This is a genomic window from Longimicrobiales bacterium (genome assembly GCA_035764935.1).
In the GTDB taxonomy this organism is placed as follows: Bacteria; Gemmatimonadota; Gemmatimonadetes; order Longimicrobiales; family RSA9; genus DASTYK01.
Map to the genome: position 1 here is coordinate 1 of DASTYK010000129.1, position 53,704 is coordinate 53,704.

48 protein-coding genes and 1 pseudogene are annotated in these 53,704 nt (G+C 68.1%); 27 read left to right on the forward strand and 22 right to left on the reverse strand.

Features of this window, described 5'->3' with window-relative positions:
• Nucleotides 1–366: 366 nt before the first annotated feature.
• A pseudogene (locus VFU06_10300) lies at nucleotides 367–567 on the reverse strand (cold shock domain-containing protein).
• Nucleotides 568–930: 363 nt separating this feature from the next.
• Here VFU06_10300 and VFU06_10305 point away from each other — a divergent pair.
• From VFU06_10305 to VFU06_10315, 3 genes are read left to right on the forward strand one after another with little or no spacing between them, the layout of a single operon-like run.
• Entirely contained in the window at nucleotides 931–1,257 is a 327-nt protein-coding gene (locus tag VFU06_10305) for a hypothetical protein (protein HEU5209795.1), read from the forward strand.
• Nucleotides 1,258–1,260: 3 nt separating this feature from the next.
• Entirely contained in the window at nucleotides 1,261–2,280 is a 1,020-nt protein-coding gene (locus VFU06_10310) for an NAD-dependent epimerase/dehydratase family protein (GenBank protein ID HEU5209796.1), read from the forward strand.
• A 3-nt stretch (nucleotides 2,281–2,283) separates the two neighbouring features.
• On the forward strand, nucleotides 2,284–4,788 hold the full coding sequence (locus VFU06_10315; protein HEU5209797.1) for a PBP1A family penicillin-binding protein: 2,505 nt from the start codon (nucleotides 2,284–2,286) through the stop codon (nucleotides 4,786–4,788).
• 33 nt (nucleotides 4,789–4,821) lie between these two features.
• On the opposite strand, the gene VFU06_10320 is transcribed toward VFU06_10315, so the two are convergent.
• The 7 genes from VFU06_10320 to VFU06_10350 form a co-directional block, all read right to left on the reverse strand.
• Nucleotides 4,822–5,475, reverse strand: coding sequence for a methyltransferase domain-containing protein (locus tag VFU06_10320; protein ID HEU5209798.1), 654 nt, complete (start codon nucleotides 5,473–5,475; stop codon nucleotides 4,822–4,824).
• Nucleotides 5,476–5,502: 27 nt separating this feature from the next.
• Nucleotides 5,503–5,703: a hypothetical protein gene (locus VFU06_10325; protein ID HEU5209799.1), complete on the reverse strand. Its 201-nt coding sequence runs from the start codon at nucleotides 5,701–5,703 to the stop codon at nucleotides 5,503–5,505.
• Between the two features lie 87 nt (nucleotides 5,704–5,790).
• Nucleotides 5,791–5,988, reverse strand: a complete 198-nt coding sequence (locus VFU06_10330; protein ID HEU5209800.1) for a hypothetical protein — start codon at nucleotides 5,986–5,988, stop codon at nucleotides 5,791–5,793.
• 3 nt (nucleotides 5,989–5,991) lie between these two features.
• Nucleotides 5,992–6,798 (reverse strand): Phenylacetic acid catabolic protein, encoded by an 807-nt coding sequence (locus VFU06_10335; protein HEU5209801.1) that lies wholly within the window; start codon nucleotides 6,796–6,798, stop codon nucleotides 5,992–5,994.
• Complete coding sequence (locus VFU06_10340) at nucleotides 6,798–7,001, reverse strand: hypothetical protein (protein HEU5209802.1); 204 nt, start codon at nucleotides 6,999–7,001, stop codon at nucleotides 6,798–6,800. Before VFU06_10340 ends, VFU06_10335 begins: the two co-directional genes overlap by 1 nt.
• Complete coding sequence (locus VFU06_10345; GenBank protein HEU5209803.1) at nucleotides 6,998–7,492, reverse strand: metal-sulfur cluster assembly factor; 495 nt, start codon at nucleotides 7,490–7,492, stop codon at nucleotides 6,998–7,000. The genes VFU06_10340 and VFU06_10345 overlap by 4 nt, the downstream gene beginning before the upstream one ends.
• A 5-nt stretch (nucleotides 7,493–7,497) precedes the next feature.
• On the reverse strand, nucleotides 7,498–8,445 hold the full coding sequence (locus VFU06_10350; protein ID HEU5209804.1) for a Phenylacetic acid catabolic protein: 948 nt from the start codon (nucleotides 8,443–8,445) through the stop codon (nucleotides 7,498–7,500).
• A 377-nt stretch (nucleotides 8,446–8,822) separates the two neighbouring features.
• On the opposite strand from VFU06_10350, the gene VFU06_10355 reads away from it, so the two are divergent.
• From VFU06_10355 to VFU06_10400, 10 genes are all read left to right on the forward strand, one after another.
• Nucleotides 8,823–11,186: a PBP1A family penicillin-binding protein gene (locus VFU06_10355; GenBank protein ID HEU5209805.1), complete on the forward strand. Its 2,364-nt coding sequence runs from the start codon at nucleotides 8,823–8,825 to the stop codon at nucleotides 11,184–11,186.
• Between the two features lie 139 nt (nucleotides 11,187–11,325).
• Nucleotides 11,326–12,519 (forward strand): saccharopine dehydrogenase C-terminal domain-containing protein, encoded by a 1,194-nt coding sequence (locus VFU06_10360; protein ID HEU5209806.1) that lies wholly within the window; start codon nucleotides 11,326–11,328, stop codon nucleotides 12,517–12,519.
• 168 nt (nucleotides 12,520–12,687) lie between these two features.
• Complete coding sequence (locus VFU06_10365) at nucleotides 12,688–13,554, forward strand: hypothetical protein (GenBank protein ID HEU5209807.1); 867 nt, start codon at nucleotides 12,688–12,690, stop codon at nucleotides 13,552–13,554.
• A gap of 367 nt (nucleotides 13,555–13,921) precedes the next feature.
• Entirely contained in the window at nucleotides 13,922–14,554 is a 633-nt protein-coding gene (locus VFU06_10370; protein HEU5209808.1) for a sigma-70 family RNA polymerase sigma factor, read from the forward strand.
• 137 nt (nucleotides 14,555–14,691) lie between these two features.
• Complete coding sequence (locus VFU06_10375; protein HEU5209809.1) at nucleotides 14,692–15,234, forward strand: RNA polymerase sigma-70 factor; 543 nt, start codon at nucleotides 14,692–14,694, stop codon at nucleotides 15,232–15,234.
• Between the two features lie 92 nt (nucleotides 15,235–15,326).
• Nucleotides 15,327–16,322, forward strand: coding sequence for a FecR domain-containing protein (locus VFU06_10380; protein ID HEU5209810.1), 996 nt, complete (start codon nucleotides 15,327–15,329; stop codon nucleotides 16,320–16,322).
• Entirely contained in the window at nucleotides 16,319–19,858 is a 3,540-nt protein-coding gene (locus VFU06_10385) for a SusC/RagA family TonB-linked outer membrane protein (GenBank protein ID HEU5209811.1), read from the forward strand. Before VFU06_10380 ends, VFU06_10385 begins: the two co-directional genes overlap by 4 nt.
• An 11-nt stretch (nucleotides 19,859–19,869) precedes the next feature.
• Complete coding sequence (locus VFU06_10390; GenBank protein HEU5209812.1) at nucleotides 19,870–21,453, forward strand: hypothetical protein; 1,584 nt, start codon at nucleotides 19,870–19,872, stop codon at nucleotides 21,451–21,453.
• A gap of 5 nt (nucleotides 21,454–21,458) precedes the next feature.
• A complete protein-coding gene (locus VFU06_10395) occupies nucleotides 21,459–22,466 on the forward strand; it encodes a hypothetical protein (protein HEU5209813.1) in 1,008 nt (335 codons plus the stop codon).
• A 99-nt stretch (nucleotides 22,467–22,565) separates the two neighbouring features.
• A complete protein-coding gene (locus VFU06_10400) occupies nucleotides 22,566–25,058 on the forward strand; it encodes a prolyl oligopeptidase family serine peptidase (protein HEU5209814.1) in 2,493 nt (830 codons plus the stop codon).
• 309 nt (nucleotides 25,059–25,367) lie between these two features.
• On the opposite strand, the gene VFU06_10405 is transcribed toward VFU06_10400, so the two are convergent.
• The 3 genes from VFU06_10405 to VFU06_10415 all read right to left on the reverse strand — a co-directional run bounded on the left by VFU06_10405 (nucleotide 25,368) and on the right by VFU06_10415 (nucleotide 28,852).
• Complete coding sequence (locus VFU06_10405) at nucleotides 25,368–26,825, reverse strand: M28 family peptidase (GenBank protein ID HEU5209815.1); 1,458 nt, start codon at nucleotides 26,823–26,825, stop codon at nucleotides 25,368–25,370.
• 101 nt (nucleotides 26,826–26,926) lie between these two features.
• The gene (locus tag VFU06_10410; protein HEU5209816.1) at nucleotides 26,927–27,880 is read right to left on the reverse strand and encodes a lytic transglycosylase domain-containing protein; all 954 of its coding nucleotides are present in this window, start codon (nucleotides 27,878–27,880) and stop codon (nucleotides 26,927–26,929) included.
• Nucleotides 27,881–27,982: 102 nt separating this feature from the next.
• Complete coding sequence (locus tag VFU06_10415; GenBank protein HEU5209817.1) at nucleotides 27,983–28,852, reverse strand: hypothetical protein; 870 nt, start codon at nucleotides 28,850–28,852, stop codon at nucleotides 27,983–27,985.
• Between the two features lie 9 nt (nucleotides 28,853–28,861).
• Here VFU06_10415 and VFU06_10420 point away from each other — a divergent pair, with 9 nt between their 5' ends.
• The 3 genes from VFU06_10420 to VFU06_10430 all read left to right on the forward strand — a co-directional run bounded on the left by VFU06_10420 (nucleotide 28,862) and on the right by VFU06_10430 (nucleotide 31,186).
• Nucleotides 28,862–29,356: a low molecular weight protein-tyrosine-phosphatase gene (locus VFU06_10420; protein ID HEU5209818.1), complete on the forward strand. Its 495-nt coding sequence runs from the start codon at nucleotides 28,862–28,864 to the stop codon at nucleotides 29,354–29,356.
• Between the two features lie 96 nt (nucleotides 29,357–29,452).
• Nucleotides 29,453–30,283, forward strand: coding sequence for a murein L,D-transpeptidase catalytic domain family protein (locus tag VFU06_10425; protein HEU5209819.1), 831 nt, complete (start codon nucleotides 29,453–29,455; stop codon nucleotides 30,281–30,283).
• Between the two features lie 15 nt (nucleotides 30,284–30,298).
• Nucleotides 30,299–31,186, forward strand: a complete 888-nt coding sequence (locus VFU06_10430) for a fructosamine kinase family protein (protein HEU5209820.1) — start codon at nucleotides 30,299–30,301, stop codon at nucleotides 31,184–31,186.
• A 123-nt stretch (nucleotides 31,187–31,309) separates the two neighbouring features.
• Here the strand turns inward: VFU06_10430 and VFU06_10435 are convergent, their stop codons facing one another.
• A complete protein-coding gene (locus tag VFU06_10435) occupies nucleotides 31,310–32,026 on the reverse strand; it encodes a YIP1 family protein (GenBank protein ID HEU5209821.1) in 717 nt (238 codons plus the stop codon).
• A complete protein-coding gene (locus tag VFU06_10440) occupies nucleotides 32,023–33,231 on the reverse strand; it encodes a pyridoxal phosphate-dependent aminotransferase (GenBank protein ID HEU5209822.1) in 1,209 nt (402 codons plus the stop codon). Before VFU06_10440 ends, VFU06_10435 begins: the two co-directional genes overlap by 4 nt.
• Before the next feature lie 144 nt (nucleotides 33,232–33,375).
• On the opposite strand from VFU06_10440, the gene VFU06_10445 reads away from it, so the two are divergent.
• From VFU06_10445 to VFU06_10455, 3 genes are read left to right on the forward strand one after another with little or no spacing between them, the layout of a single operon-like run.
• Nucleotides 33,376–34,020, forward strand: coding sequence for a DsbA family protein (locus VFU06_10445; GenBank protein HEU5209823.1), 645 nt, complete (start codon nucleotides 33,376–33,378; stop codon nucleotides 34,018–34,020).
• Nucleotides 34,017–34,340, forward strand: a complete 324-nt coding sequence (locus VFU06_10450) for a hypothetical protein (protein HEU5209824.1) — start codon at nucleotides 34,017–34,019, stop codon at nucleotides 34,338–34,340. The genes VFU06_10445 and VFU06_10450 overlap by 4 nt, the downstream gene beginning before the upstream one ends.
• A complete protein-coding gene (locus tag VFU06_10455) occupies nucleotides 34,337–35,935 on the forward strand; it encodes a DEAD/DEAH box helicase (protein ID HEU5209825.1) in 1,599 nt (532 codons plus the stop codon). Before VFU06_10450 ends, VFU06_10455 begins: the two co-directional genes overlap by 4 nt.
• Nucleotides 35,936–36,343: 408 nt before the next feature.
• Here the strand turns inward: VFU06_10455 and VFU06_10460 are convergent, their stop codons facing one another.
• Nucleotides 36,344–36,634, reverse strand: coding sequence for an HU family DNA-binding protein (locus VFU06_10460; protein ID HEU5209826.1), 291 nt, complete (start codon nucleotides 36,632–36,634; stop codon nucleotides 36,344–36,346).
• A gap of 273 nt (nucleotides 36,635–36,907) precedes the next feature.
• Between VFU06_10460 and VFU06_10465 the strand changes: the two genes are divergently transcribed.
• Nucleotides 36,908–38,236, forward strand: a complete 1,329-nt coding sequence (locus tag VFU06_10465) for a GAF domain-containing sensor histidine kinase (GenBank protein HEU5209827.1) — start codon at nucleotides 36,908–36,910, stop codon at nucleotides 38,234–38,236.
• Between the two features lie 12 nt (nucleotides 38,237–38,248).
• On the opposite strand, the gene aspA is transcribed toward VFU06_10465, so the two are convergent.
• From aspA to VFU06_10495, 6 genes are all read right to left on the reverse strand, one after another.
• Nucleotides 38,249–40,132 (reverse strand): aspartate ammonia-lyase, encoded by a 1,884-nt coding sequence (gene aspA, locus VFU06_10470; protein ID HEU5209828.1) that lies wholly within the window; start codon nucleotides 40,130–40,132, stop codon nucleotides 38,249–38,251.
• Between the two features lie 98 nt (nucleotides 40,133–40,230).
• Nucleotides 40,231–40,956 (reverse strand): hypothetical protein, encoded by a 726-nt coding sequence (locus VFU06_10475; protein ID HEU5209829.1) that lies wholly within the window; start codon nucleotides 40,954–40,956, stop codon nucleotides 40,231–40,233.
• Entirely contained in the window at nucleotides 40,953–41,642 is a 690-nt protein-coding gene (locus VFU06_10480) for an ABC transporter ATP-binding protein (GenBank protein HEU5209830.1), read from the reverse strand. The genes VFU06_10475 and VFU06_10480 overlap by 4 nt, the downstream gene beginning before the upstream one ends.
• A 6-nt stretch (nucleotides 41,643–41,648) precedes the next feature.
• On the reverse strand, nucleotides 41,649–42,695 hold the full coding sequence (locus VFU06_10485) for a hypothetical protein (GenBank protein ID HEU5209831.1): 1,047 nt from the start codon (nucleotides 42,693–42,695) through the stop codon (nucleotides 41,649–41,651).
• Nucleotides 42,696–42,702: 7 nt separating this feature from the next.
• The gene (locus tag VFU06_10490) at nucleotides 42,703–42,906 is read right to left on the reverse strand and encodes a hypothetical protein (GenBank protein HEU5209832.1); all 204 of its coding nucleotides are present in this window, start codon (nucleotides 42,904–42,906) and stop codon (nucleotides 42,703–42,705) included.
• 202 nt (nucleotides 42,907–43,108) lie between these two features.
• Nucleotides 43,109–44,077, reverse strand: a complete 969-nt coding sequence (locus VFU06_10495) for a sigma-54 dependent transcriptional regulator (GenBank protein HEU5209833.1) — start codon at nucleotides 44,075–44,077, stop codon at nucleotides 43,109–43,111.
• A 171-nt stretch (nucleotides 44,078–44,248) separates the two neighbouring features.
• Between VFU06_10495 and VFU06_10500 the strand changes: the two genes are divergently transcribed.
• From VFU06_10500 to VFU06_10510, 3 genes are read left to right on the forward strand one after another with little or no spacing between them, the layout of a single operon-like run.
• Entirely contained in the window at nucleotides 44,249–45,850 is a 1,602-nt protein-coding gene (locus tag VFU06_10500; protein ID HEU5209834.1) for a peptide MFS transporter, read from the forward strand.
• A gap of 3 nt (nucleotides 45,851–45,853) precedes the next feature.
• Nucleotides 45,854–47,026, forward strand: a complete 1,173-nt coding sequence (locus VFU06_10505) for a hypothetical protein (GenBank protein HEU5209835.1) — start codon at nucleotides 45,854–45,856, stop codon at nucleotides 47,024–47,026.
• A gap of 37 nt (nucleotides 47,027–47,063) precedes the next feature.
• A complete protein-coding gene (locus VFU06_10510) occupies nucleotides 47,064–48,428 on the forward strand; it encodes a PEGA domain-containing protein (protein HEU5209836.1) in 1,365 nt (454 codons plus the stop codon).
• 21 nt (nucleotides 48,429–48,449) lie between these two features.
• Here the strand turns inward: VFU06_10510 and VFU06_10515 are convergent, their stop codons facing one another.
• Nucleotides 48,450–49,007 (reverse strand): hypothetical protein, encoded by a 558-nt coding sequence (locus VFU06_10515; GenBank protein ID HEU5209837.1) that lies wholly within the window; start codon nucleotides 49,005–49,007, stop codon nucleotides 48,450–48,452.
• Between the two features lie 153 nt (nucleotides 49,008–49,160).
• Between VFU06_10515 and VFU06_10520 the strand changes: the two genes are divergently transcribed.
• Together VFU06_10520 and VFU06_10525 are read left to right on the forward strand one after the other, a co-directional pair.
• Nucleotides 49,161–50,027, forward strand: a complete 867-nt coding sequence (locus VFU06_10520) for a nucleotidyltransferase (GenBank protein HEU5209838.1) — start codon at nucleotides 49,161–49,163, stop codon at nucleotides 50,025–50,027.
• Nucleotides 50,024–50,902, forward strand: coding sequence for a metallophosphoesterase (locus VFU06_10525; protein HEU5209839.1), 879 nt, complete (start codon nucleotides 50,024–50,026; stop codon nucleotides 50,900–50,902). Before VFU06_10520 ends, VFU06_10525 begins: the two co-directional genes overlap by 4 nt.
• On the opposite strand, the gene VFU06_10530 is transcribed toward VFU06_10525, so the two are convergent.
• Entirely contained in the window at nucleotides 50,893–52,023 is a 1,131-nt protein-coding gene (locus tag VFU06_10530) for a hypothetical protein (GenBank protein ID HEU5209840.1), read from the reverse strand. The two genes, VFU06_10525 and VFU06_10530, sit on opposite strands and share 10 nt — an antisense overlap.
• Nucleotides 52,024–52,587: 564 nt before the next feature.
• On the opposite strand from VFU06_10530, the gene VFU06_10535 reads away from it, so the two are divergent.
• A complete protein-coding gene (locus VFU06_10535; GenBank protein HEU5209841.1) occupies nucleotides 52,588–52,893 on the forward strand; it encodes a metal-sensitive transcriptional regulator in 306 nt (101 codons plus the stop codon).
• A 19-nt stretch (nucleotides 52,894–52,912) separates the two neighbouring features.
• Nucleotides 52,913–53,704: cation transporter (locus tag VFU06_10540; protein ID HEU5209842.1), on the forward strand; the 792-nt coding region annotated here is incomplete at its 3' end.

The following is a 53,704-nucleotide window of genomic DNA, read 5'->3' on the forward strand; positions in this document are numbered from 1 at the left end:
TGCAAGCTGCTCGGCCGTCCGGCCGCACCGTGCACACTGGATCTCTGCCACCTGCGTCTCCTCGCTGGTTCGGGTCGCTGCGGTGTACCCGTCAGCGACATGATGGTTCGAGCCGCGTCATGGAAGCAGAAAGGGTCGTCACGTGACGACCCTTTCGCGTTTCCCGGCACCGCGGCCGCGTCGCTGCGCGGCGTCAGGCTAGTAGCGGTTGTTCTCGTAGCGACGTCCGCCGCCGCCACCACCGCCGTAGCCGCCACCGCGGCCTTCGCCGCCGCCGTAGCCGCCACGCTCGCCACCGCCGAATCCGCCGCGACCGCCCTCGCGGCCGCCACCCTGGCCGCGCGGCGGATTGGCCGGCGGATTCAGGCGCACCACGCTCGCTGCCTTGGGGCCCTTCGCCTCCTCGATGATGTCGAACTCGACCTCTTCACCCTCGTAGAGGACCTTGAAGCCGGACCCATCGATTGCGCTGTAGTGCACGAACACGTCCGCCCCGCCCTCCCGCTGGAGGAAGCCGTACCCCTTCTCCTGCGAGAACCACTTGACGGTGCCATTGGTACGAGCCATCGCCGGTACTCCTGGTATGAAAGGTTGAGACAGATCGAAGGTGCGGTGCGATGTGCCGTACCCTCGGAAATCGCCGCGGAGAACGCGCCCGCGGCCGGCGCACAATAAAAAAAGGCCCCGCGCGCAGGGCGCGCAGGTCCTTATCGAGAACCGCGGAAATGGACGACGGACTGAAGCGAGTGCACGTGCAAACGTCTTTCCGGCACGGATGCGATGAAGCCACCATTCAAAGTGTAGTCACGCCCCGGGCGGCTACGCAAGTGGGGCGATCGGGAGGGAACGCGACACGGTGGGCGTGTCGTTGACGTCCTGTCTCGAACGACGCCACCTTGCTGCAACGATCCACGCGGGAGTGTCTGCAAAATGAGCTATGAGCTGAAGGTTTCCGATTCCCTCCACGTCCCGTATCGCGGGCATCTGCTGCGGCTGAAGATTGCGGACGGGGTGCCCCGGCTGCAGGAGCTGAAGGCAGGCAGCCGCCTGCGGGTGAGTGGCCCTGACGGACGCACGGGAGTGATCGAGATTCTGGGGTTCCCGACCACGGCCGGCCGTCAGACGCAGGAGCGGCTGGAGCGCACCCGTGAGCTCGACATCGTGATTCCGGCACAGCAGGCGATGATCGACGGCGCCCGCATCGAGATCGGCTGGAGAGTCGGCCCGGCGGATGACGAGCGCCCGGAGCGCGGGTAGCACGTGAGCGGCAGCGTCGTCTTTCTCACCGGTGCGACCGGCTTCATCGGTTCCAGGATCGCGCGCGGCCTTGCAGCAGGCGGCGCCCGGCTGCGGTGCCTGGTGCGTTCGCCCGCCTCCCGCGCGGCGCGCTCACTGGAGGAGCTTGGCGCGGAGCTGATCCCCGGCGACGTGAACGACCCTGCCGCTCTCGAGCATGGCCTGGGCGGCGCGGACCTCGCCTATCACATTGCCGCGATCTACGACATCGGCGTGGTCGACGAGGCGGCCCTGGAAGCGACCAACGTGGATGGCACGCGTGCGTTTCTGCGCGCCGCACAGCACGCGCGCACGCCGCGCGTCATCTACGTGTCCTCCACGGTAGCCCTGGGCCCCGTCGCGCCGGATTCCACCGGAGACGACCAGCCGCCGTACGCCGGGCCGTACCCCTCGATCTATCACCGTACCAAGTCCGAAGCGCACCGGATCGCCGTCGCTGCACAGCAGAGCGGGCAGCCGGTGCTGATCGCATGCCCCGCGTACGTCTACGGACCAGGCGACGAGGGGCCGGCCGGAAAACTGATCGAAGACCTGCTGCGCCGCCGCGTGCCGACGCTGATCGCGGATCCGGCGTGGTACTCGTTCGTGCATGTCGACGACGTTGCCGAGGCGCTGATCGCGCTGGCGGACCGCGGCACGGCTGACGGCGTGTACGTGCTGGGCGGTGAGAACGAGCGTTTCGACCGGTTCGTACAGCAGGTAGCCGAGTTGGGCAATGTGTTTGCGCCGCGCCCGATCACGCCCGCTCCGCTCGCGCGCGGCATCGGCCGCACGCTCGATGCAGTGGCGCGACGTACCGGCGTGCGCTTCCCGCTGTCACTCGAGGGTGTGAACGTCGTAACGCGCGGGCGGTACACCTTCGGGCACGCGCGCGCTGCCCGGGAGCTGGGCTTCACGCCGCGCTCGCTGGCTGCGGGGCTGCCGGAGACGGTCGCGTTCTTCCGCGCAAAGCTGGCGCGCGGTCGGCGCACGCCCGGCGCCTGAGCCATGCCCGCCGCCAAGCTGCGCGCGGCACTGCAGCGCGCCCGGACGCGTGTCGCGGCGGGGGTGCGTCGACTTCGCCCGCGCCACCTCCTCCTCGCAAACGTCGTCGTCTGGTCCATCGTCGCGCTGCTCTGGCACCGCTGCGGCATAGCCGGCTGCCCGAACGTCGAGCGGCTGGCGTCCTACCAGCCGGGCGGCGCCACCGTGCTGCTCGACCGCAACGGCCAGGAGTTCGCGGACCTCTCGCCAATCGACCACGACGTCGTTGCGCTGGACGCCCTGCCGGAGCACGTGCCAGGTGCGTTCCTGGCGGTGGAGGACAAGCGATTCTACGAGCACGGCGGTGTGGACGTGCGACGCGTCGGCGGCGCGTTGCTCGCCAACGCTGGTGCACGCTCGGTCGTCCAGGGGTTCAGCACGATCACCATGCAGCTCGCTCGCAACGTGTGGCCCGAGACGCTGCCAGGCCGTGAGCGCACGCTGCAGCGGAAGGTGCTCGAGATCCGGGTGGCGCGCGAGATCGAACGCAAGTTCACGAAGAACGAGATCCTGGAGCTGTACCTCAACAACATCTATTTCGGCAGCGGTGCGTGGGGCATCGATGCGGCCGCGCGCAACTATTTCGGCAAGCCTGCATCCGAGCTGCGCCTGAGCGAAGCCGCACTGCTCGCGGCCATGCCGAAGTCGCCCGTGCTGTACAACCCGCGCCGGTACCCGGAGCGCGCACTGGCGCGTCGCAACCTGGTGCTCGAGCTGATGGCGGAGCAGGAGCGGGTGAGCGAAGAGAGCGCAGCGGAGTCGAGCGACGTCCCGCTGCGCGTTCGTCGTGATCCTCCCGCGCGGCGCGATGGCGAAGAACGTGTCGCGCCCTGGTTCACCGAAGCGGTGCGTCGCGTCCTGGAGGACCGGCTCGGCGAGGACGTCTACACGACGAGGCTCGTGGTGCATACGACGCTGGACCCGGCGCTGCAGCGCATCGCGGCCCGCCAGCTGGAGCGGCAACTCGACCGGATCGAGAGCGGCCATTACGGCGCGTACGACGGTGATCGGTATACGGGTGGTCCGCCGGAGTCGACGCGCTACCTGCAGGGCGCGGTCGTGATGATCGAAGCCGCGAGCGGTGATGTGCTCGCGCTGGTCGGCGGCCGCGATTACTCGCACTCGCAATTCGATCGCGCAACACGTGCGCGCCGGCAGGCGGGCAGTGCATTCAAGCCGTTCGTGTACGCCGCAGCACTGCAGCAGGGCTTTGCGGCGAGCCAGCACATTCTGGACGACACACTGCGCATGGAGCTGGAGGGCGGCGAGGTGTGGGAGCCAGTGAACTACGGCGGCACCTTCAGGGGCTTCATCACGCTGCGCGAGTCGCTGGTCGAGTCGCGCAACATACCGGCGATCCGACTCGCGCAGGATGTCGGCCTCGCGAACATCGAGCGGCTGGCGCGCAGGGCCGGTATCCGCAGTGACGTACCGGACGTGCCATCGGCGGCGATCGGCTCGGGTGCGGTGACACCGCTCGAGCTGACCGCGGCCTATACGAGCTTCGCCAACCTGGGCACAGCGGTACGGCCTCGACTGGTGGACCACGTGATCGACGGAGTGGGCGCAGTAGTCTGGCAATCGGAGATCGAGGAGGAGGACGTACTCGATCCAGCAGTCGCGTACATCGTGACGGACATGCTTCGGGAAACCGTCGACCAGGGAACAGGAAGAGCGGTGCGGCAGGTCGGGTTCGGTGCGGCCGCTGCCGGCAAGACCGGCACGACGAACGATGGAGCCGATGTGTGGTTCGTCGGGTACACGCCGGACCTGGTGGCGGGCGTATGGATGGGCTTCGACGTGCCGGAGCCGATCATCGAGGGCGCGAACGGCGGACAGCTTGCAGCGCCCCTCTGGGGACGGCTCATGGACGCGGTCTACGAGAAGCGCCCCACCCCTCCCGAGTGGACGGCGCCCGAGCGCGTCGTGGAGCTTCCGGTGGATCCCGCGACAGGGCTGGTGCTGGTCGAGGGGTGCCGCCCCGAGAGGGGAGCTGCGATCACGGAGCTGTTCGTCGCAGGCGACGAGCCCGCATCCGTGTGCCCGGCGGGAACCCCCGCGCGAGAGTCCCGCGGATTGCTCGCCCGGCTTGGCTCCTGGCTCGAGCGGACCTGGCAGCGCGCACTGCACGTGCTCGCGCGGCATATCGGCTCCGAAGACGAGCGGCCGATTCCGCCGCGCACGGAGGAGCGCTACATCGGCACGCCGCGACTGCCGCGCGCCGTCGAGGTCGCCGATCCGATCGTGCCGGCCGACTCGTTCCGACCCCGCGTCCGGATCTTCATACCCGCACTGGATTCCATCCAGCGCCCGGACTCATTGCCACGGGACACCCTGCGCGTGATCACCGACTCCATCCTGCTGCCACCAGCAGCGCCGCCGGACACGGCGGCACCGTCGGTCGATTCAGTGCGGGTGGATACGATAACGGTCGATACGACGACCGCGGCCGACACGCTGGCTCACTGACCGCCCGGACGTCCGGCCAGGGGTTCGGCTGGGTCAGGTTCCGGCGAGGCGCGGTGCCACGCAGATCTCCCACGCACCAAGCCGGCCCGCCACGCGGGGCGCGAACCCGCGCGAGCGCAGGAATGCGTGCATCGCTTCCGGGGGATGTACATGCATGCGGAAGCGCCGACGCCCCATCCAGAGGATGCCATTCCCCGCCGAGCTGGCCAGCCGTGTCCACCAGGCAGCGCGCGGATAGGTGAACGCAATCGTGCGGGACGCGCGACTGGCAGCGGCGTCGAGCAGGCCGCGCCAGTCCGGATAACAGCAGACGACCCGGTCGAGCACGACCAGGTCGTGCACCGTGTCGTCCTCCATGTGCGCGAAATCGGCGACCATGCCGCTCATGCGGTGCGCAACGCCGTACTCCTCGGCAAGCTGACGGGCAGTGCGGATGGCGGCAGGAATCGCATCGACGACCACTGCCTGCCGGATGCCGTGCCGCAGCAGCTCGATCGAGATGCCGCCGACGCCGGCGCCGCCTTCGAGGAGAGTCGCCTCATGGAAGCGGACCAGCGGGCGGACCACTTCGATCACCCGCTGAGCCCGCCGGGGCAGTCCGTGCTTGCGGAACCGCCGTGCCTCGCGGCGCGCGAAGCGCTCACCGAAGACGTCGTCGAGCCCTGCGTTCAGGCAATCACAGGCCACTGCACCGGCTGGCTGAGGTGAAGCACGTTACCAGGCAACGAACACGATGAAAAAGGTGACCACGGTCAGCATCGCGCCGAGCACCCACACCAGCGCCTCGTCCAGGCGTTCGCTCTCACGACCCGCCTCGAGCATTCGCAGGTGCGGCCACGACGTCCCGCACTCCCGGCACTCGTGCTCGCTGCCGGCCAGTCGCGTGCCACAGCGAATGCAATCGCGATTCTTCATGAGTACTGCCCCTCCCCGGTTGCCGTAACTCCAGGGAAGATGGCCAACCGGGACTGACGGGAGGGTGAACGCCGGATTACGGAATGTTCACGAACCGGTGTCGCACTGTTTGCGCCATTTCAGGAGCTCGAACGCGGTACGGCAGTCATTGCACCAGTAGGTCGCCACGGAGAGCTGCGGGCCGAAGGGCGAGTGCAGCTCCGTGTGCTCCGCACTGCAGAACGGGCAGGGCGGATGCTCGGGCAGGCCGAAGGCGGTCGCGTCGCGTGCGGGCGAGGTGGACACGGGTCAGTCCATCAGGAATTCGCGATTGCGATCACCGCGAATCCGCTGGATCGTCGCCCGGTCGGGTGCGCGACCATGAGGCCTGCGCCGCGCCTCCTCGAAGCTTTCGAACGACGGCTCGATGTTCGTGAAGACGTCGCCGAGCCCGGCACTGGCGAGCAGGGGGGCAATCTTTTCGACGAACCGCTCGCGCAGGGTGCTGCCCGCCCCGTCCGCGACCGAAGCGCCAATGAGTGTACGCGCTCCCGGACCATCCGGGCCGAACCAGGCGAGGACGTCGCCAGCGCGGGCCTGTACGGCGTCGTGCAGCGCGGTGCGGGATGCGTCGGAGGCCGACGCAAAGCGGCGCCACCACGCCGCCCCGTGAGCGGCGTGGAAGCTCTCCTCCTCGAGCAGCTTGCCGACGCGCTGGCGCAGCGGCACGTAGCTGGACGCACGCAGGGCCTCGAGCTGGACCGTGAGCGCGCCATCGCAGAGCACGTTGATCGCGATCAGTCCTGCCCAGTCATCCGGCGCCTCGTCGAGCGCGACCATGTTGCAGTACTCATCGGCTTCACGCCCGTGCTCGACGCGGTCCACGTCCACGTCGAACTCCTTGAGCAGCGCGTAGAGCAGCCTGGCATGTCCCCACTCGTCCTGTGCCATCGACGCGCAGGCGATGCCGGCCTCGAGCTCGGGCGCGCCCAGGATCCATTCCGCGTAGCGCATGCCGAGCAGTCGCTTGCTGTCGGCGAGTGAGAGGATGAGATCGTGCGTGGCGGTGCGGGCCGCACCGTCCAGCTCGACCGAGGCTGTGGTCGTGCGGGCCATCAGCGAACGTCTCCGTTCTGGCGCTCGGCGTTGAAGACCTCGACGAAGTGCTCGCGCGGCGTGACCCACATGTCGAACCAGCGCTCCTCGTCGTATGTGTTGAACGCATACACGCGCGCGAGCTCGGCATCGGGCGCGTTGAGATTGCCGATGTGGCGGAGCGGCTCGCCCCGCGACTTGCGTGCAAATACCTCGAAGATCATACCGTCACCCCCGCACCGCGCAGAACCGCGCGTCCCTCCTCGGTCATCCGCTCCACGGTCCAGGGCGGATCCCACACCTCGTGCACCTGAACACTCGAGACGTTCGGCTCCTCCAGCAGGCGGTCACGGATATCCTCCTTGATGAACGCCATGCAGGGGCAGGCCGACGCCGTGAACGTGCAGTCCACGTCGACGTGCGTGTCGACACGACGAATGTCGTAGATCAGTCCCAGGTCGACGAGCGAGATCGGCAGCTCCGGATCGCTGACATCGCAGAGCGCCAGCCAGAGCGCGGCCGTGTCGTGCGGGAGTGAAGCGACCCACGCCTCGCGCGCGCGTCGCAGTGCGGCCTCGTCCACGCCCGCGCGGGCGCGCGCTTCCGAGACAGCCTCTGCGCGTCGCGCGGCTTCGGCGGTGCGCAGCGCGACCAGGTCGTGCCGGGTGCGTCGCGATGCCGCGGCGACCGAACGAATGGCTTCCGACTGCGTCATCTCAATCAGGCCGCCTGCGCCATCATGCGACCCAGCGGCGCATGGCTGCGGCGCACACTCTCGACGTAACGCTCGTTCATCGGGCCGCGCTGCTTCCAGCGCTCGAACACGCGGTCCCAGCTGATCTGCCCGCTCGTGAAGTCCCAGTGCTTGGCCTCTGCGTCGTACTCGCACGGGAACGGAAAGTCGAGGACGTACTTCTGCTCCTCATCGCTCCAGTGCGCGGGTACCTCCAGCCCGAGGCTCTCGCACAGCGGCACCGTCGCGCTCATCCACACCTGGCGGAGCTGGTCGTTGGTCAGCCCCTTGAGCCGGTACTCGAGCTGGCCGCTATGTCGCTTCATGTCATCGGGCAATCCGAACCACTCCACCGTCATCGGGAACATCCAGTCGACCGCGCGCTGCAGCTTCTCCTTCGCCGTACCGCCCGCCTGCGCGAGCCGCTTCATCCACACCTCGCCGTGACGCAGGTGGAAGGTCTCCTCCAGGTCCACCTTCACGAGCGCCCGCTTGAGCGGCCCATAGCTCGTGTTCCTGTAGACGTCGGAGAGCAGCGTGATCCCGGCCCGGTCGAAGAAGCCGTTGGCGGTGACCAGCTCCGCCCAGCTCTCGAGTGGCTGGTCGAAACCGTACGGATGCTTGAACTCGTGCGGCTCACGCCCGTAGATGAGCTGTTCCTTGTCGAGGCCCATGTCCTCGAGGATGCGGTAGGCGATGTTGGCGTGCGCCAGCTCGTCCTGGATGATGGCAACCGCGCTTACCTGCGTGTTCGTCGACGGCGCGTCCTGCGCGGCCATCCAGTACGCAGGGGCGCTCATCAGCTCCGTGTCGGCCTGCACCTGGAGCTGGACGATCAGCGACTTCCGGTACCCCTCGGTCATCTCGTCGGGCGACTCGAGGATGTAGCCGTCGCGGACCTTCTGCTTGATTTCGTCTTCGGTGAACCGGCTCACGGCGTGGCCTCCCGCGGTTTCGAACGATCGTTCGACAGGGCCCGGAAGTTGGTGTCGCACACTGTGCTGCGCAAGTAATCAGCCAGTCGGGGCGGGTACCCCGCAGGTGGTATCCTCCTTGCTCCTTCCGTAACCGGCAATCCGCACAACGATCCGCCGGCTGATGGAGCCGGTGAACCGAAGGGGCAGGTATGGAGAAGGACGGGCACCCGGGTCCGCGAGGACCGGGCGAGACGCCGGGGCACGGCACGAGCCCGGAGGACAGGCTGCCGGGCGAGGGCCCCGGCAGGGGCGACGAAGCAGCTGACGGGACTGTCGGCGGCGAGCCGGCAGTGGTGCGCCGTGCTCGCTGGAGGGATCGTACCCGGGGACGCCGGGTGCTCGCGGCGACGGGCGCGGTGTTCCTGCTGCTGCTCGCGGTCGGCGCGGTTCTCTGGTTCCGGTGCGGCGTTGCGGGCTGTCCGGACGTGGACATGCTGCGCGGATACATGCCGGACGAGGCATCGGTGATCCTGGATCGTGACGGCGAGGAAGTCGCGAAGCTGTTCGTGACGAGACGCGTCTACATCGGTCTGGACTCGCTGCCGAAGCACGTGGGCGATGCCTTCGTCGCGATCGAGGACCAGCGGTTCTGGGAACACGGTGGCGTGGACGTCCGTCGCGTGTTCGGTGCGATGCTGCAGAACGTGCGGTCGGGAGGTGTGGAGGAAGGTGCGAGCACGATCACGATGCAGCTGGCGCGCAACGTCTTCCCGGACGACCTGCCGGCGAACGAGAAGACGATGTGGCGCAAGATCGGCGAGGCGCGCGTCGCAAGACAGATCGAGGGCCGCTATTCCAAGGAGGAGATTCTCGAGCTGTACCTGAACCAGATCTATTTCGGTGAGGGTGCGTGGGGCATCGAGGCGGCGGCGCAGGAGTACTTCGGCAAGTCTGCGACGGAGCTGGACCTCGCGGAGTCCGCGACGCTGGCGGCGCTGCCCCGTGCGCCGTCGCGGCTGAACCCGCGCGTGAACCCGGACCAGGCGCAGACGGAGCGGGAGGTGGTGCTGACACGGATGCGGGACCAGGGGCTGATCAGCGCCGAGGAGTACGATGAGGCGGCGGCCGAGGAGCTGGAGCTGCGTCGGGGAGAGCGCAGCACGGAGGAGCAGGCGCCGTATTTCGTCGAAGCAGTGCGCCGTATCCTGGAGGAGCAGCTCGGCGACGCCGTCTACACTCGTGGCTACCGGATCCACACCACGCTGGACCTCGGCGCGCAGCGGGTGCTGGAGGAGGAGCTGGCGCAACAGGCGCGCAGGATCGAGTCAGGCGCGTATGGCGGCTATCCTCACGCGACGTACGCGAGCGCACATGCCGATTCCGGCGCGACGTTCGAGGACGGCACACCATACCTGCAGACCGCGGGCATCGTGATGGATCCGCGGACGGGCGACGTGCTGGCGCTGGTCGGCGGCCGCGACTATGACGATTCGAAGTTCAACCGCGCGTTGCAGGCGATGCGGCAGCCCGGCTCCGCCTTCAAGCCGTTCGTGTACGCCGCTGCGATATCGGCGGGTTATTCGCCCAGCTACCAGCTGATCGATCAGCCGATCCGGCTGATGGTGGACCGCAACCGTTCGTGGGAGCCGAAGAACTACGGCGGCAGCTACGCGGGCGTGATCAGCCTGCGCAACGCGCTGGTGCAGTCGAAGAACGTCGCCACGGTGCGGCTGTCCGGCGAGGTGGGGCTGTCACGGATCATCGGGCTGGCGGAGCAGATGGGGCTGGGCCGCATCGAGTCGAATCCGGCGGTGGTGCTGGGCACGAGCGAGGTCACACCGATGCAGCTCGCGGAAGCCTACACGCCGTTCGCGACGCTCGGGCAGCGCACGCAGCCGCGGCTGGTCGAGCGCGTGGTGGATCGCGACGGCGGCATCGTCTGGGCGCAGCAGCCCAGCTCGCAGCGTGTGCTCTCGCCCGCGGTGGCGTTCATAACGACGAACATTCTCGAGGACGTGGTCAACCGCGGAACCGGGACGGGTGTGCGAGGCGCGGGGTATCGCGGTCCGGCAGCGGGCAAGACCGGCACGACGCAGGATGCGGCAGACGTGTGGTTCGTCGGGTTCACGCCGGACGTCGTCGGTGTCATCTGGTACGGGCTGGACCGGCGGCAGCGCATCCTGAGGGGTGCGACCGGTGGTGAGATCGCCGCCCCCGTCTGGGGGCGGGTAATGCGGGAGATCGCGCCGTCCTCCTCCGACTGGTCGCCGCCTGCAGGCGTGGAAACGCGCGAGGTGGACGAGACGGGCTCCATCGTCGGCAGCGGCTGTCCGACGTTCGGCGCGACCCACACCGAATATTTCCTGTCCGGAACCGCACCCATCGGCGAGTGCTACCGGGATCCGAGCTACTACCAGACGACCTGGATGGACTCGCTGGGTGGCTACCCCTACGACTCGATCTACGGCTACCCGTACGACACGACGTATACGTACCCGTACGACACGACCTCGGTCAGCAGCGAGGAGCGGGAACGCTTCTGGGAGCGACTCCGCTCGCGCGTCCTCGGTAAGGAGGAGGAGGATTCCCTCGGCGTGCGCCGTTCGCCGCAGACGACCATCGACACGGCTCCCGACAACCGGTCGCAGCGTGCGCAGCAGCGTCAGCAGCAGGACACGACCACTCCGCCGCGCGTGCTGGGCGAGCCCGTGCAGCGCAATCCGCCTCCTGATTCCGGCGGGCTACCGCAGCTGCGGTAGCACTACAGACAGACCTGCTTCCGGCCGTGTGGACCCTCCGTCTGCACGGCCGGTTGTGCACGCCCATCCGCGTTTGACAGGCGGCGTGCACGTCCGCCACTTTCCGCCGCCGAAACAAGCCGGGCTGCCACCCGGAGAGATGCGATCAGAGCGCGGTACGCCGCGCTTCGAGGAAGGTTACGACATGAGAATGCTGGTACTCGGGGCCGGACTGCAGGGCTCTGCCTGTGCGTACGACCTGCTCAACAGTGACGGCGTGAGCCGCGTCCGGCTCGCGGATCAACAGGTCGATCGACTCCCCCCGTTCCTCCAGCCGTACGCGGGTGATGAGCGGCTCGAGCGCGTGCACATCGACGCCCGCGATGCGGACAGCGTGCGCCGCGCGATGGAGGGGGTCGACGCGTGCATGAACGCACTGCCCTACTACTTCAACCTCGACATCACGAAGCTCGCCGTCGAGGCCGGCATTCATTACTGCGACCTCGGTGGCAACACTGCCATCGTGTTCGACCAGCTCAAGCTCGATGAGGAGGCCGCAAAGCGCGGCATCTCCGTGATCCCCGACTGCGGCCTCGCGCCCGGCATGGTCAATATCCTCGCCGGCAAGGGCATCGACAGCCTGGATCGCGCCGATTCCGTGAAGATCCGGGTGGGAGGGCTCCCGCAGAACCCGGAGCCGCCGCTCAACTACCAGATCGTGTACTCCATCGAGGGCGTGCTCGACTACTACACGACGAAGTCGTGGATCGTGCGTGACGGCAAGCCGCTGGAAGTGGATGCGCTGAGCGAGATCGAGCCCGTGAAGTTCGATGAGCCGGTCGGCACGCTGGAGGCGTTCCATACGGCGGGCGGACTCTCGACCATGCCGTGGAACTGGGAAGGCCGCATCCGCTCCATGGAGTACAAGACGCTGCGCTACCCCGGTCACGCGGACATCATGCGTGCGATTCGTGATCTCGGGCTCCTCGAGCTCGAGCCCGTGAACGTGAAGGGTACGAACGTCGTGCCACGCGACGTCTTCATCGCCATCACCGAGCCGCGCCTGAAGAAGCCTGCAGCGCCGGACCTCGTCGCACTGCGTGTGGAAGTCGAGGGCGAAAAGGACGGCAAGCCGCACCGCGTGCAGTGGGACCTCGTCGACCGCATGGACGAGGCGCACGGCATCAGCGCCATGGAGCGCACGACGGGGTTCTCCCTCTCGATCACCGGCCAGACCCAGGTGCGCGGCCTCACACGCGCCAAGGGGGTGAAGACCCCGGACGTCGCCATGCCCGCGGATCATTACATCACGGAGCTGCGCAGGCGCGGCATCGAGATCCGGCAGATCGCGTAGCAACGGATCCGTTCGAGCGAGAGGGTTCAAGCAACAGCTGTAACCACAGAGGACACCGAGATGCTCTCCGTGTACTCCGTGGTAGAAATCCGTATGGTCCGCGGTGAAAAGGGGGTGGCTGGCTGCCCGGCGAGGATCCTGGCCCGTGGAGTGCGGTACCACGAACGCATGCCGCGGCTCCGCCTGATTCCCCTGATTGCCGGCACCCTGCTCGCCGGCGCGATGGCCGGTCCCGCTTCCGGACAGGAGCAGGACGTCGCCAGGGGCTCGTACCCATTCTTTCAGCGCAACCTGACGATCGCCGTCAACGCCGCGGTGCCGGGGGAGCTGCAGATCGTGCGTGCGCGCGCGGCACGCGTCGACATCGCGGCGCTTGCGTCGCCGGGCGTCGCAAGCTTTGCCCTGGGAGGCTGGCGCGGCGATGAGCTGGTCCTGACCGCCGCCGGCGCGCAGCGCGCCGTCTTCATCGTCACGGTGCCGGAGCGTGTGTACGTCTCGGTGAAAGCACCGGGCGCCAGCCGCTCACTCGGCGCGTTCACCCCGATACAGACGATCCAGTGGGGGAGCGAGGCAGAGGCGACTCCAGCGGCACGACCGTCACCTCCGGCACCGCCAGTCTCGCCCAGAGCCGACGGGTACTACCCGGTGTACGGCGCCAGTACCGTCCCGACGTCGGTGCATATTCCGTCGCTGGCTGCCGTGGAACGGATCGACGTGCACATGCGCGGAAGCTCATTCCGCCTCGCCGCCACGCGTCCGCTCCAGGTCACGGCGGGACAGGCGGATCCTCTCGTGATTGCCCTCGCCGGCGAACCGCTCGACCTGCGGTTCGAGCTGCCAGCCGACACCCGCAGCTTCCAGATCATCGCCAACGGGGACGTGGTACTCTCCGTCCGCGATGGGCGGGTCACCCGGTACTGCACTCCCGCAATTGCGCAGGATCTCGGCGCCGACGGCGTCCTCGTGACGCTCACCCCGCTGCGCGGACGCCTGGATTGCGGAGCCGAGACGCGCCAGGCGGCGACCTCCCGGTAGGCCAGGCGCGCGACCCCAGCACCGGCCGCGACGTTCCGGGCGCGCGACGCCTGGCACGGCACGCGACGACAACCAGCCCCAGGCCCTCCGTTCGATCCATCACGTCCGGATGGCGTCGCCCTGTCACATTCCCTAAATTCAATCCGTCCTTGAACAGTACGGGGCGCGCGTCGAGGCCGCTCGGGGCAGGTTGCGGCCGGCAATAATATGTTGTCGCGCAATGACTTCACCCCCTTGAGGCGACAGCCTGGCGGGGTTATATTTAATCGTCATTGAAATGGTCGGTCGCGCCGTGGCGCGGGTGGCCCATACGGGACATGAGGACGGCCACCGAGGTGGGCGTCTGTTCCCCAGGAAAGGAGTTGCCGTGGTCAAGACCGCGAGCAAGAGCCAGGCGGTGGAGGGGCGCCGGGCGGTCCACCTTCCGGAGCTGAGCGACAGCGAGCTGGTCGCTGCGCACCTGGAAGGGCATCCGGGGGCGTTCACGGAGCTTTACGACCGGTATCGGGACCGGCTGGTTCATTTCATTGGTCGCAAGACGGGTGATCGGGACCGTGCGGAGGACCTGGTGCAGGAAGCGTTCATCCGGGTGACGCGGCACCTGCACCGCTTCGACCAGACGAAGAAGTTTTCGACGTGGATCTACACGATCTGCTCGAACCTGGCGAAGAACGAGCTGCGCAACCGTTCGCGCAGTCCGCTGGTGCTGTTCCAGAAGCTGACGACGCACTGGGAGCCGGATCACCGTCCGCTGCAGTTCGAGGACGGTCTGGCGCGCCCGGACGACCAGTACCGCAAGCGGTATCTGCAGCAGATCGTGGAGCAGACGGTGGAGGAGCTGCCGGAGCATCACAAGCTGGTGTTCCGCCTGCGTGAGCTCGAAGGCAAGAGCTACGAGGAGATCGCGGAGATCACTGGCGTAAACCTGGGCACGGTGAAGAGCCGGCTGCACCGGGCGCGCACGAGCTTCGCTGAGCTGATCGAGCCGCTGCTGAACTAGGCGATCGAGGTATTCTGCCCGAATATGCGGGGCCGACGAACGAGTCGGTCCCGCTTTTCTTTTGCACTGCTGCAACGCGCTCGTTACACTAGGGGCCGAAACCCGAAAGTGAGAGTATGGCGGGCGAACCGCTGATAATGTGCACGCCGGCCGAAGGTGTAGCGGAACGGATCGGGCGGGGCGATCGGGCGGCGTTCGAGGAGTTCTTTCGCGCCGAGTACGGGCGGCTGTGCAGTTTCCTGGCCGACCAGGTCGGCAGTGCGGCGGAGGCCGAGGAGCTTGCGCAGGACGTGCTGCTCCGGCTGTGGCGTGCGCGCGCGCAGCTGCGCCGGCACGATTCGCTGCGCTCCTACCTGTACCGATCGGCGCGCAACGCGGCGATCAACCATCGGCGGCGGGCGGCTCTCGAACGGCAGCATTCGGACATCACCCACATCCCGGTCTCCGCGAGTCCGCCAGCGGATGAGCGGCTCCGGCTGCGGCTTCTCGGCGAGGCGGCTGCGGCGGCGATCCGCGACCTGCCGGAACGCTGTCGCCTGATCTTCGACCTGAGCCGTCGCCAGCATCTGACCCACGCTGAAATTGCGGAAGTACTGAACATCTCCCCCCGCACGGTCGAAACGCAGATCGGGCGTGCATTGAAGCTGCTCCGCTACCGCCTGGCCCCGCTCCTCGACTAGTCAGCCTTCCGATTTCCGGCTCGATGTACGGGTAGGGCACGGCTCGCGTGTCTTCCTGTACGAGCTACACAACCTGACTCCGGTGAAGTGGAATGGACGAACGCGACGTCTGGCGGCTCATCGCACGGCTGCAGGCTGGCGAGGCGACGGCTTCGGAGGAAGCCGCGCTGCGGGAATGGTCGCGCGACCCGGCGAATGCGGAGCTGTTGCGGCAGGTGAAGCGGGTGTGGGAGGCAGGCGCGGTGAAGCAGCGCGACTGGGACGTGGACGCCGCGTGGGCTCGTGTGGCGGCGCGGCTGGACGAACCGGCACAGGCGCAGCCGACGCTGCGGATCGTGTCGCGGGATGACGCGCCCGCCACGCCGCGCCGGCGTCGTAGCAGCAGCCGCTGGCTGTATGCGGCGGGCGGGCTGCTGGCGGCGTCGTTGGCGCTGCTGCTGCTGGTGCGCGAGCCTGCGCCGTCGGGTCCTGTCCCGCTGGTGTTCGCGACGGATGCATCCGGTGGCGAGACGGCGCGGTTGCCGGACGGCACGCTGGTACGGCTCGGTCCCTCGAGCCGTCTGGTGGTCGCTGGTGAGCGCCGGGTGGAGCTGAGCGGACTCGCCTTTTTCGCCGTGGAGCACGATCCCGCGCGCCCGTTCGAGATCGTGCTGCCTGCGGGGGCGGTGCGCGTGCTGGGCACCCGTTTCGAGGTGCGCGCGACGGACGACAGCGCGCGCGTCTCCGTGATCGAAGGTCGCGTCGAGGTGAAGGGCGCGACGGAGGCGATCGAGCTGACATCGGGTGAGGCAACGGCAGTGGCACGGGGCGGCGAGCCGGTCCGTGCGGAGCGGGTCGTTCCGGAGGAAATCGCGTCCTGGATGGGCCGCACCCTGGTGTTCCAGCGGACGTCGCTCGCCGAGGCGGCTGCCGAAATCGAAACCATGTACGACGTGCAGGTGCGGGTTGCTCCTGCGCTGAGAGAGCGCACGCTGACGGCGCTGTTCACGGACGAGCCGCTGGACCGGCTGGTTCCGACGCTGTGCCGTGCAGTCGTGGCGCGCTGTACGGTGACCGACACACTCGTGATGGTGGAGGTACAGGAATGAGTCAGAGGAATCGCGCAGGCACGGGACTGCTGCGCCTGGTCGCACTCGCTGCAGTGGCGCTGGGAGCTGCGCGTCCCGCAGAGGCGCAGATGCCGGCGCAGATCTCGATGGCGCCGGAGTCGCTGCTGGATCGTCCGGCGCGGATCGACCTGGAAAACGTCACGCTGCCGTATGCGCTGCTGGAGCTGCAGCGCGGCTCGGGTGTGCCGCTCATCTACAGTCCGTCCCTGCTCGAATCGGAGGGGCCGATCTCGTGCGAGTGCGTGACGCTGACGGTGCGGCAGGCACTGGAGCGGATGCTGACGGGCACGCGTTTCCGTTTCGAGGATGTCGGTTCGCAGATCCTGATCGAGCGGCGGGCTGCGCCGCGAATCGATCGTCGAATGGAGAGTTCGGCGCCGCTGGTCACGAGCCCGGTCGCGCCTGCGGAACTCACGCGCGAGGGCGCGGTGCGGGCGCAGGAGAGCCTGTGGTCGAAGCTGACGGGCGGTGTCGGCGCGATGTTCACGCGCGGCGCTCCGGGCACAATCGTCGGGCGCGTTACCGACGAGGCGACGCAGGAGCCGCTCGCTTCCGTTCAGGTCTACGTGGTCGGCACGTCGCTCAACGCACTGACGGACGCGAGCGGCAGCTACGCGATCAGCGACGTCCCGGCCGGCCTGTACACGGTCGAGGCGCAGCGGATCGGGTACGCGAACGCGACGCGCGAGAATGTGAGCGTGCCGGACGGCGGCTCGGTGACGGTCAACCTGTCGATGAGCGTCACGGCGCTGACGCTGGACGAGATCGTCGCGACCGGTGTCGTGGATCCGACGTCGGCGCGTCGTGTTCCGTTCACGGTTGCGCGCGTGAGCGGCGAGGCGCTGCAGGTGCCGGTCGACAACGCCGTGAACTCGCTGCAGGGCAAGGTCGCGGGTGCCAGCATCGTGACGAGCCCGCAGCCGGGCGCCGGCGTGAACATCGTGCTGCGTGCGCCGACCAGCATCACGAAGTCGAATGCCCCGCTGATCGTGGTGGATGGTGTCATCCTCGCCAGCACGTTCGGCCGCTCGTCGGCGGACATCGATGCGCTCGACATCGAGAGCATCGAGATCGTGAAGGGCGCGGCGGCGGCGTCGCTGTACGGGTCGCGGGCGGCGAACGGCGTGATCCAGATCCGCACGCGGCGGGGCACGAACCTCGAGGAGGGCGACACCCGGATCACGGTTCGCTCGGAGTTCGGCCAGAACAGCCTGGCCGGGGACATGTCCCGTGCAGCGCACCACCACTACCTGGTGAACGCCGCAGGGCAGTACGTGGACGAAGAAGGCGCCGTAGTGGCGCGCGAGGATCGTGTGGAGCGCCCCGCAGCCGAGCGGTTCCTGGACCAGCCGTATCCCGGCGCGACGTATGACCACGTCGACCAGTTCTTCGATCCCGGCAGCTACTCGACGAACTCGGTCTCGATCGCGCAGAACGGCGCCTCGACGAACTTCTACGCATCGTACGCCCGCAGGAACATCGAGGGTGTCGTGCTCGAGCACGGCGGCTACGAGATGAACGACCTGCGGGTCAACCTGGATCACCGGCTGCGCTCCGACCTGGCATTCTCGTTGAGCGCCTATCACGCTCGCTCCGAGCGCGACGGACTCCCGGGCAACCTGTTCCTCGACCTCATCCAGACGGAGCCCGACTCCGACCTGCTGCAGCCGGATCCGGACGGCACGCCGTACATCTACCAGCCCGATCCGCTGGGCGTCACGGCGAACCCGCTGTACGCGCTCGCGGTCCAGGAAGAAACCGAGGAGCGTGCCCGCACGCTGGCGAGCGCGGACCTGCGCTACTCGCCCACCGGCTGGCTGAGCGTGGACGGCAACCTGAGCTACGACCGCTCGGACCGGCACACGTTCTTCTACTTCCCGCGCGGCAAGAAGACCAGCACGCAGAGCCTGGTCGGCGGCAACGTGGAGCGCGGCAGCGGCGAGACGACGGCGATCAACGGCTCGCTGAGCGCGAACCTGCGTCGCAGCTTCGGCGATCTGGCGACCCGCCTCACGCTGCGTGCGCTCATGGAGAGCGAGGACTACAGCTTCTTCTCGGCAACCGCGGCAAGCCTGTCGGCGGAGGGCGTTCCGGACCTGAACGCGGGTCTCATGCCGACGATCGGGGGGAACACGGAGGAGATCCGCTCGGAGGGCTACTTCGCGATCCTCGGCCTCGATTACGCGGGCAAGTACATCGTGGACGCGCTGGTGCGCCGCGACGGCAGCTCGCTCTTCGGGCCTGACGAGCGCTGGCAGACGTACTACCGCGGCAGCGCTGCCTGGCGCATGGCGGAGGAGGCCTGGTGGCCGCTGGAGCAGGTGAACGAGTTCAAGCTGCGCTACTCGATCGGCACGGCGGGCGGCCGCCCGTCGTACCTGAACCGCTACGAGACGTACAGTTTCGCTGCGGGCGGTGGGCTCACGAAGTCCACGCTCGGCAACCGCGAGCTGAAGCCGGAGCGCGCAACGGAGCAGGAGTTCGGCATCGACGCGATCCTGTTCGACCGCTTCTCGGTGCAGCTCAACTACGCGAAGGTGGTGACGGAGGACCAGCTCCTGCAGATCCCGCTGCCGGCGGCGTTCGGGTTCTCGTCGCAGTGGCAGAACGCGGGCACGGTCGAGGGCAACACGTGGGAAGCGACGATCGAAGCCCGCGTGCTGCAGAAGCCCGACCTGCAGTGGACCGTCGGCCTGATCGCCGACCGCTCGCGTCACGAGATCACCGAGTTCAACCGTCCCTGCTACCGCGATGGCGGTTCCAACCAGCTCTACCGCTGCGCGGGCGAGACGCTCGGCACGATGTACGGCAACCACTTCCTGCGCAGCGCTGACGAGCTGCCCGAGGGCGCGCCGGCCGACGAGTTCATGGTCAACGACGACGGCCTGCTCGTGTGGGTGGGCGCAGGTGGCGACTGGCGCAATCACCAGTGGGGCACGTCCGCCGAGTTCGGCGACATCACCTACGACTGGGGCACGCCGATCCGCCAGTATGACGAGACCGGCAACCCGGCAGTCGTGCGGATCGGTGATGGCAACCCCGACATGCACCTGGGCCTGAGCAGCAGCCTGACGTGGAAGGGACTCAACTTCTACGCGCTGTTCGACTCGCAGATCGGTGGCGACGTCTACAACCGGACCAACCAGCGGATGTACCAGTACTTCCGCAGCGGGGACACGGACCAGGCGGGCAAGCCGGAAGAGCTCAAGAAGACCACCGACTATTACACGGCACTGTACGGCGCGAACGTGATCAACGACTGGTTCATTGAGGACGCAACGTACCTGAAGCTGCGCGAGGCATCGCTGCGCTGGCAGGTGCCGACGTCGCTGCTCGATTCCGCACGCCTCGGCGTGATCGACGGACTGTCGGTGTTCCTGATCGGTCGCAACCTGCTGACGTTCTCGGATTACAAGGGCTTCGATCCGGAGATCGGCACCCCGCTCGAGCGGATCGACAGCTTCGACTATCCGCAGTACCGCACGGTCACGGCCGGCGTCGAGCTTCGCTTCTAGGAGAAGATAGAATGCGCAATCCAACGTTTCTGCTGCTCGCCGGCGCGCTCCTCCTGGGCGGATGCCAGGACCTGGACGTCGCGAATCCGAACCTGCCGGACCGCGACCGTGCGACGAGCAACCCGAGTGATGTGCAGGCGCTCATCTCGACACAGATGGTGCGCTTCTACCGGAACAACCAGTTCAACTACCCGAACGGTGCGCTGACCGCGATGGTCGACAACACCACGGGCGGGTTCCTCGACTACGCGGTCGTCGAACTCTCGTGGGAGCCGCGCGAGGCCTGGAACAACAGTCCGCTGAACGGTCGCCGCGCGGTGAACGACCAGCCGTGGTACGGCCTGTACGACGTCATCTCCAACGTCCATGACGGACTGCAGGCGATCGACGACGGGCTCGACATCGTGGTGGACGGGACGGACCACACGCCGCGCGCACGCGCCTTTGCGAAGCTCATGCAGGGGCTGTCGTACGGGTACCTCGGCCTGCTGTTCGACCAGGCGCTGATCGTCAACGAGTTCGACGACCTGGAGGAGAAGGACCTCACCGAGTTCGCGCCGTACCCGGTCGTGATCGACACGGCACTGTCCATGATTGACGAGGCAATCGCCATCATGGAGACCAACGATTTCGTGGTGCCGGGCAGCCCTGACTGGATCAACGGGCAGGAGATGACGAACGACGAGCTGGCGCAGCTCGCGAACTCCTACGCGGCCCGCTTTATCGCCAACTCCGCCCGCACGTGGGAGGAGCGCGCTGCCGTGGACTGGAACGAGGTCATCCGCCGCATTGATGCGGGCATCACGGAGGACTTTGCGCCGGTCGGCGTCCTGGAGTCGTGGGAGAGCGACTATCGCCGGCTGCTGGCGCGAGTGCGCACGCGCCCGGGCGACCACTGGCGCATGGACTACATCGCGCTCGGACCGGCCGACTCGACGGGCGGGTTCCAGGAGTGGATCGCAGCGGACTCGGAAGACCGCATGCCGTTCCAGATCGAGACGACCGACCGCCGCATCCACGGTGAGGAGCCCGACGACCTCGGCAAGTACTTCGGCTACAACCGCAACAACCTGTTCTCGTCGAGCCGCGGCACGTACCGGTTCTCCTGGTACTATTACCTGCGCTCGGGCCAGGGCGAGACCTGGTACCAGGGCCCGCAGCCGACAATGACCGTCGACGAGATGAACCTGCTCAAGGCGGAGGCGCTGATCCGCCTCGGCCGTGCGGAAGAGGCCGTCCCGCTCATCAACATCACGCGTGTGCAGAACGGTGAGCTGCCGCCGGTGACCATCGACGGGCCGCCGGAGGCATACGACTGCGTGCCGAAGCAGATGGACGGCGACTGCGGCAGCCTCTGGGACGCGTGGAAGCACGAAGTCCAGCTGGAGATGACCGGCGTCGAGGGTCAGCAGATCTACTACTGGCTGCGCGGCAACAACCAGATGCAGGAGGGGTCGCTGATTCATTTCCCGATCCCCGGCCGCGAGCTGGAGAACCTCGGCCTGGCGCTCTACACGTTCGGCGGAAACCAGGGCGGGGCTGCACCGGCGCCGCAGTACCACCGCTGCCCGGTGGACCTGCCGCGCTGCGAGTGAGCCGGATGACGAAGCGGTTCGACGATCACGTGTGGCGGCGCGACCTCGGTCGCGCCGTCATCGTCTCGGCTGCGCTGCTGGTCGGATGCGGCGGCGGCTCGAGCAGCACGGAACCGCCACCACCGCCTCCCGCGCCGCCGCCGGCGGATGAGCGGGTGCTGCCCGACACGATCGACGTCGGGGAGCTGCTCGAGCAGGTCAAGGCGGACATGCCGCGGCGCGACTCGGACGACTACCGGCCGCCGACGCCGGACCAGCGCATCGCGATGGTCGGGATCCTCGAGGACGCACGTGCCGGGCGCATCGTACGCGCCGATTCGCTCGCGGAGCTGTACGGCTACAACGTCGAGGCGGCGGTCGAGGCTGGACACGGCGACAGCGTGGTCGTGATGATCGAGCGTGCGCCGATCCAGCGCGGCTGGGGCACCTACATCGTCCGCAAGGGTGCGCGCGCCGCGGACGTGCACGTCAATCATCCGCTCTTCGACACCAACACGCCCGCTGTCGCCGCCGAGCTGTACGACGCGTGCCGCTGCCGGGCACTGCTCATGGCAGGGACACACCGCTATGCGAACGGCGGCGACGAATCCGACATGGCGCGAGCCACGGGAAGCGTCTTCCAGGGCGTGCACGAAGTACTCGCGGTGGACGCGGAGATGGTGGTGTCGGTGCACGGCTTTGCGCGCGACAACTACGACGAGCCGATCGGCTCGGCAGACGCCGTGCTCAGTCTCGGCGCCGATGCACAGGGCGCACTCGCGGCGAACGACGACGCGCGGGCGCTGCGAGACAGCCTGCGGAACGCAGGTTTCGTCGCGGGCCTGATCGCCGACGACGCCGACTACACGCAGCTCACGGGCTCGCCCAACCCGCAGGGACGCCACTCCAACGCCGAGTTCGGGCACGGGCGCTGGATCCACATCGAGCTGGCGCGTGAGGTTCGCACGGAGCAGGACGCGTACGAGCTGCTGACGGGCCTCGTCGCGGCATGGCTGGCGGACGTCGTATCCTGAGATCGCGACTCACCGGCTGACAACGACGCGCGGCGCCTTGCGCGCGCCCGCGCGTCGTATCATCCTGCGTCTGACCTTCCCGACAATACGGAGACTGTGATGAACGTGGTCGCCATCCGTTCCCGCGCCCTGTGCGTGCTTGCGCTGTTCGCGGCCCAGCCCGCCGCCGCCCAGCTCACGGAAACCGCAGAAGAAGCGGCGCTGCTCGAGGCCGAGGCGCGCTATGCGCAGCCGCCCGCTCCGATCGGCGAGTTCCTGCGTCGCGATCCCGGATACGCGGTGCTGAACGCACCTTCGCCGGATGGTCGCTACTTCCTGGTGCCGCAAGCGACGCAGCTCTCGACGCTGGAGCTGATGTCGAAGCCGACCTACCGGCTCGCAGAGCTCGAAGTTCGTCCGGCGACGGACAGGCTGTGGCACCTGGACACGTTCGGCATCAACGGCCTGCGCATCTACGACCTGCAGGCGCGTCGCTATCGAGAGGTGTCGTTGCCGGCGAACACGTTCATCAGCGACCCGGTCTGGTCACCCGACGGTGGACGGGTGGCGTTCCTGGCACACCTGCCGACCGGCACTGAAGTCTGGACTGCGGATCCGGCCAACGGCCGTGCCTCAAGACTGAGCCGTGCGCGCGTGCTCGCCACGCTGGGCACGGAGTCGCACGTCAACATCTCGCCCGAAGTCGACATGCGACCCTCGCGCATGCTGCAGTGGACACCGGATGGCAGCGTGCTCACCCTGGTCGTGCCGCGCGATCGCGGTGCCGAGCCAGCACGCGACCCGGTGCCGGACGGGCCCGTCGTGCGCATCACCCGTCCCGAGCCGACGGTCACGCGGACGTTCCCGAACCTGCTGCGCGACAACCATGACGCAGCACTGTTCGAACACTACACGCGCGCGCAGCTCGTCGAGATCACGCGCGGCGGCGACGTGCGGCCGCTCGGAGAGGCCCGCATGTACGAGTCGATCCAGCTGAGCCCCGACGGTGAGTACATCCTGGCCACGTTCGTGGAGCGCCCGTTCTCGTTCATCACGAGCTATCGCGGCTTTCCGCGACGCACGGTGGTGCTCGATCGCCGCGGCGCCGTCGTGGCAACGCTCGCCGAGCAGGACCTGCGCGAGGCGGGGTTCGGCGGCAACGGCGGCCTGCGCGACCTGGCGTGGCGACCCGACGATGCCTTGCTGACCTGGATCGCGCGTGACGACGGCGAAGACAGGATCATGATGGTCGACGCGCCGTTCGATACCGCGGATGCGAACGTCATCGCGACGAGCGATGACAACATGCGTGACGTCGTCTTCAGCGTCGATGGCGCGCACGTGTTCGCAACAGTGTCACGCAACGGCCGGCAGGCCGTCGCACACTGGGACCTGCGCGCCGACTCGGCGGAGCGGTCGCTGCTCACCGGCTGGGTGCACAACGACAGCATCTTCGAGCTGCCGGGGGAGCTGTGGACCGTCGCAACGCCGAACGGAATCGAGCACGCTCTGATGTCGAGCGGCGGCGATGCCGTCTACCTGCGCGGCGATGGCCTGGCCGCTGATTTTCGTCCGCAGCCGTTCGTCGACCGCGTCACGCTCGGTGACACGACACCCGCGCGCGTGTTCGAGGGTGCAAAGAACACCTTCGACCAGCCGCTCGTCGCGCTGGACCCCGACCTCACGCGCATGGTCGTGATGCGCGAGTCGCAGACGCTCTACCCCGACAGCTACCTGTGGGAGCGCGGCGGCAGCTTCACGAAACTCACGGCAAACGAGAACCCGTTCCCCGAGCTTGCAAACGCAAGGCGCATCGACTTTTCGTTCCAGCGACAGGACGGCCTCGAGGTGCAGGGGCGCGTATCGCTGCCGGTCGGCTACCGTGAGGGGGAGCGGGTGCCGGCGATCTTCTGGACGTATCCGCGCGAGTACGAGGAGCCGGAGGAGTACACGCGGGCGGCGATCCGGTCGCGCAATCACAATGCATTTCCCCACATGACCTGGCTGCGCTGGTCCGACCTGTGGCTCACGCAGGGCTATGCACTCGTCTACCCCGACATCCCGATCATCGGCGAGAACTACAACGACACCTATATCGCGAACATGGTGAGCGCGATGTACGGTGCCATGCGGGCGGTCGACGGGCTGGACGTGATCGACATGGACCGCATCGGTCACGGCGGCCACAGCTACGGTGCATTCGCAACCGCCAACCTGCTCGCGCATACCCCGTACTTCAAAGCCGGCATCGCGGGTGACGGTGCATACAACCGCTCACTGACGCCGACCGGCTTCCAGGCGGAGCGCCGCGACATCTGGTCCGCGCCCGACACCTACATCGAGATGTCGCCGTTCTTCAAGGTCGACCAGATCGAGGCACCGCTGCTCATGTATCACGGCGGCGACGACAACAACACCGGCACGTGGCCGATGCAGTCGGAGCGATTCCTCCACGCACTGACGAGCAAGGGCAAGACCGCTGCGCTGTACGTGTACCCGTACGAGTCGCACACGCCGCGCGCGCTGGAGAACAAGCTGGACCTGTGGGCACGGTGGATCGGCTGGTTCGATCGCTACGTCAAGGGTGCCGCTGGAGATGTCACGGCGCAGTAGCTTTCTTTATTCAGCACGGAGGACACAGAGGGCGCAGAGTTTTCACGCGGAGGTCACAGCGGACACCGAGTCGGGGTCGCCGTGCTGCGTCCGCTTCGTCGCATACCGAGGCATCCATAATTTGTAGTTGGTTCTTCGCGCCGCGCCGGTGACGAACTGCTGGTCACGGTACCGGCCGCGAAGCGCACTACAAAGAAGGATGTGGCGCTGCGAAGAAGAAACGCATGACGACGTATCCGACTCAGTGTCCGCTGTGACCTCTGTGTGAAAAAACTCTGTGCCCTCGGTGTCCTCAGTGGTAAAAAACCGTCAGGACGATGCCACCCGCAGGCCGACAGCAAGTGCGAACTCCGCGTACCGCTGCAGCCCGCTGAAGGGGAAGTCGGGATGGTAATGGTCGCCGGCCTGGTGGTAGCGGTCCCAGCGGCGGCGCAGGGCGTCGCGCTGCTCGGGGGACGTGTTCTCCCACACGTCGCCGGGTATGATGAACGCGGCCGGCACGCCGCGCTGGAGGAATGGCCAGTAATCGGAGTTGGGTGATGCCGCGCCCAGCTGCACGGTCCAGCCGCGCTCGCGGGCGACTTCCTCGATTACGGGAGCCAGCGGGTTGTTCTCACCGAGAGCGATGCGCCAGCTCACGGGAGGCGCGGGCGGGGCGCCTGCATCCAGGTTGATCAGCGCACGCATGTTCTCGAGCGGTACGGGTGGGTCGGCTGCGAAGTAGGATGCGCCCAGCAGGCCGCGCTCTTCACCCGTGAGGAAGACGAACAGCACGGAGCGGGCGGGCGGATCGTCGCGCAGCGCCTCCGCGATCGACAGCAGCATTGCGACTCCGGCGGAGTTGTCGGAGAAGCCGTTGTAGATCGAATCACCGGACGCGTCCGGCACGCTGATGCCGAGGTGATCGTAGTGCGCGGTGTAGACGACGTACTCGTTGCGGCGCGCAGGGTCACTGCCGGGTAGGACCCCTGCCAGGTTGGCGACGGGCAGCGCCCGCTCCATCACCTCGATGTCAGCACGGATCGAACGGCCGACCGCCACCGCACGTTCGGTCATCTCCGGCGCGCCTGCCAGCAGGGCGTTCGTGAGCTCCGGGCCGGCGATGATGACGGGCAACGCAGGCTGCCAGACGGGGTCCTGCACGCTGGCCGCAACGAAATAGCGCGTATCCCCTCTGCTCCGAACGTACAGGTCGTACTGCCCGGCGTCGGGAACCAGCAGGACGACACCGGTAACGCCCGCCTCGATCCACGAGGGCACGAGCCCCAGCGCCTCCGCACCGAGCGGCCCGCGCACCGCGATCACCCGTCCGCGAAGATCGGCACCGCTCAGTGCATCCGCGGCTTCGGCCGGTGAGCCGGCGAACAGGACGTCGCCTGCGAAGTCGCGAAATGCGGCGGCCCCGCCGGTGTTCAGGACGAAGTGCTGGTCATGCCGGAACGCGGTGCTGTCACCGGTGGCGTCACGGAGCATGAGATGGGTCGAGGGCTGCACGCGCGCGGCACGCAGCGGCACCGGGAGGCGGTAGCCGCCATCGGGCGCCGCGCCGTCCAGGCCAAGCCGCTCCAGCTCGCTCGCAATGTATGCGGCGGCGACGCGCTCGCCTCGGGTCCCGGTACCACGCCCCTCGAGCGCGTCGTCGGACAGGAACCTGGTGTGGGCACGAAGCGAGAGTGTGTCGATGACCGGTGCGGCCGGCGCAGAAGTCTGCGCCAGGCCCGGCATCGCCGTCGCGAGCAGCGTCGCAGCAACGAGTAGTGATCGCATCAGGCATCCATGAACGAGGAAGGCCGCCCGCCAGGGGCGGACGGCCCTGCAACATACAGCACCGGCGTGGTCACGTTCCGCGCTGCCGGAAGCACCCGCACTCAGCTGCCGAGCACCTTGTCGGCATAGCCGTTGTCCGGATTGCCTCCGCGCTTGAGAACCTTGTCGACCGTGCCGGGACCGCGGTTGTACGCGAGCAGCGCGAGCTTCACGTTGCCCTTGTACTTCTCGATCATCTGATCGAGGTAGCGGAAGCCGAGGCGCAGGTTGGTGTGCCGGTCGTACAGGTCCTTCGACGTCGTGCCGGGCTCCAGCCACGCGGCGGTACGCGGCATCACCTGTGTCAGACCCAGCGCACCGACATGGCTCCTGGCGTCCTCGCGGAACGTGCTTTCCGTCTTGACGAGGCCGAACGCAACGTCCGGGTCGATGCCTTCCGCACGGGCGGCGTCGTAGATGTCTTCCGCCATGTCCCGGGCGATGCCGAACTCCGCAACGTTCGCCTGTACGATGCGCTCGCGCTCCTGCACCTCGCGCTCATTCTCGACGCGCTCGGCGAGGGCTTCCTCGACGTCCTCCGCGGGCATGGCCGTGCGGCTTGCCGATTGATCGCCCGGTTCGGGCTCCTCGGACGGGGAACCGGGAGCATCCATTGCGGCGACCATCGGCAAGGCCGCGCCGGCCAGACCCACGCCAATAATGGGCTGTCGAAAGCGCTTGAGGAAACCCGCCGGCCGGTTGCGTGGAACACCCGGGCTGCGCCGGCGATCGAGGGCGCGACGCTCGGTCCCGCCGTTCGTCGGCTCGGAACCAACGCACTCGCCGCTGCCCGCCGCGGCCGCAGGCGGGGCACTGCCCGGCGCCGGCGCAGCCACGTCGCCGGTTGCGGGATCAGCCGGAGGTAACGGCCGAGTGCCCTGCTGCCGAAGCTCCCTGCGGTCCAGCCCCAGCTCGTTCCGCCGTTCGAGCGCGGGCCGCCGGTCCGCCGGCCGGACGTACGGATCGACCGGAACCCAGATCATGTGGTCCGACTCGCGTCGTCGATCGTTTTCCACCGCGCTGCTCCTTTCGGCATAAAACGTTGTGCCGCTTGTACTTCTGCCAGAAAGGGCGCATCATCCGTGCCGCTGGCCCAGCGTCGGGGCGCCGCGCGGCCGTCAGGGCCCATCGCACCGGAGCCGTGCCAGGGTTCCGCTGCCCTGCCCCTCCCCGACCACGATCGTGGTGCCGTCGGCATCCAGCGCCACTCCCTCCCCCTGCTGTTCGGCGAGGAAGCGGATGTCGATGGGCGGCCCGGCCACTGCCAGGGAGTCGCCCGTCCACTCGTAGACGTGCAGTGCACTGTAGCTCCGCAGCACCACCCGCTGCCCGGACGCGCTGCCACCGGTGATCTGCTGCGGTACCTGTACGAGGCCTTCCGTGAGATTCTGCACGTGTTCGAGTGTGCGCACGGAGTCGGGGGAAAGCGGAGCGGGGTAGCGGTAAACCGAGACGGCACGGTTCCGGCCCTTTGTCACGACGAGCACTGACCCGTCTCCCGTCACGGCCAGCGCTTCTGCGTCGGAGGGCCCGTCGGGGTAGCGGATCCGGAAGCGCTCGATGGCGGACGCGCCCTCCACACCGTCGGGTGGCACGGGGACGCGCAGGATCACGCCATGCGCTCGCTCGTGCAGGTTGTCGCCGATGTCGCCGATATAGAAGCATTCACCCGCCGGGCACGCACCGATCGCCAGGTCTTCCCAGTCCTGCACGCGCACGCCCGGGACGCGCAGCTCCTGCACGATGCGGCCGTCGTCGTCCACCTGGAACAGCAGCGGCTCGCCGGAATCTGCGTGCGCCCAGGTGCGTCCCGCGCCGTCCACGGCGACGCCACTGGCTTCCCGCAACGCGGCGGGCAACCGGGCCGAGGCGACGACCTGGCACTCCGGCGCCCCGCCTGCACATGCTGCCAGCCCGAGCACGAGCAGCGAGGTTGCACGTGCGCGGGAACAGGACAGATTGCGGTGCGCAAAGAGATCGGTACTCAAGGGAGCAGCATGACGGAACGGGATCGGATCGGCGTACTCTTCGTATGTCTGGGCAACATATGTCGTTCTCCGCTGGCAAAATCGGTGTTCCGCCAGGTCGTTCGTGAAGCCGGCGTGGACGCCCGTTTCGACGTCGACGCAGCCGGCACGTCCGCCTACCACATTGGCGACGGGCCGGACGCACGCACCGTCGCGACCGCCCGGGTGCGCGGTCTCGATGTGGAGCACACTGCACGGCAGCTTCATGCCACGGATTTCGAGCGCTTCCACTACATCGTGGTCATGGACCGCGAGAATCTGCGCAACACGGAGCGCGTCCGCGACCGTGCCGGTCACGAGCGCGACGTCCTGCTGCTGCGCAGCTTCGACCCGCGCGCGGCCGGCGCGGACGAGGTGCCCGATCCGTGGTTCGGGGGCGAGGAGGGTTTCGTGGAAGTGCAGGACATGATCGAGCGGAGCTGTCGTGCTCTGTTCGAGCACATCCGGGAGCAGCATGGGCTGTGATTTTTGCGACGCGGGTGGCGTCGGCGGCGGGACGTCGTTATAGTTGGAGCACTCCCCGAAAAAACCAGTCTGTAGACTCCAGCATCGTCGCTTCGCATGAGCAAGCCCGTAACGGCAACCCCTGTTGTCTCCGTCGTCCTGTTTGTCGCTGCCGTTCTGTTCAGCGCGCTGCCGGCCGCCTCTGCTGCCGGTGTCCCGGCATCATCGGTACCGGCCGACACCGGCGACGCCAGGGTGCGCCGCGATGTCGCCGTGCTGGGCACACCGGTGGACATAACGCCTGCCGTGGACGCGCGTGAGGTCGCGACGGCTTCGGCGCTGAATGCGCTGGCGCGGGTCGCGGGCCGCACGAGCCGGCCGGGAGCGCTGCGCACCGCGTTCCAGGCGTACTACAACCACCGTGCGGCGCATCCGGACGAAATAGCCAATCCGTACCTGTACTTCGTCGACTTCGGGCTGGACAATGCCACGCCGCGCGGCTGGGTGTTCGACATGGAGCGACTGGAGCTGGTCGACGGCCCCTTTCCGGTGGCACACGGCCGCGGCTCGCTGAAGCAGCGCAACGGCGTGCCGAGCCGGTTCTCGAACCGTCCGGGCAGCTACCAGTCGTCGCTGGGGCTGTATGTCGCACAGGAGACGTACACGTTCAGGGGCACGGCGGGCGGTGCACGGTACTCGTCGATCGGGCTGCGGATGCGCGGCGAGTCCGGCGACTTCAACGACGCAGCGCGCCGGCGCGGCATCGTGGCCCACGGCGCCCCGTACGTCACGGCGAGTGCGGCCGGCCGGAGCGAGGGCTGCCCCGCGATGGAGCAGCACCGGGCGCGTCGTCTGCTGCCGCTCCTCGCGAACGGTGGCATCGTCTTCATCTACTCACCCAACGACGCGCGCTGGCTCGGCCAGGATCCCTGGGTCAACGCGGACTGATTCGCGGCTCGGCGGATGGGCGCAGCGGGTGAGATTCCCGATCGCGTTGCACGCCAGGTCGCGGGCGTTCTCGGCGTCGAGCCGGGTTCGCTGCGCACAGCCGGATTGAGTGGCGGCTGCATCAATCCCGCAGCGCGCGTGCAATCGGAAGCCGACGTCGTCTTCGTGAAGTGGGCGACGGCGCACACACCTCCCGATCAGTTCGAACGTGAAGCCGACGCGCTGCGCCTCATCGAAGCGGCGCGGGCGGTGCGGGTTCCGCGTGTTCACGCAGTGTCCAGCGACGCACTCGTCCTGGAATGGATCGAGCCGGGACGCGTCGCCGGGAAATCGTGGGCCGAGCTCGGCAGCGCGCTGGCGCGTCTGCATCGCAACACGGCGCCTGCATTCGGTGCCTCGAAGGACAACTACATCGGTCCACTGCCCCAGCGCAACGGATGGCTGGACGGCTGGGTGGAGTTCTACCGTGAGCGGCGCGTCCGTCCACAGCTGGAGCGCGCGCTCGCAGCCGCTGCGTTCGACACGAGCGAGCGGCACCTGCTGGCCCGCTTCGTCGATTCTCTCGACACCATCCTGGCCGACGCCGCCCCGGGCGGCGCATCGCTGCTGCACGGCGATCTGTGGAGCGGCAATGCGCACCCGTCCGCGCACGGCGACGTTGTCCTGCTCGATCCCGCATCATACCACGGCGATCGCGAAGTCGATCTCGCGATGGCGGAGCTGTTCGGAGGCTTCCCCCGTGCGTTCTACGATGCCTACGAGGAGGCGTGGCCCACGCCGGCAGGAAGCAGCCGCCGGCGATCAGCGTACCGCGTCTACTACCTGCTCGTGCACGTGAACCTGTTCGGCGCAGGCTATGTGCGCGGCACCATGGACGCGGTGCGGGCAAGCCTGCACGGTTGACGGTGCACCGCGCCGCTGCGCGAACGTAGCGACGTGTTACGGCGGATACCGCACCGGAAAATCAGAGGGGCCCGGCAAAGAGCCGGGCCCCTCGTCACGTTCACGTGCCGCGTGCTGTGCTGTTCAGGAGGCGCCCGGCTGTGGCAGCAGGGCGAGCAGCACTTCGGGCAATGCGGAGAGCACCAGCACGCAGATGGCAATGAGGATCCCGCGCGAGCGCGGCACGCGGTAGATCGTGCTGATGCCGATCGCCCAGAGTGCCGCCTGCCACAGCGCGAAGAGATCGACGCGGGCGAGCAGCGGCACGAGCGTGCGCGGGATCCCCTCGCTGCCGGTGAAGCGCAGCACGCCGAACGAGATGGCGCTCATCAGGTCCGCACCCGGATCGGCGCCCGTCAGCATGAGAATGATGCCGCCCAGGATCTGGCCGATGATCGCGATCCATGCGGCGAGCACCGCGATCAGCAGAGCGCGGCTGTAGATGATGCGCACGTCGAACAGGCGACCGAAGGCCCAGAGCAGGAGCGCGGTCCACGCGAGGATCAGCAGCATGCCGATGGGCGCGAAGACGGCGCCCACGATGCGGAAGATCGTGCCGTACTGCTGCATCGCCTGGGCGGCCTGCGGATTCGCAGCGGCCTGCGCGTCCATGACCATGCCGGTGACCGGCAGCAGGACGATGTAGGCGAGGACGCTGCCCAGCACGATCATGGTAATGGGTATGCCGAGCGATGCGGTGCGCCGGCGGTCGAAGAGCTCGACGGGCGAGATCACGGCGTCGATCGGGTCCTCCCACCAGGATGCGGGCTCCGCGACCTTCACTTCCTGCTCACTGGTCATTTCGGTCTTCCGGCAGCAGTGGCGGCGAGGGCGCTCCCCATGCGGCGGATCGCCTCGCCGATATCGGATTCGGGAGCAGCAAGCGACAGGCGGATGAAGCGGTCGTCGCCGAACGCGGCACCCGGCACGGCTGCGACGCCCGTCTCCTCGAGGAGCCGGCGGCACAGTGCAATGGAATCGCGGGCCTGCCCGTCGTAGAACCGGTCGACGCGAACGAACGCGTAGAACGCGCCATCGGGCGGCAGCACGTCCGCGCCGGGCAGGTGCGCCGCGAGCATCTCGAGCGCCTTTGCGCGCCGGCGGCGGAAGACGTTCACCATCGCGCGCACGGCGTGCTCGACGCGTGGCTCGTCACGATACGCTGCGAGTGCCGCGTACTGCGATGGCGTCGCGATGTTGGACGTGATGTGGCTCTGCATTGCCGCCATCGCGGATGCGAGGGGCCGTGTGGAGTAGCTGTAGCCGACCCGCCAGCCGGTCATGGCGAACGCCTTGGATGCGCCGTCCACCACGACGACGTGGTCGTCGATGTCGGTGACGTCCAGCACGCTGGCTGCGCGCTCCTGCGCGAAGCAGACGCGGCCGTAGATCTCGTCGGAGATGACCACGGCATCATTGCGGCGCGCCCATTCGACCAGGGCCGACACCTCCTCTGCGGAGTACACCGCGCCGGTCGGGTTTCCTGGTGAGTTGAGGATCAGCCCGCGCGTGTGCGGGGTGCGGGCGGCGTCCAGCATGTCGGGCGTGACCTTGAAACCCTGCTCCATGGTCGTGTTCACCACGACAGGGGTTGCCCGCGAAAGCGAGATCAGGTCGGGGTAGCTGGTCCAGTACGGCGCCGGCAGCAGTACCTCGTCGCCCGGGCCGAACAGCGAAAAGCACGCGTTGAAGAGTGCCTGCTTGGCCCCGTTGGAGACGACGATGCCCGCGGGATCGACGACGGCACCGGTGAGGCGGCTCATCGATGCCGCGATCGCCTCGCGCAGCTCGGGCAGACCCGCTACGGGCGTGTAGTGGGTGAAGCCCTGGACAATGGCCGCGATGCCTGCCTGGGCGGCAAAATCCGGGGTGCGGAAATCGGGCTCACCGACGCTGAGGTCGAGGATGTCACGACCCTCGGCGCGAAGCTCCCGACAGAGCGTCGCGACCGCGATCGTTGCGGAGGGCTGGAGCGTGCTGACGTTGGGGCTCAGACGCATGCGCATCGTTGTTGGGGGACAGGCCAGCGGCCAATATGCCGGCTCGTCGGAAACGCGACAAGCGCGGCATGGCGCGCGCCGTGCAACACCCAGTCTTGCCCCTGTCATGGGGTACGCCGAGATTACGCGGCCAGTCAAGGAGCAGAGAAGATGACGGAACCGGCCGGCGGCTCGAGCGCCGACCTGATCGTTTATGCCGACTACGTGTGCCCCTTCTGCTACCTCGGCGAGGTGGCGATAGCGCCGCTCCGCGAGGAAGGCGTGCGCATCGAGAACCGGCCATTCGAGCTGCGCCCCGCGCCGACGCCGTTGCCGGACATGGACGAGCCGCGGTACCGCGACAGCTGGGAGCAGAGCGTACTGCCGCTGGCAGCGGCGCTCGGCGCGCCGGCAATGAAGCGGCCAACGGTCTCGACGCGTACGCGCAAGGCGCACGAGGCCGCCGCGTTCGCGCGCGAGCACGGCGCCGGAGATGCCATGCACCGCGCGATCTACGAGGCGTACTTCCTCGAGCAGCGCGACATCGGCCGTGTCGATGTGCTGGTCGAGATCGGCGCGTCGGTCGGCCTCGATCGCATGGCACTCAAGATCGCGCTCGACATCGACCGCTACACCGATGAGGTCGTGGCGCATGAGGTGGAGGCAGCACGCATCGGCATCACGGCCGTGCCGGCCCACCTCGCGGCCGGCGCGGATGGCAGGTATCGACTGATGATGGGCGTGCGCCCGACGGACGACGTGCGCGCGCTCCTTGCCGCGGGCAGTCTGGCCCGCGATTCCGGAGACGACGAATGAAGTACGTACGAATGACATCGGCGCCGATCCGCCAGGCGCTCGACCTGGCGCGCGAGATCCTCAAGGAACGACTGCCGCTGGAGGAGGTCGCGAGCGACGCCCACTCGGTCACACTGAGTGGCGGCGACGGCACCGTGAAGATCCACGCGCACCGGCACGGCCTCGACACCCAGCTGGACGTGAGCACGGATCAGCTGCGCACGTCGCGGCTCGACAACGAAGTGCAGTACTGGCTCACGATGCTGCCGTACCAGCCGGGTGAGCTGCGCGGCCGCGGTTCGGCACTGCCGGCCGGGCTGTCGCGCCAGGGTGGCACGTGAGTGAGGGACTGAGCGAGCTTGGCCTGCGGGCGGAGCTGGTCGCGGCCGTTGCCGAGCGCGGCTTCGATGCACCGTCCGCACTCCAGCGGTCGGCGATCCCGGTGCTCCGCCGGGGCGGCAACGCCGTGCTCCACGCCTCCTATGGCTCCGGCCTGACCGGAGCCTACGGCCTCGCCCTGCTCGACCGGCTGGCCGATGCAGGTGACGCTGCGGGACCCCAGGTGCTGATCGTCACGCCAACGGGGGCGCGTGCCGCTTCCGCTGCCGACGAGATTGCCGCGCTCGCGGGCACACTGCAGCTGCGTATCGCCGCGCTGGCACCCGGCTGGCGCGACGCGGAATCGGCCAACGTCGTCACCGGCTCACTGCAGAACGTCGCGGGCGCGATCGGTCGCTCGGCACTCAAGCTGGAGTCGGTGCAGGCGATCGTGCTGGAATCGCTGTCGACCCTGCTGGAGGAAGGCGGCGCGGAGCTGGACGCGATCATGACCGCGGTGCCGCGCGACGCACAGCGCGTGATCACCACTGCCACATACGACAGCGGCGTCGAGCGCTTCGTCGAGCAGCATGCCCGGCGGGCGATCCGCATTCCGGCCCGCGCCGCGGACCGCGCGGCGACCGCTGCGGCTGAGCCGGCCGGCGAGGTCCATTACCTGGTCGTCCCGGAGTTCGGCAAGGACGACGCGCTCGCTCGGCTCCTCGTCCGTTCGAGTGGCGAGGACGTCCTGGTTACGACGCGTTCGGCGCGACGCGCCGAGCTCGTGCGCGGACTGCTCGCAGCGCGGGGATACGACACCGCCCGGATCGAGACGCTGCGCGTCGAGAGCGCGATCGAGGCACCGCCGCGCGGCGCGCGCGTGATCGCCTACGACGCGCCCATGGATGCCGCGACGCTGACGCACCTGCATACCGGCTCGGGCATCGTACTGGTCACACCCGGCGAGCTGGCGCACCTGCGGCTGCTGGCGGCGGAAGCGAACGTGACGCTGCGCGCCGAAAAGGCCCGTGCCGGCGATCGCGACGTCGGTTCCGCGTTCCGCGCCGAGATCCGCAGGGCGTTGCAGGAGCGTGATCTCGACGCACAGCTGCTGCTGCTCGAGCCGCTGTTCGAGGAACACTCCGCGGCCGAGGTCGCCGCGGCACTCAGCTCGTTGCTGCGCGAGCGCAGGGCGGGTGCACCCGCCGTCGAGCGCCGGGCGCCTGCCGGCACCGTCGAGGAGGCCAGCGGCTCCGCCGGCGCGCCCTCGACATTCACCCGGCTGTTCTTCTCGATCGGCTCACGCGACGGAATCCGCCCGGGCGACCTGGTGGGCGCGATCACAGGGGAAGCGAACGTCACGGGCGCGCAGGTCGGACGCATCGAGATGCGCGACACGTTCTCGGTCGTCGAAGTCGCGGCGGACGCCGCCGAGCGGGTGATCAAGGCGCTGAACGGCACGACCATGCGTACCCGCGCCCTGCGCGTCGATTACGACCGGCGCGGCAGCGCGCCAGCCGGCCGTGAGCGGCCCGCCGGTGGACGCGAGCGTGGCCGGCCACAACACGCCGCGGGGGATCGGCCGAGGCGACCGCGGCCGCCGCGGGATCGGGAGTAGGAGCGGTCGTTTTTACCACTGAGAGCACAGAGGGCACGGAGGGCACGGACGGCGTCGATGCTTCCGTGGTGGTCGGCAGCTTTCGAGGCTGTGCTCGATGCAGGAACGGCGATTCACCGCAGAGACGCGAAGGGCGCTGAGGACCCCTGCAAGGCCTGACGGCACGCGTTCACCTGTTGCGGCAGAAGTTCGGAGCAATTGCGAACGTGAACAACAGTTTTTCTGTTGTGCTCTCCGCGATCTCAGCGCCTCAGCGGTGAACATCATCCGTTCATGTTTGCGAGCCGTGACATGAACCGACTCTGCAGCTCCTGCATGGACCAACTGCACTCAGTGCTCTCGGGTAAGACAAAGAAAAGAGCCACGGCAACTCGCCGTGGCTCTCTTTGATTCGATGCTGTGTTCGCGTCAGTCGGGCTTTACGGCATCCTTGAGGGCCTTGCCCGGGCGGAACGAGGCAGAAACGGTCGGTCCGATACGGATCTCCGTTCCCGTTCGGGGATTGCGACCCGTGCGCGCCTTGCGCTCACGCGTCTCGAATGTGCCGAAGCCCGAGATCTGAACTCGGTCCCCGCGCTTCAGCGCCTCCGGGATGAGACCGGACTCCGGGTCGAAGAGCGAGTCGACGGCGCGCGTAGCATCCGCCTTGCTCATCCCGGTCCGGTTCGAGAGCTCCTGCACCAGATCCGACTTGTTCATTGGATCGCTCCTGGATAATAGATCGCACGAGGCAGCAGGGGACAAAAAAACCGCGGCCATCGTTCCGTGCAGCGGCGACGCTGAGCCGGGCAGAACGAGCGAGCCGCTCTTGCGCGGTCCAACTCCTGCGAACAACTTGCGGCACACACTCGCCGGACCACCAGTAAGCATATCACTGGTGTTCCGCAGGCGGCCACCTACCGTCTTGCCGAGATACGTTAGAGTGCCGGTCCGGCAGCGTCAAGAGAACAAAGGGCGTACGAAGCGAACGTGATGGGCTCAACGTCGAGCGTGCCGGGCATGGACCCGTGGCGGCAGCGCGAGCTGCACATCACCCGCGAGATCGCACGGGCATTCCTGCAGGCGTCGCACCCGCTGGAGGTCTACCGGATCGCGCTTGCGCGTGTGACGCCGCTCGTCGACGCGAGCTTCTCGTCGGTTTTCCTGCGTGACCCAACCGACCCCGGGCTGCTGAAGCTCGAGTGCGCGCAGAACTGGCCACAGTCGTCTGCCCGCTTTCTCAGCCAGATGCGCATCCGCGAGGGGCGCGGCCCGACCGGTCGGGCGGTGTCGGAGCAGCGGGCGATCACGGCCTCCAACGTCTTCGATGACCCCTCGCTGCGAGAGTGGTGGGAGCCGGCCCGGGAGCTGGGGTTCACCGCGCTGGTGGCACTGCCGCTCGAGTCGGGCGAGGGCGTGGTCGGTGCGCTCAGCTTCTACTTCGAGGAGCCGCATCGATTCCACGCGGAAGAGCTGCATCTGCTGCAACTGCTTGCCGACGAGCTGGCAGCCAGCGCGCAGCGTGTGCAGGCGCTCGACGAGCTGCGCCGCGAGAACACTGCGCTGCGCCGTGAGATGGGGGCACTGCGGGGCCGGATCGGACAGGCGGAGGAGTCCAAGCGACTGAAGGACGAGTTCGTGGCGAACATGAGCCACGAGCTTCGGACGCCGCTCAACTCCATCCTCGGCTACGCCTACCTGCTCCTCGAGGGGCAGACGGGCGAGCTGGAAGCGGCGCAGCAGAACGCCGTGGAGAAGATCCACCGCTCGGCCAACGTGTTGCTGCACCTCATCAACGACCTGCTCGATCTCTCCGAGCTGAAGCTCGGCCGTGCGGAGATCGTGGTCGCACCGGACGACGCCGTGAGCATCGCCCGTCGTGCGGCGGAATCCGTCGGCCAGGCGACACCGCGTGTGACCTTCTCGATCGAGTCAGAAACCGACGAGGTCCCCGTCACGACGGATGGTGAGAAGGTCGCCAAGATCCTCCACAACCTGATCAGCAACGCCTTCAAGTTCACGAGCGAGGGGAGCGTGACGGTGAGCATACGTCGCGTGGAGAATGGCTCACCCGCGCTCGTCGAGTGGACGGTCAGCGACACGGGGATCGGCATTCCACCCGAGCAGCTCGAGGCGGTGTTCGACGAGTTCCGCCAGGTGGACGGGTCCTCGACGCGACTCTACGGCGGGACCGGGCTCGGGCTCGCCCTTTCCCGCCGCCTCGCCCAGCTGCTGGGCGGCCGGATCCTGGTGGAGAGCGAGCCAAACGCCGGGTCGCGCTTCACGCTGCAATTGCCCGCGAAGCCGAAACAGCGCCCCTGAGCCGTCGACCCGTCAGCCTTCCCGTTCTCCCGAGGGAGGCATCATGCGCGGCTTCGTCATCGCCTCCGGCGACAGGATGTCTTCGAGCTTTTCCCGGCTGAGCCACCCCTTTTCCAGCACGAGCTCGTAGACACCGCGACCGGTTTCCAGCGCCTCGCGGGCAACCGCGCTGGAGCGTTCGTAGCCGATGTAGGGCACGAGCGCGGTCACGATGCCGATGCTGCGCTCGACGATGCTGCGGATATGATCGCGGTTGGCCGTGATGCCGCGGACGCAGCGCTCGCGCAGCACGATACAGCTCTGCGTGAGCATGTCGACCGACTGGAAGATGTTGAACGCGATGACCGGCTCGAAGACGTTCAACTGGAGCTGCCCCGCCTCGGCCGCCAGGGTGATCGTCGTGTCATTGCCGATCACCTGGAAGCACGCCTGGTTGACGACCTCCGGAATGACCGGGTTCACCTTGCCCGGCATGATGCTCGAGCCGGGCTGCATGGGCGGCAGGTTGATCTCCGCGAGCCCCGCGCGCGGACCGCTGGAAAGCAGGCGCAGGTCGTTGCAGATCTTCGACAGCTTCACGGCGACGCGCTTGAGCACACCCGATACCAGGACGAATGCACCGGTGTCCTGCGTCGCCTCGACCAGGTCCGGACTCGTGATCAGCTCGAGTCCGGTCACCTCGCTCAGCGCGCGCCGAACCGTCTCCGCGTAGCGGGGATCGGTGTTGATCCCGGTCCCGATCGCGGTGGCGCCCATGTTGATCTCACGCATCAGCGACGCCGTTTCACGCAGCCGCTCGATGTCCTCGCCGAGCGTGACGCCGTACGCGTGGAACTCCTGGCCGAGCGTCATCGGGACGGCGTCCTGCAGCTGTGTGCGCCCCATCTTCAGCACGTCGCCGAACTCTTCGGCCCTGGCCAGGAACGCATCGCGAAGAGAGCCGAGCGCGCCGGCCAGCTCGCCAAGCGAGGAGTAGGTGGCCAGGCGCAGCGCGGTCGGATACACGTCGTTCGTCGACTGCGACAGGTTGACGTGGTTGTTGGGATGCACGACGGCGTACTCACCGCGTCGCCGGCCAAGCAGCTCCAGCGCGCGATTCGCGATGACTTCGTTCGCGTTCATGTTCGTCGACGTGCCGGCACCGCCCTGGATCACATCGACCACGAACTCGTTGTGCAGGTTGCCGGCGCGGATCTCCCGCGCGGCACGCCGGATTGCGTCCGCAATCTCCGGCGCGAGCAGGCCCAGCTCCTCGTTGGCCGTTGCCGCCGCTTCCTTCACCGCAGCGAGCGCGTTGACGAGTGCGGAGTACTGCGCGATCGGAATGCCCGTCATCGGGAAGTTCTCGACCGCGCGCAGCGTCTGTATGCCGTAGTACGCGCGGTCCGGCACGTCGCGCTCACCAAGCAGATCCTTCTCACGCCGCGTCTCACCTGACAGGTACGACTCGCCCCGCCCGGCCAGGCGGGAGTTCGCGGCACGCAGACGGCTGGCAATGATCTGGGCAGCGACGGTGATCAGCTTGCTGTACAGTGCGGGCTGGTCGTGAGAGAGCCGCTCAAAAACGTCGCGCGGGATCTCGAGCACCTCCGACTCCTCGACCGCAACGCCGGACGTCGAGTGCGGATACTCATCGAGCAGGCTGCCCTCGCCATAGGATTCGCCGCTGCCGAGCACGTACAGAACCTGCGGGCGCGACGGCGGCCCCTTCTGGATCTGCACGCGTCCCCGCAGCACGACGCCGAACGCACGGCGCGGCTGGCTCTCGTGGAATACGTATGCACCGCGCTGGTAGGCTGTGACCCTGGCATGTCCGGCGAGCGCACTCAGCTCGTCGGGGGAGAGCTTGCGAGCAAGCGGCTGATGCCGCAGCGCCCGCAAAATCGTCGTGTCCATGACTGCTTCCGACCTCGGGAAAAATGAGACCGGAAGCTAGCCCGCTTCACGGGCGGAAGCGAGTTCGCGCAGGGCGCGTGGGTGGCGTGAGCCGGACCTCAGCGCGCCCCCGGCAGCGGACGCCACGCGGCAAGGCGCCAGGCGCCGAACGCGAGCCAGACGGTGCACCAGGCAGTCACATGAAACGCTGCATGCACCGCGGACAGCGGGTCATCGAGCAGCCGCCCCGGCAACCCTGCCGCATCGTTGATCGGCAGGAGGAAGACGTGCGCAATGGCACGACCGGCGGGCGCGAGGAACAGACTGCCCAGCGGCTCGAGCAGGGATACGAAGAGCAGCAGTGCGAGGAGGTCGCCGCCGCGGTCGGAACCGGCAGCGCTCGTGCCGAAGAGCAGCGCTCCGCCGATCAGCGCGATGAGCATCGCGCCTGCAATCACCTGCAGCACCCACCCCGGGCTCAACGTGTCGTGGAGCAGGCTGCCCGCGACGATACCGACGCCGCTCCACAGGCACACCAGGAGAACGAAGCCCATGTCGATCACCCAGCGGGTGAGAAACGCGTCCTGCGTACGGATCCCCTTCTGGAAGAGCCACACGGCGGCGGCCGGCACGCGTGCGCTGTCACGCGTACCGACAGCGGTGAGCAGGACCGCAATGCTGAACGCGGCAGCGGCCGCACCCCGGCGCCAGTTGTCGAACACGGGGGTGCGGTCGAACGGAACCAGGAACACCAGGGGGAGCAGCGCGATCACAATGACCCCGAACCGGCCCGGGTGCGCGCGCAGCCAGCGTGCGAGCTGCCAGCGAACGAAGACGTATGTCATGCGGATTCCCCCGCTGACAGGCGAGCGGCGAAGGCATCGAAGGAGCCGTAGGCCGAGAGCAGCTCCTCGCGCGTGTGCACGGCGGCGATCGCGCCGCGCGTCATCAGCACGACGCGATCGACGATCCGCTCCAGCTCGTCGAGATGGTGCGATGACACGATCACACTGACCCCGGGACGTCGCAGGGAAAGCAGGATCTCCCGTAGCTCGCGCAGTGCGATCGGGTCGAGGCCGTTCGTCGGCTCGTCCAGCAGCAGCAGCGCGACGCCGCCGATGAGGGCGGCAGCGATCTCGACCCGTCGGCGCTGGCCCTGCGACAGCTGATCCACGCGGTGATTCGCCAGCGCTTCCGTGCCGAACGTCTCGTAGGCGGGTGCATTGCACAGCTCGGCGAGCCCGTCGAGAAACTCGGCCACCCGCAAATGGCCCTCGAAGCGAAACCCTTCGGCGACATATCCGACTCGATGCCTGGAGCGGTACACGTGCGGCGATACACCATCGATGAGCACGCTTCCGGCGGTCGGCTCCAGCGCGCCGAGCAGGATGCCGAGGAGCGTCGACTTGCCGACGCCATTCAGGCCCACGACACCGGTGATACCGGTACCGAGCTCCAGGTTCAGGCCGCGCAGGGCGACCACGTTGTTCGGGTACACGTGGCGAAGGCCGGTGCAGACGATGGATGGCACGGAGCGCTACCTCCCGGTGATCGGCAGCAGCGTGAAGACGATGCTGCGTGGCTCCTCCGCCACGCGCACCACCCCATCTGCGGTGAGGAAGAGAGGCGGCGCCAGCGGCTCGGCGGTGATCCGACCGAGCGGTGTGCCGTCACGGGCGAACGCTTCGACGTGGAGTGCGTCGCCGACTGGATTCGTGCCGGTCAGGATCACGCCCGTCCGCGTGATCGTGGCCCGCTGCAGCGAGGGCATCGTGTCAGGCAGCTGCGGCACGTTGCCGGTGCCCGCCGCGAGGCGCCCCACGCTCGCCTCGTACTGCTGACGCACCGAGTCGGGCGTTGCCCACGCGGGCGCATCATGGCGCGGATGAGTTCGTCCGGAGAAGAGCTCACGTCGCGCGTGGCTGACCGGATCGAAGAGCAGGACCTCGTCGGCCGCTGCGACGATGCGGGGCTGGGTGAAGAACGATGCGCCCGGCGGTGCGCGCAGCACCTCGACGCGTTCACCGTCGCGTCGCAGCTCCAGGACGACCCACTCCATGCTGCCGCGTTCCAGCTCCTGTGCGACGACGTAGACCCTGCCGTCGTGCACTGCGATGTCCTGCGGCAGCAGCGGGCGAGCGGGCGAGCCGATCGGGAGCCGCTCCAGCAGCCGGCCGCTTCGGGACCAGCGCGACACCTCGCGCCGCTCGGTGCCGAGGATGTATACGGTGCTGTCCGCCGCGACGATGCGTGCGGCGCGGCCGATCCCTTCCGGTGAGCCGCCGGGCTGCGCGCCGAATGGTCCGCGGGCACGGGTGCGTGTCGCGACACGCCACGAGGTCGGCGACAGCACGAAGAGCGAGTCGCCGGCAGTCGCGACGTCGACGACCAGGTCGAGATCCGCGTCGATCAGCGTTGCGAGATGACGCGGCTCGCCGGCGAGCGACGAATCGAAGGGGAGCAGGCCGCCGGAGGAAGGCGGCGGAAACCCGCCGCCTTCACCCCTGTGCACGCGCACGCTCACCGCGGCGAGCACCACGCTCGCCGTCACCAGAGTGGCCAGGACCCAGCGTGCGACGTGCATCGCAGCCTCAGCGCGTGGCGCAGCCGGCGAGCATCCCGGTGCAGATCACGCCGAGCGCCCAGCGCGTGAACCAGCCCTCGCCGTCCATGGCGTCAGCGCAGTCCTCGAGAACATCCCGGTAGCAGTCGCTGATCTGCGCGGCCGCCGGCTGCGCGGCTGCAGCCGAAAGGGCGAGCAGCGAGACTGCGAGGGCATTGCGGTACTTCGGCATGCGACACCTCCGTGTGTGCGGGTCGCGCGACCCTGGGTGGAGTCCTGGCGCCGCGTCGTAAGGCCCGCACCGTGCCACCAGCGGGTGAATCGAGAGGTTCCTGACGGAGATGCGTGCTGCTGCTGCTCTTAGCTAAACGGTCCCGGCGGGAAGGGCCATGGCTGAATCGGCCAGCGACTGATCGGGCCGGTGCCGGCGGCGGTCAGGTGGTCAGGTCGTCCATGGCCTCACTGATTTCCCGCTCGCCGATTCCGTGCATGCGAAGCCGCGCACGGAGGGTGTTGCGCGCGACGCCCAGCGCGCGGGCCGCGTGCGTGCGGTTCCCGCGAGCGCGGCGCAGGGCGTCGAGCAGGGCTTCGCGTTCGTCGTGTGCCGGCGCCGGCGCGCTGCGGCCGACGACGGCGTCCGGAAAATCACGAAGCTCGATGATCGGTCCACCGGCGGACAGCACGGCTGCTTCCACCGCGTGCGCGAGCTGGCGGACGTTGCCCGGCCAGTGATGGGTCCGGATCAGGCCGAGGGCGGCGGGCGCGAACCCCCGGATGTAGCGCTGGTAGCGGGCGCAGCTCGTCGCCAGTGCAGCGTGCGCGAGCAGCTCGGCGTCGCTGCCGCGCTCACGGAGTGCGGGCAGGCGGAAGCTCAGGACCAGCAGCCGATGGTAGAGGTCGCGCCGGAAGCGGCGGGTCTCGACGCCGCGCTCGAGGTCGACTCCCGTCGCGGCGATGATCCGGCAGTCCACGCGAACCGGCTGCTCGCCACCGACTCGGCGGAACTCCCGGTCCTCCAGGGCAGTAAGCAGCTTGGCCTGGAGCGGGAGCGGCAGCTCGCCGATCTCGTCCAGGAACAGGGTGCCGCCGTGTGCCTGCTCGAAAAGGCCGCGGTGAGCCTGCTGGGCGCCGGTGAACGCGCCGCGGGTGTGGCCGAAGAACTCGCTCTCGAAGAGCGTCTCCGGGATTCCGGCGCAGTTGACGGCAACGAACGGACCGCGCCGGCGCGCGGAGTTCTGGTGGATCGCGCGCGCGAGTATCCCTTTCCCGGTTCCGCTCTCTCCGGTAAGCAGGACCGAAGCGTCGACGACTGCCGCGCGGGCGCCGAAGCTCCGGATCGCCGCCGCGGCCGCGCTTTCGCCCAGGATTGCGGCAAAGGGACCGCCGCTGTCGTCTGCGGTCATCACGGCAACAGCGTTGCGACGGGATCGGGGCACGGCCATGCCCCGAGGGGCGACCACCGGTGGCGTAATTTCAACCCGATGGCGTAAATTGAGCCGTCCGCCACCTGATCGATGATTGCAGTGCCGCTGCCTGCCGAAGCGGCGGCTTCACGTCCTCCAGGGATCTACCTCATGGCAAAAGACGACTCCGTATTCGAGCAGCCGTCGGCCGGCACCGTCACCCACGACGAGGCGCCGCCCGGGATGCAGCGGCCGCAGGACGACCGCAGCTTCTTCGGCCATCCTGCCGGCCTGTCGACGCTGTTCTTCACGGAAATGTGGGAGCGGTTCTCGTACTACGGGCTGCGGCCGCTCCTCGTGCTCTTCATGGCCGCAGCGCTGGCGGAGGGCGGGTTCGGCTTCGATCGGGACCAGGCGTCGGCGATCGTCGGCATCTACGGGTTCAGCGTGTACCTCGCGTCGCTGCCGGGTGGCTGGGTCGCTGACCGGCTGCTCGGCCTGCGGCGCGCGATCTGGTGGGGTGCGCTGCTGATCTCGCTGGGGCACATCTCGATCGGTGCCTCGGCGTTCCTGCACGGCAGGGTGCCGTTCTTCCTGGGCCTGATCTTCATCGTGCTGGGTACGGGCCTGTTGAAGCCGAACATCTCGGCGATCGTCGGCGACCTGTACCCGGAGGGCGGCGAGCGGCGGGATGCCGGTTTCTCGATCTTCTACATGGGGATCAACATCGGCGCGTTCTTCGGCCAGCTGATCACCGGTTTTCTCGGTGAGCAGGTCGGCTGGCACTGGGGCTTCGGTGCGGCCGGCGTCGGGATGCTGATCGGTCTGGCGGTGTTCACGATGCGGGCGAAGCCGACGCTCGGCGAGCTCGGGCTGGAGCCGTCGCGCCATCCGGACCCGGCGGTGGACGCGAAGCAGCGGCGCACGGGCAAGCTGGCCCTCGGCATCGGCCTGGGCGCCCTGGCGATCGTCGTCATCCTGGCAGCGACCGGCGCGATCACGATCAATCCGCAGGCGGTGGGCACCCGGCTCCGCGACATCACGCTCGTGCTCGTCGCGCTGTTCTTCCTGTCGGTGTTCCTCACGGGCGGGCTGACCACGGAAGAGAAGAAGCGCGTGGGCGTGATCATCGTGCTGTTCCTCTTTGCGATGGTCTTCTGGTCCGCATTCGAGCAGGCGCCGACATCGCTGAACCTGTTTGCAGCCGACTTCACGGATCGCATGCTGGGCGGCTTCGAGATCCCGGCGGTGTGGTTCCAGTCGGTGAACTCGTTCTTCATCATCCTGCTTGCGCCGGTGTTCGCGGCCGTGTGGGTCGGCCTGGGCAAGCGCGGGATCGATCTGTCGGCACCGGCCAAGTTCGCGTTCGGCCTGGCCATGGCGGGCATCGGCTTCGTGCTGATGATTTTTGCCGCGCGGGCCGTGGTCTCGACCGGCGGTGCGACGCTCGTCTCGCCGTGGTGGCTGGTCGGCAGCTACTTCTTCCAGACGGTCGGTGAGCTCGCACTCAGCCCGGTCGGACTGTCGTCCATGACGAAGCTGTCGCCGCGCAAGTACGTCGGGCAGATGATGGGGATCTGGTTCACGGCGTCGGCCCTCGGCAACCTGATCGCAGGCCTGGTCGGCGGTCACGTCGATCCGGAGAACCTGCAGCAGATGCCGGCGCTGTTCGAGCGCACGTCCATCTCGCTGTTCATCGCGGCCGCGGTTCTCGCACTGCTCGTCGTGCCGATCCGTCGCATGATGGCCGCGAGGACACCAGCAACGCGCTGACGCATGCGTCGTCCGCGCACGGTGGTCCGGACACTCGCGATCGCAGCACTCCTGTGTGCTGCGATCGCAGTGTCCGCGCGCCCTGCCCAGGCACAGACGCGCGCGGACAGTGCGGCCGTTCTGCTGGACGCCGCCCGGCGCTTCGAGCAGGAGCGCCGCTCCGAAGTCGCGTCCGCGCTCTACTCGCTCATCCTGCAACGCTACGGTGACACGCCTGCGGCGGCGGCGATACGTGCGCGCTCGCAGGACGGACGCATCGTGCTCGACCGCAGCGGACGCACCGAGCTGCTCGTGTGGGGCACGCTGTACGGGCTGTGGCTGGGAGTCGCTACTCCGCTGATGGTCGATACCGACAACGCGGAAGCGTACGGCATCGGACTGCTCGCCGGCGGGCCCGCCGGGTTCCTCGCGGCGCGCGCTTACACCGGCCGGCGCGAGGTCACTACCGGGCAGGCACGCGCGATCACGTGGGGCGGCACCTACGGCACATGGCAGGGCATCGCACTGGTCGAGCTGCTCGACCTGGGCGAGTCGACGAGCAGCGTCTGTCCACCAGGCGAGCCCTGCTACGAGGTCGAGTACGACGACAACACCACCGAGATCGTTGCCGGCGCTGTCGTCGGCGGCCTGGCCGGCATCACGACGGGCGCACTGCTCGCGCGCAAGCCGATCAGTGCGGGCACGGCCGCCACGGTGAGCCTCGGCTCGATGTGGGGCACCGGCTACGGCGCTGCCCTCTCGTACATCGCCGGCGCGGAGGCCGATGGAGTGCTGCTCGCCGCCATGCTCGGTGGCAATGTCGCCCTCGCCGGCAGTGCGCTCGGCCAGCGGAACTGGCAGCTCACGGAATCGCGCGCTCGACTGATCAGCCTGGCAGGTATCGTTGGCGGGCTGGCGGGCGTGGGCGTCGACCTGGTCGCGAGCGTGGACGATGACAAGATGGCGACACTGATTCCCACGATCGGCGCAACGGCCGGGCTGGTGTTCGGCGTGCTCGCAACACGCTCCCGCGAAACGGGAGACGACCTGCGCGATCCCGGTCCCGACGGCGCGCTCCTCGAAGTCCGGGACGGCCGACTGGGGGTAGGGGCGGCGCTGCCCGTGCCGCGCGCGCTGCAGGACGGCAACCGAACGGTCGCAGGCGTGTACCTTCCGGTGTTCAGCGCACGATTCTGAGCGTCCGCCGCGTCGGACGAGACCGGTTGCCGAGATCATGCCGCGCCTACCCGCCGTTCTGCTGCTGCTCCCGCTTCTTGCCACGGCGTGCCGCGACGACGGCATCGGTCCGGGGACCGGCCGTGTCTTCGTACAGTCGGATCCGCCCGGTGCGCGCATCGCCGTCGACGGCCGCAACACGAACCGTGTCACACCCGACACGATTCGCGGGCTGAGCGGGCAGCACGAGCTGATCGTAACGCTCGACAGCGGCAGATGGTCGTATCGCTACGGTGCGCAGATCAACGTCAGCGACGACAGCATCGCTGCGATCAACGGACCCGTGGTGCTCCGGTGCGGCCGACCGAGCTGCTACCGCGACGTACGTATTTCTCCCACACCGCTGTTCGAGACGTTCCGGCTCTCGATCAATGCACTCGGCACGTTCTTCCTCGAGGACGGCACCGGCGACGGGCTGACGTGGCCGGTCACCACGAACAACAGCTACGTATCGACCGGCATGCCGATGTTCGCCGCACGCCTCTCCAATGGGGACACGGTTGCGCTCGGGATCTACGACCAGCCGTTCCTGGCCGGGCGGCCAGCTCCCCCCGTGGTGCGCGCCGAGGACCAGCTGCGCGCGACGCAGTCGCCATGGGTGATCCCGCCGTCCAACATGATCACCCTCTCGACCGTGCGCGGGCTGCGCCTCGACCAGCACCTCGTCGCGGTGCCGGACGTGCCGGAGGCGATCGGCGTACGGCTCGTCGTCCACAACATTTCCGCTGATCCCCTCTACATGGCGACCGATCCGCTCGTGCCCGAAGGCGGTCTCACGTTCGAGAACGCCTGGATCGGTTACGGGCTGGACGTCGACATCGGCAATGCGACGGACGATGTGATGGCCTATGCGCCCGCCGAGAACATGGTCTTCGCCTACGACTGGGAATGGGAGGAGCCAGGGTTCCAGGGGAGCGCGCGCAGTGCGCCCGGCATGGTCGGCCTCGTCGTGCTGGACACGGAGGCAGGCACGTCACACGTGCTCAACGGCTGGCGCAATGTCGGAGGGGTGACACCGGACTGGGGGGGCGGACGCACGAACGAGTTCCGGGGACTGCGCATGATGAGCGGCATAGGTACCTACCTGCCGTCACATCCCGACCCCGGCATCGGGCACACGCCCGACGCACCGGGCGACGTGCGCCTGCTCATCAGCAGCGGCCCGTTCACCCTCGCGCCGGGCGACTCCGCCACGATGACGTTTGCCGTGGTGATCGCGGAACCGGTGCCGGGTACATTCACGCCGGGGCTGGGCACGCCCCCCGGGGATCCCATGGATCCCACACGGCCGATCCTGGAGATTGGAGCGGGCCTGATCGATCGCGCGCGTGCGGCGCGAATGCTGGTGCCGCTGTTCGAGTAGCGCAGCCCGGCTGGAGGCAGACTAACGCAGCTTCCGCTTCAACTCTTCCAGGCGTTCCTCCGCCGCGCGCTCGCGTGCTTCCCGCTCCATGCGGCGGAAGCCCTGCTCTTCACGCTCGCGCTCGCGCAGGTCGGGCGCCGGCGCGGCGTCGAAGGCCGGTCCGGCGCTCCCGGAACCGACGCGCGGCTCGATTCCACGCTCCTCCAGCGCCGTGCGCATGCGGTCCAGGTCCCCGAGGAGCAGCAACCGCTCCGCCTCGAGCACCTCGACCTTCCGCTCCAGCACCACGGCCCGCTCGGCATGGCGCTCGGCGTACTCGGCAGCGATCCGCGCCGTTTCCGCGTCACCGACCTTTTCTGCCAGACCCTCGCGACGACGGCAGACCGCTTCCTCGCTGCGCTCCGCTTCGGCGTTGCGGCGGGCGGCAGCGAGCTCCGCATCGAGCCGGCGCAGCGAGTCCGACGCGGTCCGCTCGTCGCGCCGCATGGCGCGCGTCGTCGCGTCGCCGGGCTCGTCCTCCAGCTCCCGCTGGAAATTGGCGACTGCCTCGCGCCACGCCTGCTTCCAGTCATCGAACATGCGACGAAGCTAATCAGCGTCGCAGCCAGCAGCCAGCGGCCCGATCATTGCCACCCTGGGAGCTTCCGCCAGCGGCCTGCCGCCGCGCGCATCGTGCAGCGCGAAGCGATCAGCCGCAGCAACGAACGCCTGGAAAGGGGCGGCATTTCCGCAATGCAGGCAGGGAGCACACGTGTGCCGGACGGCGCGGAGCTGAGTGGTGAGGAACAACGGTCCATCACCCACGGCGAATTCTGGATACCCGAGGACGAGCGCACCGTCTACCGGCATGCGCTGAGGGTGCTCAATCGCGCAGGCATCCGCTACATCGTCAGCGGGCTGTACGCGATCTACGAGTACACGGGGATCTACCGCAAGACCAAGGACCTCGACCTGTTCTTCGAGCCCGGCGTCGTCGTCGATGCTGCGCGCGTGCTGCGTGAGGAAGGGTTCGCCACCACGATCGAGCAGTCGCACTGGCTCGCCAAAGCAAAGAAGGACGGCAAGCAGATCGATCTCATCTACGGCATGGGCAACGGCCTGGCACTGATCGATCGTGACTGGTACGAACACTCACGCGCCGGAATCCTGGCGGGTGAGCCCGTGCGCGTCGCGCCGCCCGAGGATCTGATCATGCACCGCATATTCGTGAGCGAACGCCACCGCTCCGATATGGCGGACGTGCTGCACCTGATTCTCTGTCGCGGCGACCAGCTCGACTGGAAACGGCTGCTCCACCGCATACACGCACACTGGCGGCTGTTCCTCGCCCAGATCCACCTGTTCGATTACGTGTATCCCGGCCACCGGCGCCGCATTCCGGACTGGGTGCGCAAGCAGCTCCTCGAACAGGCGCGCGAAGACGACGAGGTGGGCGATCCGGAAGTGTGCGCGGGCACGCTCATCTCCCGCTTCTCGTTCTCGATCGACGTCAACGAATGGGGGTTCCGCGACCTGCGTCACGAGGCGACACGCGCCTCACGCAACCTGCCCGTCATTCGTGAGATCATGGCCAGTGACGTCTGGAAGGCGGAGTCGTGAGCGCGCGTGCCGAGATGGCGGAGCAGACACACGGCGAAAGCCGCCGGCTGCGCATCGCGGCAGTAGGCGACGTGCACTTCGACGGGACGAGCACGGGCGCCCTGCGCGAGGTGTTCGCCGAGGCCAATCGCGAGGCGGACGTGCTCGCACTGCTCGGGGACCTGACCACGCACGGCCGCCCCGAACAGATCGAGGCATTCATCGGTGAGCTCAAGGGCGTAGACATTCCGATCCTGGCAGTGCTCGGCAATCACGACTACGAAGGGGACGCGGCCCCGACCATCACACAGATGCTCGCGGACCGGGACGTCCACGTGCTCGACGGCAGCGGCGTGGTGATCCAGGGGGTCGGGTTCGCCGGGACCAAGGGCTTCGCAGGCGGGTTCGGGCGCGGCGCACTCGCGCCCTTCGGCGAAACGCTGATCAAGGAGTTCGCGAAGCAATCGATCGATGAGTCGATCAAGCTCGAAAACGCGCTGCGCAACCTCACGGCGGAAACACGCGTCGTGCTGCTGCACTACTCGCCGATCGAAGAGACCGTGCACGGTGAGCCCGAGATGATCTGGCCATTCCTCGGCTCCTCACGCCTCGTGCAGCCGATCGACACCATCGGCGCCAACGTCGTCTTCCACGGTCACGCACACCACGGGTCGCTCGAGGGACGCACACCCGGCGGTGTTCCGGTGTTCAATGTGTCCATGCCCATCCTCCGCTCCCGCGAGCTGGGCTTCCTGCTGTACGAGCTCGCGGCACCGGACCGTCGCGGTACGCGGACTCGGCACCAGCGGGCTGATGTGCAGGAGGAGGAAGTGACGGGGGCTGAATCGCGCAGCGGCGAATCTGCCGTTCGAAGCGGCTGGGCGGGTCAGCCGTAGCGCTGCAGAAAGCGGATGAGCGCGACCTCCTCCGGATAGTAGCCTTCCCGCTCCTCGTCAGGCACCTGCTGCCGCCGACTGCGTCGCGCGTGCGTCTCGATCGTCCGGCCCAGCGCATACTGCTCGAGCACAGCGGGGTGGATATACGCCTTGCGGCAGATCGCAGGCGTGTTCCCCAGCTCCGCAGCGACCAGCTTGCACGCGAGCGCGATGTTGCGCTTCGCCTCCGTGTCACTGCGCGGAGGGCCGAGGTCCGCCAGGATCGTGGCCGCGCGCACTGTGCCGCCGAACGTGCGCAGGTCCTTGGACGTGAACCGCTCGCCGAGCACGTCCCGCAGGTAGCGGTTCACGTGCTGCGCCGAGACACTGCGGACCGCGGAAGCGGGTAGCGTGCTGCGGCGGCCATTGCGTCGCGCGGCCGGCTTCGCCTTGCGCGTGACGCGTCGGACGCGCCCCCGCCCGTTGCCGGCTGCAAGCGCGTCTTCATCGGCAATGAACTGGAACAGCCGCCTGCCCGGCAGCTCCAGCAGCTCCTCGATGATCTCCACCAGCGGTGTCGCCGCGACCACCTGCCGCTGGTCCAGGCTGCGCTTGCCGGAATACGAGAAGACGAGGTTGTGCCCGTGCACGCTGACGTGCGATTTGCGCAGCGTGCAGATACCGAAGGTCCGGTTCGCAACCGCGTACCGTTCACTGCCCGCACGGAAATAGGCACGACAGATCAGCCGCACGATCGTCGCGAGCACCCGCTCTCGGTCCAGCCCGCGCCGCTTCAGGTGGCGGTTGGTCACCGCACGCAACTCCGGCAGGGCATCCGCGACATGCAGCACGCGGCGCCACTTCTTCCGGTCCTGCCGCTCCACGTGTCCCGCGCTGTAGCGGTACTGCTTCCGACCCGCAGCATCGAAGCCCCAGACCTGGACCTTCCGATCCGGGTCAGGGGAGATGTGCACGTCCGTCCAGGCCGGTGGGATCACCAGCGCCCGGATGCGCGCAAGCGTCGCCTCGGACGTGAGCTCCCGTCCGTTCGCGCCGATATAGCGGAATCCCCGGCGCGGGTTGCCCTTCCGGCGCCACCAGACCTCCGGCTGCCTGCCCTTTCGCCTCGCGGAATCTCCCATGGGGGCACCGAGTTACACGGACCGTGCCAGTTGGGCGCGCAGGGGCGGAGTGGCAGTGTCACGGGCAGGCGGGACGCCGGAGGCGGTCGGGGCTCGACGCCCTGCCGGTTTTCCAGCGGGGCCGCGCAGGCTGGATGGCTGCCGGGGGCTCGGCGGTGTTCCAGCGGGCCGCGCCAGGGGCTGGATGGCTGGCAGGGGTTAAGCGGGGGCCGGGCCCGAGGGCAGTATTGCTCGTATATCGGACGGCCCGGATGACTGCAGCTGCAGCGGTTGATGCTCGGAAACGTTGCTGGCGTTCGGGTTCGGGTAGATGCGTGCAACGTTGCCTTTGATAATGCGAGGCAATGTTGCTGGCGTTCGGGTTCGGGCAGATGCGTGCAACGTTGCCTTTGATGAGTTCATCGTGCGCCGTCCGGTTCGCGGACCTCGATGGCATCTGAGCGGCTCCCACGCAGTTGACGGCGCAACGGTCCTGCACTATCATACCCTAGGGGGGTACCCTAGGCAGCAGGCAGCAGGCAGACGCGGTACCCGAAACCAGACGAGCCAGAGGAGTCCACACCCATGCACACGCATCCGTCTCACGCCGTGAAGCTCGAGCCCGAGATCAGGGACAAGGCGCTGGCGCGGCTCAAGCGCATCGAGGGGCAGGTCCGCGGGATCCACCGGATGATCGAGGAGGAGCGGTACTGCGCGGACGTGCTGACGCAGATCTCGTCGGTGCAGGAGGCGCTGCGGGGTGTGGGCAAGCTGATGATGCGGAACCACCTGCAGCACTGCATCACGGATGCACTGCGCTCGGGCGATCCGCTGGAAGCGGAGCGGACATACCAGGAAGTGCTCGACCTCATGTACAAGCACGCCCGTTGAGGGCGCGGAGGTATAGAGAATGTCAGGCAATCGAGAGGCGACGGGCGGCACGCGATCCCTGTCGGCGGATGCGTCGGAAGCGGGTCCCGCGCAGGGCATCCACGACCCGGTGCCGGGAAGCGGTTCCGCCGTGTCGTCCGAGCCGCATGCACATCCCGGGTCTGCGGTGACTGGCGCCGCAACGGCACCGTCGGCGAGTGCGGTGGGAACGGGCGACGCCCCGGCGACGTCCGTGGCGGACCCGTCGGCCGAGCGCGTCACGGTGCCGCTGGTCGGCATGACGTGCGCGGCGTGCGCGACGCGGATTCAGAAGAAGGTTTCGAAGGGCGCCGGTGTGCTGGATGTCGCGGTGAACTTCGGTACGGAGCGCGCGACGGTGACGTACGATCCCACGACGTCGAATGCGGGTGAGATCGTCGCGCTGGTACGAAACGCCGGGTATGACGCGCGCGTGGAGGAGACGGAGCTGCACGTGCAGGGTCTCGACATGGCGATGAGCGGGGTACCGGTCGAGCGGCAGCTCCTGTCGCGTGCCGGTGTCGTGAGTGCGTCGGCGAACGTGGCGACGTCGAGTGTGCGGGTGGAGTACCTGCCGGAAACGGTGACGGCGGAGGACATGGCGGAAGCGATCGAGCGTGCGGGCTACCGGCTCGCGCAGCCGATCGACGTCGCGGATCCGGTGGAGCGGGAAAAGGTCGCGCGCGCCCGTGAGTACCGTACGCTTCTGCGGCGCTTCTGGCTGGCGGCTGCGCTCGGCGTGATTTCGATGGTGCTGTCGATGCCGCTCATGATGATGGAAGCGGGCAGCGCG

Excerpts from the sequence above, each read along its gene's own strand:
- VFU06_10305 (HEU5209795.1), top strand. The coding sequence starts at position 931 with ATGAGCTATGAGCTGAAGGTTTCCGATTCCCTCCACGTCCCGTATCGC.
- VFU06_10315 (HEU5209797.1), top strand. The coding sequence starts at position 2,284 with ATGCCCGCCGCCAAGCTGCGCGCGGCACTGCAGCGCGCCCGGACGCGT.
- VFU06_10325 (HEU5209799.1), bottom strand. The coding sequence starts at position 5,703 with ATGAAGAATCGCGATTGCATTCGCTGTGGCACGCGACTGGCCGGCAGC.
- VFU06_10335 (HEU5209801.1), bottom strand. The coding sequence starts at position 6,798 with ATGGCCCGCACGACCACAGCCTCGGTCGAGCTGGACGGTGCGGCCCGC.
- VFU06_10340 (HEU5209802.1), bottom strand. The coding sequence starts at position 7,001 with ATGATCTTCGAGGTATTTGCACGCAAGTCGCGGGGCGAGCCGCTCCGC.
- VFU06_10345 (HEU5209803.1), bottom strand. The coding sequence starts at position 7,492 with ATGACGCAGTCGGAAGCCATTCGTTCGGTCGCCGCGGCATCGCGACGC.
- VFU06_10360 (HEU5209806.1), top strand. The coding sequence starts at position 11,326 with ATGCGATCAGAGCGCGGTACGCCGCGCTTCGAGGAAGGTTACGACATG.
- VFU06_10365 (HEU5209807.1), top strand. The coding sequence starts at position 12,688 with ATGCCGCGGCTCCGCCTGATTCCCCTGATTGCCGGCACCCTGCTCGCC.
- VFU06_10375 (HEU5209809.1), top strand. The coding sequence starts at position 14,692 with ATGTGCACGCCGGCCGAAGGTGTAGCGGAACGGATCGGGCGGGGCGAT.
- VFU06_10380 (HEU5209810.1), top strand. The coding sequence starts at position 15,327 with ATGGACGAACGCGACGTCTGGCGGCTCATCGCACGGCTGCAGGCTGGC.
- VFU06_10385 (HEU5209811.1), top strand. The coding sequence starts at position 16,319 with ATGAGTCAGAGGAATCGCGCAGGCACGGGACTGCTGCGCCTGGTCGCA.
- VFU06_10390 (HEU5209812.1), top strand. The coding sequence starts at position 19,870 with ATGCGCAATCCAACGTTTCTGCTGCTCGCCGGCGCGCTCCTCCTGGGC.
- VFU06_10395 (HEU5209813.1), top strand. The coding sequence starts at position 21,459 with ATGACGAAGCGGTTCGACGATCACGTGTGGCGGCGCGACCTCGGTCGC.
- VFU06_10400 (HEU5209814.1), top strand. The coding sequence starts at position 22,566 with ATGAACGTGGTCGCCATCCGTTCCCGCGCCCTGTGCGTGCTTGCGCTG.
- VFU06_10405 (HEU5209815.1), bottom strand. The coding sequence starts at position 26,825 with ATGCGATCACTACTCGTTGCTGCGACGCTGCTCGCGACGGCGATGCCG.
- VFU06_10420 (HEU5209818.1), top strand. The coding sequence starts at position 28,862 with ATGACGGAACGGGATCGGATCGGCGTACTCTTCGTATGTCTGGGCAAC.
- VFU06_10425 (HEU5209819.1), top strand. The coding sequence starts at position 29,453 with ATGAGCAAGCCCGTAACGGCAACCCCTGTTGTCTCCGTCGTCCTGTTT.
- VFU06_10430 (HEU5209820.1), top strand. The coding sequence starts at position 30,299 with ATGGGCGCAGCGGGTGAGATTCCCGATCGCGTTGCACGCCAGGTCGCG.
- VFU06_10435 (HEU5209821.1), bottom strand. The coding sequence starts at position 32,026 with ATGACCAGTGAGCAGGAAGTGAAGGTCGCGGAGCCCGCATCCTGGTGG.
- VFU06_10440 (HEU5209822.1), bottom strand. The coding sequence starts at position 33,231 with ATGCGCATGCGTCTGAGCCCCAACGTCAGCACGCTCCAGCCCTCCGCA.
- VFU06_10445 (HEU5209823.1), top strand. The coding sequence starts at position 33,376 with ATGACGGAACCGGCCGGCGGCTCGAGCGCCGACCTGATCGTTTATGCC.
- VFU06_10450 (HEU5209824.1), top strand. The coding sequence starts at position 34,017 with ATGAAGTACGTACGAATGACATCGGCGCCGATCCGCCAGGCGCTCGAC.
- VFU06_10460 (HEU5209826.1), bottom strand. The coding sequence starts at position 36,634 with ATGAACAAGTCGGATCTGGTGCAGGAGCTCTCGAACCGGACCGGGATG.
- VFU06_10465 (HEU5209827.1), top strand. The coding sequence starts at position 36,908 with ATGGGCTCAACGTCGAGCGTGCCGGGCATGGACCCGTGGCGGCAGCGC.
- aspA (HEU5209828.1), bottom strand. The coding sequence starts at position 40,132 with ATGGACACGACGATTTTGCGGGCGCTGCGGCATCAGCCGCTTGCTCGC.
- VFU06_10475 (HEU5209829.1), bottom strand. The coding sequence starts at position 40,956 with ATGACATACGTCTTCGTTCGCTGGCAGCTCGCACGCTGGCTGCGCGCG.
- VFU06_10485 (HEU5209831.1), bottom strand. The coding sequence starts at position 42,695 with ATGCACGTCGCACGCTGGGTCCTGGCCACTCTGGTGACGGCGAGCGTG.
- VFU06_10490 (HEU5209832.1), bottom strand. The coding sequence starts at position 42,906 with ATGCCGAAGTACCGCAATGCCCTCGCAGTCTCGCTGCTCGCCCTTTCG.
- VFU06_10495 (HEU5209833.1), bottom strand. The coding sequence starts at position 44,077 with ATGACCGCAGACGACAGCGGCGGTCCCTTTGCCGCAATCCTGGGCGAA.
- VFU06_10500 (HEU5209834.1), top strand. The coding sequence starts at position 44,249 with ATGGCAAAAGACGACTCCGTATTCGAGCAGCCGTCGGCCGGCACCGTC.
- VFU06_10505 (HEU5209835.1), top strand. The coding sequence starts at position 45,854 with ATGCGTCGTCCGCGCACGGTGGTCCGGACACTCGCGATCGCAGCACTC.
- VFU06_10510 (HEU5209836.1), top strand. The coding sequence starts at position 47,064 with ATGCCGCGCCTACCCGCCGTTCTGCTGCTGCTCCCGCTTCTTGCCACG.
- VFU06_10515 (HEU5209837.1), bottom strand. The coding sequence starts at position 49,007 with ATGTTCGATGACTGGAAGCAGGCGTGGCGCGAGGCAGTCGCCAATTTC.
- VFU06_10520 (HEU5209838.1), top strand. The coding sequence starts at position 49,161 with ATGCAGGCAGGGAGCACACGTGTGCCGGACGGCGCGGAGCTGAGTGGT.
- VFU06_10530 (HEU5209840.1), bottom strand. The coding sequence starts at position 52,023 with ATGGGAGATTCCGCGAGGCGAAAGGGCAGGCAGCCGGAGGTCTGGTGG.
- VFU06_10535 (HEU5209841.1), top strand. The coding sequence starts at position 52,588 with ATGCACACGCATCCGTCTCACGCCGTGAAGCTCGAGCCCGAGATCAGG.